At 64.0% G+C, this 55,962-nt stretch carries 53 protein-coding genes, 1 other RNA gene and 2 pseudogenes (1 of these 56 only partly in view); 19 read left to right on the top strand and 37 right to left on the bottom strand.

What is annotated here, in order from left to right:
- A protein-coding gene (locus NJF35_RS12195; RefSeq protein WP_253091118.1) for an AmpG family muropeptide MFS transporter crosses the window boundary here: on the top strand, nt 1-500 show its 3' portion. Its footprint begins 1,048 nt before the window's first position; 500 of the gene's 1,548 nt are visible here — the last part of the coding sequence; its start codon lies off the left edge, out of view; its stop codon occupies nt 498-500.
- A gap of 22 nt (nt 501-522) precedes the next feature.
- On the opposite strand, the gene NJF35_RS12190 is transcribed toward NJF35_RS12195, so the two are convergent.
- The 3 genes from NJF35_RS12190 to NJF35_RS12180 form a co-directional block, all read right to left on the bottom strand.
- Nucleotides 523-1,767: an MFS transporter gene (locus NJF35_RS12190; RefSeq protein WP_253080344.1), complete on the bottom strand. Its 1,245-nt coding sequence runs from the start codon at nt 1,765-1,767 to the stop codon at nt 523-525.
- Nucleotides 1,768-2,005: 238 nt separating this feature from the next.
- Complete coding sequence (locus NJF35_RS12185) at nt 2,006-2,848, bottom strand: mechanosensitive ion channel family protein (protein WP_225789378.1); 843 nt, start codon at nt 2,846-2,848, stop codon at nt 2,006-2,008.
- Between the two features lie 113 nt (nt 2,849-2,961).
- Nucleotides 2,962-3,447: a YajQ family cyclic di-GMP-binding protein gene (locus tag NJF35_RS12180; RefSeq protein ID WP_225789379.1), complete on the bottom strand. Its 486-nt coding sequence runs from the start codon at nt 3,445-3,447 to the stop codon at nt 2,962-2,964.
- A gap of 95 nt (nt 3,448-3,542) precedes the next feature.
- Here NJF35_RS12180 and NJF35_RS12175 point away from each other — a divergent pair, with 95 nt between their 5' ends.
- The 4 genes from NJF35_RS12175 (at nt 3,543) to NJF35_RS12160 (ending at nt 8,365) form a co-directional block, all read left to right on the top strand.
- The gene (locus NJF35_RS12175) at nt 3,543-4,463 is read left to right on the top strand and encodes a putative 2-dehydropantoate 2-reductase (protein ID WP_253081759.1); all 921 of its coding nucleotides are present in this window, start codon (nt 3,543-3,545) and stop codon (nt 4,461-4,463) included.
- A gap of 35 nt (nt 4,464-4,498) precedes the next feature.
- A complete protein-coding gene (locus tag NJF35_RS12170) occupies nt 4,499-6,529 on the top strand; it encodes an ATP-binding protein (RefSeq protein WP_225789381.1) in 2,031 nt (676 codons plus the stop codon).
- A gap of 1 nt (nt 6,530) precedes the next feature.
- A complete protein-coding gene (locus NJF35_RS12165) occupies nt 6,531-7,100 on the top strand; it encodes a cob(I)yrinic acid a,c-diamide adenosyltransferase (RefSeq protein WP_253081758.1) in 570 nt (189 codons plus the stop codon).
- Nucleotides 7,101-7,519: 419 nt separating this feature from the next.
- The gene (locus NJF35_RS12160; RefSeq protein ID WP_225789383.1) at nt 7,520-8,365 is read left to right on the top strand and encodes a hypothetical protein; all 846 of its coding nucleotides are present in this window, start codon (nt 7,520-7,522) and stop codon (nt 8,363-8,365) included.
- A 65-nt stretch (nt 8,366-8,430) separates the two neighbouring features.
- On the opposite strand, the gene NJF35_RS12155 is transcribed toward NJF35_RS12160, so the two are convergent.
- The 4 genes from NJF35_RS12155 to secA all read right to left on the bottom strand — a co-directional run bounded on the left by NJF35_RS12155 (nt 8,431) and on the right by secA (nt 14,341).
- Nucleotides 8,431-9,378 (bottom strand): Nudix family hydrolase, encoded by a 948-nt coding sequence (locus NJF35_RS12155; protein ID WP_253091117.1) that lies wholly within the window; start codon nt 9,376-9,378, stop codon nt 8,431-8,433.
- On the bottom strand, nt 9,375-10,007 hold the full coding sequence (locus NJF35_RS12150) for a glutathione S-transferase family protein (protein ID WP_225789385.1): 633 nt from the start codon (nt 10,005-10,007) through the stop codon (nt 9,375-9,377). Before NJF35_RS12150 ends, NJF35_RS12155 begins: the two co-directional genes overlap by 4 nt.
- Nucleotides 10,008-10,154: 147 nt before the next feature.
- Nucleotides 10,155-11,372 (bottom strand): bifunctional glutamate N-acetyltransferase/amino-acid acetyltransferase ArgJ, encoded by a 1,218-nt coding sequence (gene argJ, locus NJF35_RS12145; protein ID WP_253091116.1) that lies wholly within the window; start codon nt 11,370-11,372, stop codon nt 10,155-10,157.
- Between the two features lie 230 nt (nt 11,373-11,602).
- Nucleotides 11,603-14,341 carry a preprotein translocase subunit SecA gene (gene secA, locus NJF35_RS12140; RefSeq protein ID WP_253081263.1) on the bottom strand — a complete coding sequence of 913 codons (2,739 nt, stop codon included), beginning with the start codon at nt 14,339-14,341 and terminating at the stop codon, nt 11,603-11,605.
- Between the two features lie 398 nt (nt 14,342-14,739).
- Here secA and NJF35_RS12135 point away from each other — a divergent pair, with 398 nt between their 5' ends.
- Complete coding sequence (locus tag NJF35_RS12135; protein ID WP_225789388.1) at nt 14,740-15,195, top strand: DUF721 domain-containing protein; 456 nt, start codon at nt 14,740-14,742, stop codon at nt 15,193-15,195.
- An 88-nt stretch (nt 15,196-15,283) separates the two neighbouring features.
- Here NJF35_RS12135 and lpxC read toward each other — a convergent pair whose 3' ends face one another.
- The 18 genes from lpxC to rsmI all read right to left on the bottom strand — a co-directional run bounded on the left by lpxC (nt 15,284) and on the right by rsmI (nt 34,669).
- Entirely contained in the window at nt 15,284-16,195 is a 912-nt protein-coding gene (gene lpxC, locus NJF35_RS12130) for a UDP-3-O-acyl-N-acetylglucosamine deacetylase (RefSeq protein WP_070092350.1), read from the bottom strand.
- Between the two features lie 112 nt (nt 16,196-16,307).
- Complete coding sequence (gene ftsZ, locus NJF35_RS12125) at nt 16,308-17,504, bottom strand: cell division protein FtsZ (protein ID WP_225789389.1); 1,197 nt, start codon at nt 17,502-17,504, stop codon at nt 16,308-16,310.
- 54 nt (nt 17,505-17,558) lie between these two features.
- Nucleotides 17,559-18,812: a cell division protein FtsA gene (gene ftsA / locus NJF35_RS12120; protein WP_225789390.1), complete on the bottom strand. Its 1,254-nt coding sequence runs from the start codon at nt 18,810-18,812 to the stop codon at nt 17,559-17,561.
- Nucleotides 18,813-18,826: 14 nt separating this feature from the next.
- Nucleotides 18,827-19,696, bottom strand: coding sequence for a cell division protein FtsQ/DivIB (locus tag NJF35_RS12115; protein WP_253081264.1), 870 nt, complete (start codon nt 19,694-19,696; stop codon nt 18,827-18,829).
- A 5-nt stretch (nt 19,697-19,701) separates the two neighbouring features.
- A complete protein-coding gene (locus NJF35_RS12110; protein WP_225789392.1) occupies nt 19,702-20,658 on the bottom strand; it encodes a D-alanine--D-alanine ligase in 957 nt (318 codons plus the stop codon).
- Nucleotides 20,655-22,109, bottom strand: a complete 1,455-nt coding sequence (gene murC / locus NJF35_RS12105; RefSeq protein WP_225789393.1) for a UDP-N-acetylmuramate--L-alanine ligase — start codon at nt 22,107-22,109, stop codon at nt 20,655-20,657. The genes NJF35_RS12110 and murC overlap by 4 nt, the downstream gene beginning before the upstream one ends.
- Nucleotides 22,102-23,181, bottom strand: a complete 1,080-nt coding sequence (murG, locus tag NJF35_RS12100; protein ID WP_225789394.1) for an undecaprenyldiphospho-muramoylpentapeptide beta-N-acetylglucosaminyltransferase — start codon at nt 23,179-23,181, stop codon at nt 22,102-22,104. Before murG ends, murC begins: the two co-directional genes overlap by 8 nt.
- Complete coding sequence (gene ftsW, locus NJF35_RS12095; protein ID WP_262923514.1) at nt 23,171-24,385, bottom strand: putative lipid II flippase FtsW; 1,215 nt, start codon at nt 24,383-24,385, stop codon at nt 23,171-23,173. The genes murG and ftsW overlap by 11 nt, the downstream gene beginning before the upstream one ends.
- Nucleotides 24,382-25,728, bottom strand: coding sequence for a UDP-N-acetylmuramoyl-L-alanine--D-glutamate ligase (murD, locus tag NJF35_RS12090; RefSeq protein WP_253081270.1), 1,347 nt, complete (start codon nt 25,726-25,728; stop codon nt 24,382-24,384). The genes ftsW and murD overlap by 4 nt, the downstream gene beginning before the upstream one ends.
- A gap of 6 nt (nt 25,729-25,734) precedes the next feature.
- On the bottom strand, nt 25,735-26,817 hold the full coding sequence (mraY, locus tag NJF35_RS12085) for a phospho-N-acetylmuramoyl-pentapeptide-transferase (protein WP_225789396.1): 1,083 nt from the start codon (nt 26,815-26,817) through the stop codon (nt 25,735-25,737).
- Entirely contained in the window at nt 26,817-28,184 is a 1,368-nt protein-coding gene (locus NJF35_RS12080; protein WP_225789397.1) for a UDP-N-acetylmuramoyl-tripeptide--D-alanyl-D-alanine ligase, read from the bottom strand. The genes mraY and NJF35_RS12080 overlap by 1 nt, the downstream gene beginning before the upstream one ends.
- The gene (locus NJF35_RS12075) at nt 28,177-29,640 is read right to left on the bottom strand and encodes a UDP-N-acetylmuramoyl-L-alanyl-D-glutamate--2,6-diaminopimelate ligase (RefSeq protein ID WP_225789398.1); all 1,464 of its coding nucleotides are present in this window, start codon (nt 29,638-29,640) and stop codon (nt 28,177-28,179) included. Before NJF35_RS12075 ends, NJF35_RS12080 begins: the two co-directional genes overlap by 8 nt.
- Complete coding sequence (locus NJF35_RS12070) at nt 29,640-31,370, bottom strand: peptidoglycan D,D-transpeptidase FtsI family protein (RefSeq protein WP_225789502.1); 1,731 nt, start codon at nt 31,368-31,370, stop codon at nt 29,640-29,642. The genes NJF35_RS12075 and NJF35_RS12070 overlap by 1 nt, the downstream gene beginning before the upstream one ends.
- A complete protein-coding gene (gene ftsL, locus NJF35_RS12065; RefSeq protein WP_225789399.1) occupies nt 31,370-31,663 on the bottom strand; it encodes a cell division protein FtsL in 294 nt (97 codons plus the stop codon). Before ftsL ends, NJF35_RS12070 begins: the two co-directional genes overlap by 1 nt.
- On the bottom strand, nt 31,660-32,607 hold the full coding sequence (gene rsmH / locus NJF35_RS12060) for a 16S rRNA (cytosine(1402)-N(4))-methyltransferase RsmH (protein WP_410045315.1): 948 nt from the start codon (nt 32,605-32,607) through the stop codon (nt 31,660-31,662). Before rsmH ends, ftsL begins: the two co-directional genes overlap by 4 nt.
- Nucleotides 32,604-33,059, bottom strand: coding sequence for a division/cell wall cluster transcriptional repressor MraZ (gene mraZ / locus NJF35_RS12055; protein WP_225789400.1), 456 nt, complete (start codon nt 33,057-33,059; stop codon nt 32,604-32,606). The genes rsmH and mraZ overlap by 4 nt, the downstream gene beginning before the upstream one ends.
- A 307-nt stretch (nt 33,060-33,366) precedes the next feature.
- Nucleotides 33,367-33,726, bottom strand: an RNA gene (gene rnpB, locus NJF35_RS12050) — RNase P RNA component class A.
- Nucleotides 33,727-33,793: 67 nt separating this feature from the next.
- On the bottom strand, nt 33,794-34,669 hold the full coding sequence (gene rsmI, locus NJF35_RS12045) for a 16S rRNA (cytidine(1402)-2'-O)-methyltransferase (RefSeq protein ID WP_262967468.1): 876 nt from the start codon (nt 34,667-34,669) through the stop codon (nt 33,794-33,796).
- A 244-nt stretch (nt 34,670-34,913) separates the two neighbouring features.
- Here rsmI and NJF35_RS12040 point away from each other — a divergent pair, with 244 nt between their 5' ends.
- The 4 genes from NJF35_RS12040 (at nt 34,914) to NJF35_RS12025 (ending at nt 38,359) form a co-directional block, all read left to right on the top strand.
- Nucleotides 34,914-36,731, top strand: coding sequence for a penicillin-binding protein activator (locus tag NJF35_RS12040; RefSeq protein ID WP_225789402.1), 1,818 nt, complete (start codon nt 34,914-34,916; stop codon nt 36,729-36,731).
- Nucleotides 36,731-37,102 (top strand): YraN family protein, encoded by a 372-nt coding sequence (locus NJF35_RS12035; RefSeq protein WP_225789403.1) that lies wholly within the window; start codon nt 36,731-36,733, stop codon nt 37,100-37,102. The genes NJF35_RS12040 and NJF35_RS12035 overlap by 1 nt, the downstream gene beginning before the upstream one ends.
- An 88-nt stretch (nt 37,103-37,190) precedes the next feature.
- Nucleotides 37,191-37,784, top strand: a complete 594-nt coding sequence (locus NJF35_RS12030) for a phosphoheptose isomerase (protein ID WP_225789404.1) — start codon at nt 37,191-37,193, stop codon at nt 37,782-37,784.
- Nucleotides 37,781-38,359 carry a BON domain-containing protein gene (locus tag NJF35_RS12025; RefSeq protein ID WP_225789405.1) on the top strand — a complete coding sequence of 193 codons (579 nt, stop codon included), beginning with the start codon at nt 37,781-37,783 and terminating at the stop codon, nt 38,357-38,359. Before NJF35_RS12030 ends, NJF35_RS12025 begins: the two co-directional genes overlap by 4 nt.
- Nucleotides 38,360-38,455: 96 nt before the next feature.
- Here NJF35_RS12025 and NJF35_RS12020 read toward each other — a convergent pair whose 3' ends face one another.
- From NJF35_RS12020 to rplM, 7 genes are all read right to left on the bottom strand, one after another.
- Nucleotides 38,456-38,884 (bottom strand): ClpXP protease specificity-enhancing factor, encoded by a 429-nt coding sequence (locus NJF35_RS12020; RefSeq protein WP_225789406.1) that lies wholly within the window; start codon nt 38,882-38,884, stop codon nt 38,456-38,458.
- 10 nt (nt 38,885-38,894) lie between these two features.
- On the bottom strand, nt 38,895-39,518 hold the full coding sequence (locus NJF35_RS12015) for a glutathione S-transferase N-terminal domain-containing protein (RefSeq protein WP_225789407.1): 624 nt from the start codon (nt 39,516-39,518) through the stop codon (nt 38,895-38,897).
- A 123-nt stretch (nt 39,519-39,641) separates the two neighbouring features.
- Nucleotides 39,642-40,421 carry a cytochrome c1 gene (locus tag NJF35_RS12010; RefSeq protein ID WP_225789408.1) on the bottom strand — a complete coding sequence of 260 codons (780 nt, stop codon included), beginning with the start codon at nt 40,419-40,421 and terminating at the stop codon, nt 39,642-39,644.
- Complete coding sequence (locus tag NJF35_RS12005; protein WP_225789504.1) at nt 40,421-41,632, bottom strand: cytochrome b; 1,212 nt, start codon at nt 41,630-41,632, stop codon at nt 40,421-40,423. Before NJF35_RS12005 ends, NJF35_RS12010 begins: the two co-directional genes overlap by 1 nt.
- Nucleotides 41,632-42,225, bottom strand: a complete 594-nt coding sequence (gene petA, locus NJF35_RS12000) for a ubiquinol-cytochrome c reductase iron-sulfur subunit (protein ID WP_225789409.1) — start codon at nt 42,223-42,225, stop codon at nt 41,632-41,634. The genes NJF35_RS12005 and petA overlap by 1 nt, the downstream gene beginning before the upstream one ends.
- A gap of 264 nt (nt 42,226-42,489) precedes the next feature.
- Nucleotides 42,490-42,882, bottom strand: coding sequence for a 30S ribosomal protein S9 (gene rpsI, locus NJF35_RS11995; protein ID WP_225789410.1), 393 nt, complete (start codon nt 42,880-42,882; stop codon nt 42,490-42,492).
- Between the two features lie 14 nt (nt 42,883-42,896).
- The gene (rplM, locus tag NJF35_RS11990) at nt 42,897-43,325 is read right to left on the bottom strand and encodes a 50S ribosomal protein L13 (protein WP_225789411.1); all 429 of its coding nucleotides are present in this window, start codon (nt 43,323-43,325) and stop codon (nt 42,897-42,899) included.
- Between the two features lie 259 nt (nt 43,326-43,584).
- Here rplM and NJF35_RS11985 point away from each other — a divergent pair, with 259 nt between their 5' ends.
- Together NJF35_RS11985 and NJF35_RS11980 are read left to right on the top strand one after the other, a co-directional pair.
- On the top strand, nt 43,585-44,625 hold the full coding sequence (locus tag NJF35_RS11985; RefSeq protein ID WP_225789412.1) for an NADP(H)-dependent aldo-keto reductase: 1,041 nt from the start codon (nt 43,585-43,587) through the stop codon (nt 44,623-44,625).
- A gap of 335 nt (nt 44,626-44,960) precedes the next feature.
- Nucleotides 44,961-45,857, top strand: a complete 897-nt coding sequence (locus tag NJF35_RS11980) for a GlxA family transcriptional regulator (protein WP_225789505.1) — start codon at nt 44,961-44,963, stop codon at nt 45,855-45,857.
- A 99-nt stretch (nt 45,858-45,956) separates the two neighbouring features.
- Here NJF35_RS11980 and zapE read toward each other — a convergent pair whose 3' ends face one another.
- From zapE to NJF35_RS11965, 3 genes are all read right to left on the bottom strand, one after another.
- Nucleotides 45,957-47,051, bottom strand: a complete 1,095-nt coding sequence (gene zapE, locus NJF35_RS11975; RefSeq protein WP_225789413.1) for a cell division protein ZapE — start codon at nt 47,049-47,051, stop codon at nt 45,957-45,959.
- A gap of 84 nt (nt 47,052-47,135) precedes the next feature.
- Nucleotides 47,136-48,485 (bottom strand): tryptophan--tRNA ligase, encoded by a 1,350-nt coding sequence (locus NJF35_RS11970; RefSeq protein ID WP_253091115.1) that lies wholly within the window; start codon nt 48,483-48,485, stop codon nt 47,136-47,138.
- 25 nt (nt 48,486-48,510) lie between these two features.
- Nucleotides 48,511-49,146, bottom strand: a complete 636-nt coding sequence (locus tag NJF35_RS11965) for an alpha/beta hydrolase (RefSeq protein WP_225789415.1) — start codon at nt 49,144-49,146, stop codon at nt 48,511-48,513.
- A 139-nt stretch (nt 49,147-49,285) separates the two neighbouring features.
- Here NJF35_RS11965 and NJF35_RS11960 point away from each other — a divergent pair, with 139 nt between their 5' ends.
- Nucleotides 49,286-49,723 (top strand): YhcB family protein, encoded by a 438-nt coding sequence (locus NJF35_RS11960; RefSeq protein ID WP_225789416.1) that lies wholly within the window; start codon nt 49,286-49,288, stop codon nt 49,721-49,723.
- Nucleotides 49,724-49,912: 189 nt separating this feature from the next.
- Here the strand turns inward: NJF35_RS11960 and mdeB are convergent, their stop codons facing one another.
- Both mdeB and NJF35_RS11950 read right to left on the bottom strand, forming a co-directional pair.
- Entirely contained in the window at nt 49,913-52,600 is a 2,688-nt protein-coding gene (mdeB, locus tag NJF35_RS11955; protein ID WP_410896917.1) for an alpha-ketoglutarate dehydrogenase, read from the bottom strand.
- 25 nt (nt 52,601-52,625) lie between these two features.
- Nucleotides 52,626-53,822 (bottom strand): methionine gamma-lyase, encoded by a 1,197-nt coding sequence (locus tag NJF35_RS11950; protein WP_225789417.1) that lies wholly within the window; start codon nt 53,820-53,822, stop codon nt 52,626-52,628.
- Nucleotides 53,823-53,949: 127 nt separating this feature from the next.
- On the opposite strand from NJF35_RS11950, the gene NJF35_RS11945 reads away from it, so the two are divergent.
- The 6 genes and pseudogenes from NJF35_RS11945 (at nt 53,950) to NJF35_RS11930 (ending at nt 55,897) form a co-directional block, all read left to right on the top strand.
- Nucleotides 53,950-54,429 (top strand): Lrp/AsnC family transcriptional regulator, encoded by a 480-nt coding sequence (locus tag NJF35_RS11945; RefSeq protein ID WP_225789418.1) that lies wholly within the window; start codon nt 53,950-53,952, stop codon nt 54,427-54,429.
- Between the two features lie 100 nt (nt 54,430-54,529).
- Nucleotides 54,530-54,694 (top strand): annotated as a pseudogene (locus NJF35_RS24870) (hypothetical protein); the annotation flags it as partial.
- 30 nt (nt 54,695-54,724) lie between these two features.
- Nucleotides 54,725-55,051, top strand: a complete 327-nt coding sequence (locus tag NJF35_RS11940; RefSeq protein ID WP_410896971.1) for a bacteriocin immunity protein — start codon at nt 54,725-54,727, stop codon at nt 55,049-55,051.
- Nucleotides 55,009-55,263: pseudogene (locus NJF35_RS24865) on the top strand (hypothetical protein); the annotation flags it as partial. The gene NJF35_RS11940 and the pseudogene NJF35_RS24865, both read left to right, overlap by 43 nt.
- Entirely contained in the window at nt 55,263-55,670 is a 408-nt protein-coding gene (locus NJF35_RS24860; protein WP_410896970.1) for a hypothetical protein, read from the top strand. The pseudogene NJF35_RS24865 and the gene NJF35_RS24860, both read left to right, overlap by 1 nt.
- Nucleotides 55,667-55,897, top strand: coding sequence for a bacteriocin immunity protein (locus tag NJF35_RS11930; RefSeq protein WP_253091114.1), 231 nt, complete (start codon nt 55,667-55,669; stop codon nt 55,895-55,897). Before NJF35_RS24860 ends, NJF35_RS11930 begins: the two co-directional genes overlap by 4 nt.
- Nucleotides 55,898-55,962 lie beyond the last annotated feature (65 nt).

The raw sequence follows: 55,962 nt of genomic DNA, 5'->3' as shown, positions 1-55,962 counted from the left end.
ACGAGATCGCCAGCGTCAGCAAGATCTTCGGCCTCATCATGACCCTGGTCGGCGCCGGGGCCGGCGGCCTGCTGATCGTGCGCTTCGGTATCCTGCCGATCCTGTTCATCGGTGGCGCCGCCTCGGCGGCGACCAACATCCTGTTCCTGATGCTGGCCGACATGGGGCCGAACCTGAAGATGCTAGTGGTGACCATCTCCCTGGACAACTTCAGTTCCGGCCTGGCCACCTCGGCGTTCGTCGCCTACCTGTCGAGCCTGACCAACCTGAAGTTCTCCGCCACCCAGTACGCCCTGCTCAGCTCGATCATGCTGCTGCTGCCACGTTTGATCGGTGGTTACTCCGGCGTGCTGGTGGAGAAGTTCGGCTACCACGACTTCTTCCTGATCACGGCCCTGCTGGGCGTGCCGACGTTGATCCTGATCGCCCTGCAGTGGCGGCAGGAAGTGGGGCCCGGCAAGCAGGAGCCGATGGAGAGTTCCGCAGCCGAGCGGCCCTGACGCAGGGCCGCTTTTCCCTAGGTCACTGCGCCACGGCACCTTCGTCCTGGCGCCCACCCACCACGAACCACAGCGGCCAGAGGGCCAGCGCACCGGCAACGCCCGCCCCCAGCGCGAAGTGCAGCAGGCTCGCCCCCGCCCCCAGCATCGCCAGCACCGCACCGCCCAGCCCCAGCAGGGCAATGGTGATCATCCCCAGCATGGCCGACACCAGCCCCTTGCTCTGCTCACTGGCGAACAGGGTCATGCGGTACAGCACCGCATTGGCCACGCCCAGGCCCAGGGCGTACAGCGACATCCCCGCCACCACGCTGGTCACCGTCGGCCAGTACCAGGTCGCCAGCACCATCAGGCACAAGCCCGCCAGGTAGGGCCACAGGGCCCCACGCACCAGGCTGGGCAGCGGGTAGCGGTCGGCGATGCGGTTGATGATCAGGTTGCCAAGGATCAGCCCGGCGAATACCGGCAACTGCCACAGCGCGTATTCCATCGTGCTCAGCCCCTCGTCGTGGATCAGCAGCACCGGCGACAGGCCGATCCAGCCGATCAGCGGCAGGCCCACCAGGCCCAGGGCCGCGCTGCCGGCAACGAAGCGGCGGTTGGCCAGCAATTGGCCATAACCGAACAGCAAGGGCAGCAGCTGGATCGGCGTGAACGCCAGGCGCGAGCCGTCGCGGCGCTCCACGCCCAGGGTTTCCGGCATCAGCCGGTACAGCAGCAGCCAGGTCAGCACCGCGCCGGCGGCAAAAGCCAGGAACAGCCAGCGCCAGTCGAGCCACTGCAGCAGCAAGGTGCCGACCAGTGGGCCGAGCAGCGGTGACAGCAGGGCGATATTGGCCAGCAATGCCATCATGCGGACCGCATCGGCCTCGCTGAACGCCTCGTTCAGCGCCGGGTAGCTGACAGTGACCACGAAGCCCAGGCCAACGCCCTGCAGCAGGCGCAGCAGGTTGAACAAGCTGATGTCATGGACCCAGTAGGTGGCCAGGCACGCCAGGCCGAAGAAGGCGCAGCCGGCCAGCAACAGCGGACGTCGCCCATAGCGGTCGGCCAGTGGGCCGATCAGCCATTGCAGGAGCACGCCACCGAGCAGGTACAGGTTCAGGGCGTGGGGAATGAATTCGGGGCTGGCGGCCAGATCGTCGACCACCACCGGCATGGCAGGCATGACCGCGTCGCTGGCAAGGTAGGTCAGCAATTCGAACAGGGCCAGGGTGAGGCCGAACAGCAGGGCCCGCAGGGGCGAGATATACAGCAGTGGTTTCATGATGGACGTCAGGTTGGAACGGCGGGGAACAGCCTGTATGCCAGAAATGGCCGTGCGGGGCTGTGAACAAGTGTAATGAGGTGAATGGGATCGGGGCCGCTCGCGCGCCCTTGGCAGGCAAGCCCGCTCCTACATGGCCGTGCACATCACATCGTGTGATCGACTCGGCCTCTGAAGCGGGCTTGCCTGCCAAGGGGCGCGTAGCGGCCCCGGCTGTTCAGCGGACCTTCGAAGGCCCTTACGACACGGCAGCCTCCTGCACCACGCGGATCACCCGCTGCGGGAACGGGATGTCGATTCCCACAGTCTTGAGCCGGTCGCGGGCCTGCTCGTTGAGCATGAACATCACGCTCCAGTAGTCCGGGGTCTTGACCCAGATACGCAGCGAAACGGTGATCGAGCTGTCGCCCAGCTCGGACACCACCGCCGCCGGCGCCGGATCAGGCAGCACCCGCGGGTCCTTGGCCAGCTCCAGCAACACCTCGCGGGCCTTCTGCAGGTCGGCATCGTAATCGACGCCGACATTGAATATCACCTGGCGGGTGGGCTGGCGGTTGTAGTTGGTGATGATGCCGTTGGACAAGCTGCCGTTGGGCACGATGACCGTCTTGTTGTCACCGGTGCGCAGCACGGTGTGGAAGATCTGGATGCTGTCGACGGTACCGCTGACGCCCTGGGCCTCGATCCAGTCGCCCAGGCGGAACGGACGGAACAGCAGGATCAGCACGCCGCCGGCGAAGTTCGCCAGGCTGCCCTGCAAGGCCAGGCCGATGGCCAGGCCCGCCGCACCGATGGCGGCGACGAACGAGGTGGTCTCGATGCCGATCATCGAGGCCACGCTGACGAACAGCAGCACCTTGAGCACGATGTTGGCCAGGGAACTGATGAAGCTCTGCAAGGCCGCATCGCCATGGCGCATGCCGACCAGCGCGCCCAGGCGGGCACTGACCTTGTTGACGATCCACCAGCCGACGGCGAGCGTCAGCAGCGCCAGCAGCACGCGGCTGCCGTACTCCATGATCAAGGGAACCCAGGTCTGCGATTGACGGACCAGCTGATCGACTTCAGCGTTCAAATCCATATTCATCTCCTGATGCCGAACGGCAAGTACACGATAAGCAGGCCGCGAGGATTTCAGCGGCCATGGAAGCGATGGACATCACGGCGCCATCAGGGTTCCTGGCCGCCTGCCGGTCAGTCGCGGAAGTTGTTGAACTGCAGCGGCATGTCGAACTCCTTGGTGCGCAGCAGCGCGATGGCTTCCTGCAGGTCGTCGCGTTTCTTGCCGGTGACGCGCACCTGCTCGCCCTGGATGGCCGCCTGGACCTTGAGCTTGGCGTCCTTGATGGTGGCGACGATCTTCTTGGCCAGGTCCTTGTCGATACCTTCGCGGAACTTGGCCTCTTGCTTCATTTCCTTGCCCGAGGCATAGGCGTCCTTGACCTCCAGGCACTTGACGTCGATCTTGCGCTTGACCAGGGCCAGGCGCAGGATCTCGATCATCGCCTCGAGCTGGAAGTCCGCCTCGGCGGTCAGCAGCACGGTCTGCTCCTTGTCCTTGAACTCGAAGCTGCCCTTGCCCTTGAGGTCGTAGCGACGGTCCAGTTCCTTCACCGCGTTTTCCACAGCGTTGGTGACTTCGTGCTTGTCCAGTTCCGATACCACGTCGAACGAAGGCATGGTTGTTCTCCAAAAATAAAAGCGCGCTCGGTAGGGGCGCGCGCCGGGTCAGACGGTTAAAATGCGGGCACATTATAACGGGTTGCGAAACACAGATGAGCAGCACCTGGCATATTCTCGGCGCCGGTAGCCTCGGCAGCCTCTGGGCCTGCCGGCTGGCCCGCGCCGGCAAGGCGGTCCGCCTGATCCTGCGCGACGAGCGTCGCCTGGCGGCGTACCAGGCGGCCGGTGGCCTCACCCTGGTCGAGCACGACCAGGCCAGTCACTATGCGATCCCCGCCGAGACCGACGCGGCCACCGGCGGGCCGATCCATCGCCTGCTGGTGGCGTGCAAGGCCTACGACGCCGCACCGGCAGTGGCGCGCCTGGCGCCGCGCCTGGCCGAGGGCGCCGAACTGGTGCTGCTACAGAACGGCCTGGGCAGCCAGGACGAAGTCGCCGAGCAGGTGCCGCACGCCCGTTGCATCTTCGCCTCCAGCACCGAGGGCGCCTTCCGCGAGGCGGACTGGCGGGTGCGCTTCGCCGGCCACGGCTTCAACTGGCTGGGCGACCCGCTCAACCCCGGCGTACCGGAGTGGTTCGACGACCTGCAGGATGCGGGCATTGCGGCCCAGTGGACGGTCGACATCCTCCCGCGCCTGTGGCGCAAGCTGGCCCTCAACTGTGCGATCAATCCCCTCACCGTGCTCCACGACTGCCACAATGGCGGCCTGTTGGAACACCTCGGCGAGGTCGACACACTGTGCACGGAACTGAAGGCACTGCTGCGCCGCTGCGGCCAGCCCCAGGCCGCCGAAGACCTGGACGAGGAAGTGCAGCGGGTGATCCTGGCCACCGCGGCCAACTACTCTTCCATGTACCAGGACGTGCGCCATGGCCGCCGCACCGAGGTGCACTACCTGCTCGGCCACGCTTGCCGGGCGGCAACCCGCCACGGCCTGGCCGTACCGCACCTGGAACACCTGCACCGGAGTCTGGTCGATAGACTGCAGGCCCGCGGCCTGCCCAGCGACTGACGCCGCCTCTTCAACGAGTGGACATTGCCTCGCCCATGACCCTGCGCCAACGCCTGGAAAACCTCCCAGTCGGACAGAAACTGCTGGCAGCCCTACTGGTGCTGCTGGTCACTATCCTGCTGGTGGCCAACCTGGCGTTCATCAGCGCCGCCTACTGGATCACCCAGGAAAGCATGGCGCCCCAGGCCCTGCAGACCATCGGCCGCCTGGTGTCCAACCCGCAGCTCTCGGCGCGCGCCGGCGACTCGCCAGAGGCCGCCACGGCGCTGCTCAAGGAGCTCGACAGCTACTCTCCCCTGCGCGCCGCCGCGCTCTATGCCAGCGACGGGCGCATGCTCGCGCAGTTGCAGCACGGCGAGCCCCTGGCCCTGCCCAAGCGCTATCGCAACATCGACGGCTGGCGCCTGATGGAGTTTCGCAATACCCAACTGATTCGCCTGCCCCGTGCCGGCAGCCCACCGGCGCACCTGCTGCTGGTGGCCAGCAGCGAACTGCCGACGGCCTTCTACACCGGCACCCTGACCGCCAGCCTGGCGATCCTGGTGTTCAGCGTGCTGCTGTGGCTGCTCATCGCCCGGCAGATCAAGCGCCTGATCACCCAGCCGATCAATCAGTTGGAGGAGCTGAGCCGCCAGGTCACCCGCGAAGAGAGCTACGCCCTGCGCGCCCAGCGTGGCAATGACGACGAGATCGGTAGCCTGGCCGAGGCCTTCAACACCATGCTTTCGCGCATCGAGGCCCGCGAGCAACAGCTCAAGAATGCCCGTGACGAGTTCCAGATGGCCTACGACCAAGCCCAGGGCCTGGCCGAGGAAACCCGCCACACCAACCGCAAGCTGGAACTGGAAGTCCAGGTGCGCAGCAAGATCGAGAAGAAACTCACAGGCTTCCAGAACTACCTCAACAGCATCATCGACTCGATGCCCTCGGCCTTGATCGCCCTGGACGAACAGCTCTACGTGACCCAGTGGAACCACGAGGCCACGGTGCTTTCCGGCACTCCGCTGGACGAAGCGTTGAACCAGCCAATCTTCATCGCCTTCGAGCCGCTCAAGCCGTTCCTGCCACAGCTCAAGGAAAGCGTGGAGAAGCATCGGGTGGCGAAGATCGAGCGGGTCACCTGGCCCAAGGGCGACGATGTACGCCACTATGCCCTGACCTTCTACCCCCTGATGGGTGGTGGCGGGCGCGGCGTGGTGATCCGCATCGACGACATCACCCAGCGCCTGTCGCTGGAAGAAATGATGGTGCAGTCGGAGAAGATGCTGTCGGTCGGCGGGCTGGCCGCCGGCATGGCTCACGAGATCAACAACCCGCTGGGCGCCATCCTGCACAATGTGCAGAACATCCGCCGGCGCCTGTCACCGGATCTGGCGCGCAACCAAGCGCAGGCCGAGGAGCTCGGCGTCGACCTGGACGGCGTCAACCGCTACCTGGAAAGCCGCGAGGTGCCGCAACTGCTCGACGGCATCCAGCAGGCCGGCGCACGGGCGGCGAAGATCGTCACCCACATGCTCAGCTTCAGCCGCCGCAGCAACCGCCAGTTGGTGCCCTGCGACCTGCCGGCGCTGATCGACCAGGCGGTGGAGATCGCCGGCAACGACTTCGACCTGACCATCGGCTTCGACTTCAAGGGCCAGCACATCGTCCGCCAGTTCGACCCCAACCTGGGGCCGGTGCCCTGCACGGCCAACGAACTGGAACAGGTGCTGCTGAACCTGCTGAAGAACGCCGCCCAGGCCATTCACCTGCGCCCGCAGCCCTGCGAGCCGGGACGGATCATCCTGCGCACCCGGCTCAACCCGCCCTGGGCGGAAATCCAGGTCGAGGACAACGGCATCGGCATGCCCGAGGGCGTGCGCAAGCGGACCTTCGAGCCGTTCTTCACCACCAAAGAGATCGGCCAGGGCACCGGGCTTGGCCTGTCGGTCTCGTACTTCATCATCACCAACAACCACAAGGGGCAGATGGAGGTGCACTCCGCACCTGGCCAGGGGACCTGTTTCACTCTGCGCCTGCCCCTGAGCCAGCCCGCGCCGGCGGCGCCGGCCAAGACGGAGGCATGACATGGGCTACCGCCTGTCGAAAATCTACACACGCACCGGCGACAAGGGCGAGACCGGCCTGGGCGACGGCCGCCGGGTCCCCAAGGACCATCCACGGATCGAGGCGATCGGCGAGGTCGACAGCCTCAACAGCCAGCTCGGCCTGCTGCTGGCAGGCCTGGCCGAACACGGGCTGGAGGAGCTGACCGAGGTCCTGGCGCCCTGCCAGCACCGGCTGTTCGACCTCGGCGGAGAACTGGCGATGCCGAGCTACCAGGCCCTGGACCAGGCCGAGGTGGAACGACTGGAAGCGGCCATCGACCGCTGGAACGAGGAGCTGGGGCCGTTGAAGAACTTCATCCTGCCCAGCGGCTCGGCACTGGTGGCCCAGGCCCATGTCTGCCGCAGCCAGGCACGCAGCGCGGAGCGGCGCTGCCAGCAGCTCAATGCCATCGAGCCGCTGGAAGGGGTTGGCCTGGCCTACATCAACCGGTTGTCGGACTTGCTCTTCGTGGCCGCACGGATCATCGGGCGGCGGCAGGGGGTGGCCGAGGTGTTGTGGCAGGCACGTGAAAAACCGGCGATTCGTTGAAATTAGAGAAACTTCCTACGCAACGTTAGGAAGCTCAGGGGAAGATTCACCATAAGCCCATCATTAAGCTTCTTGTCCCGCGCACAAGACTTCAACTTCGAATGAAGGAGACAGCGGGACAAGGAGTCTTCCATGCCTCATTTCAGCATCGTTGGAGAAGTCACTGCGTTTCTTAGTGGATTCATACTTGGACAAAGTAGATGGTCAGCGCGTTTAAGCCATCGCAACAGGTTATCCGACACCATTGAGACGCTATCTGTCGAGCCTACCTGCTACCTTACTTCAGGAGGATTGGTTCTCCACTTTAAAACAGATCTCCCCCGTGGATCGGCTATTTTTCTGGATGTCAATTATTTCCCAAACCAAGGCGTTAGCGAGAGCAGCATAGCCACAGCTCAGTTATTTGTGAGACCGCATGAATGAACATTACATGGATGTTCTCCCGTCAACAAAACTCGCCTGTCAACCCTGCGATAAGTGATCAATTAGTGAGCATGGACAGCCGGTTTCTTTGCCTGAGAAACCCATGGACGCCTGACTCCGTGTTCATGGGAAAAATGTACACCTCGACAACGGTGCTAACGATTATATTACAAGCCTTCCTGTGGGCAGACTCTCATATTTGGACCCGAGCGCACTTCAACATACTCGACGCAGCCTTAATAATCATAACCCCACTTTTTGCAACCCCTTTCTTGGTGTACCGAATATTTTTGATAAATAGGCTTTCCCACCTCTATTTCGACCGCCACACAAAAACCATCATTTACAAACGAAACAAGACGTTGCTGACCTTTGACTGGAACAAATGCGTCGGTGGATTCCTGCAGAAAACAGAATTTGCAGGTAGCTCATTCAGTATCAATTATGCCTTAGCGATCGCGGAGCGCCCCGAGCACGGCGCTATCAATCCCAATAACGCATTGTGGTTCCCGAGCAATCACCCCAGTGAGTGCAACCCACTCTATGCCCACGAAGTCTGGGCATACATCTGTCAGTTCATGGCTCATGGCCCCGACAAACTCCCCCCACCGAATGAGCCAGACTGGTGGCGCATACCGCTGAATACGATCTGCCTGACGCCCAAACAAGCCTGGCGCCACTATGCTCCTTGGCGAACAGGGGAGCCCGGTGAAATGCAAGGTAAGAAAAACTGGCTACTGCCCTTGTGGCTGGTGCTGTGGCCGTACAACCTGCTTAGCGCCCTGTGCTGGTACGTCGTATGCCGGCTATTCAAGGTCCAGAGCCCCGCCGCCCCAATATAGGAAGGCTCGCCCCCAACACCGGCAACAGCCTGACACCCACATGCACGATGTCAGGCTGATTACCTTCAGGAGCGCTCAGGCCAGAACGCGCGAATGCCAGCAACACCTTGCGCACCAACCTCCCTGGCCCGCGCCCGCTCATCCGGCCCAACCCCACCCAGTAAAAATACCGGCTGGTTGAAGCCTGCGATCAAGCGCTGCGCCTCATCCCAGCCCAGGGGAGTTGCCTCGGGGTGGGTCTGGGTCGCTTGCACGGGCGATAAGGTGACGAAGTCCACCCCCATCTGCTCGGCCAGAGCCAGTTCCTCGGCACTGTGGCAGGACGCCGCCAACCAGCGCGCCTGGGGGAAGGGCCGGCCATTGGCCGCGTACTTGCGCAACTGGGCAGACGTCAGGTGCCAGCCGGCCGATGGAAAGTCGCCCAGCCACTCCAACGGCCCCTTGAGCATCAGTTGGGCCTTGCCTGCGCACAAGCCGACCGCATCCACCGCCACGTCGCGGTACTTGGGGTCGTACATGTCCGGCGCCCGCAACTGTATCAGCCGGATACCGCTGGCGACGGCCTTCTGGATACCGCGCAGCAGCTGCGGCACCTCCAGGCCATCCGGGGTGATCAGGTACTGGTCGGGCAGGCGTGCAGCAGCGACGATTGGCCTGTTGGCCTCGGGGAAGTCATACTGCCCAAGATCCCGTGGCGCCACCCAGGCCAGGGGCTGCCCCTCGACGCCATGGGGCTCGCCGACGAAGGTGTCGACCTCACGCACATCCAGCAGGACCTGCTTGTCCGCATAGTCATGGCTGACCTTGATCAGCGGCCGCGAGCAGCTCACCTCGATGCCCAATTCCTCGCGCAACTCACGGGCCAGCGCAGCTTCGACGCCCTCGCCCTCCTCCACCTTGCCACCCGGGAACTCCCACAGGCCGCCCTGGTGCTGGGTATCGGCTCGGCGGGCAATGAGGATGCGCCCATCGGCGCCACGAATCACCGCTGCAACGACATGGATCCGCTTCACCCTTCACGCTCCGCCAGGCCAGCCTTCTGCCAGGCCTGGAAAGCCGGCCACTGGTAGAGGGTCTCGATATAGGCAGCCGCTTCTGCCGGCACTTCAACACGGTAGGTGCGCAAGCGCACGGCCACGGGTGCGAAGAATGCATCGGCCAAGGTCGGCCTGCCGAACAGGAACGGGCCGCTGTCCTTGGCTGCCAGGCGGCATTCGGACCACAGCGCGACGATGCGGTCGATGTCTACCTGCACCTCCAGCGGAACGCTTTCCAGCGCCTGGTCGCGGGACAGGTCGAACGGCATGGCGCCACGCAAGGCGACGAAGCCGCTGTGCATCTGTGCACAGGCCGAACGTGCTTGGGCCCGGGCGGCGATGTCGGCCGGCCATAGCTGGGCCTCGGGATGGCGCTCGGCCAGGTACTCGGCGATGGCCAGGGAGTCGGCGATGATGCCGTGCTCGGTCTTGAGTAGTGGCACCTTGCCCGTGGCCGAGAAGGCCAGGATGCGCTTGCGGGTGTCGGGCTGGTTGAGTTTGATCAGCGTTTCTTCATAGGGCACGCCAGCCAGCTCGAGGGCCAGGGCGCCGCGCAGCGACCAGGAAGAATACAGCTTGTCGCCGATGATCAGGTGATAGCTCATGGTTCGGCTCCATTGGGTTTGAACGTCCGGGCCGCGTCGCAGCCCATCGCAGCACAAGGCCACTCCTCCAGGCACTGGGTCACACCTGTGGGAGTGGCCTCGGTCGCGAAGGGGCCGCGCTGCGGCCCCCTTTTGTGTATCAGTCGATCAGGTCCGGTATTCGGCGTTGATCTTCACGTACTCGTGGGACAGGTCGGTGGTCCAGATGGTTTCGCTGCATTGGCCACGGCCCAGCTCGATACGAATGGTGATTTCTTCCTGGGCCATCACCTTGGCGCCCTGCTCTTCGGTATAGCCCGGGCTGCGGCCGCCCTTGCTGGCGATGCACACGTCATCGAGGTACACGTCGATCAGGCTGACGTCCAGCGCCGGCACGCCGGCTCGGCCGACCGCCGCGAGGATACGGCCCCAGTTGGGATCGGAGGCGAACAGCGCGGTCTTGATCAGCGGCGAGTGGGCCACGGCATAGCCGACATCCAGGCACTCCTGGTGGGTACCGCCGCCGTTGACCTGCACGGTGACGAACTTGGTCGCGCCTTCGCCGTCTCGGACGATCGCCTGCGCCACCTCCATGCAGACTTCGAATACCGCCTTTTTCAAGGCTTCGAACAGTGCACCGCTGGCTTCGGTGACCTCTGGGAGGTCGGCCTTGCCGGTGGCGATCAGCATGCAGCAGTCGTTGGTCGAGGTGTCGCCATCGATGGTGATGCGGTTGAAGGACTTGTTGGCGCCGTCGAGCAGCAGGTCCTTGAGCACCGCCGGGGCGACCTTGGCGTCGGTGGCGATGTAGCCGAGCATGGTGGCCATGTTCGGGCGGATCATCCCGGCGCCCTTGCTGATGCCGGTGACGGTGACGGTGACGCCGTCGTGCTGGAACTGACGACTGGCACCCTTGGGCAGGGTGTCGGTGGTCATGATGCCGGTGGCGGCTTCAGCCCAGTTGTTCTCCGACAGGTCGTCCAGGGCGGCCTGCAGCGCGCCCTCGATCTTCTCGACCGGCAGCGGCTCGCCGATCACGCCGGTGGAGAATGGCAGCACCGAACTGGCATCGACACCGGCCAGTTCGGCCAGCTTGGCGCAGGTACGCTCGGCGGCGGCCAGACCAGGGGCGCCAGTGCCGGCGTTGGCGTTGCCGGTGTTGGTCAGCAGGTAGCGCACGGTGCCCTGGACCCGTTGCTTGGACAGGATCACCGGTGCGGCGCAGAAGGCGTTGAGGGTGAAGACCCCGGCGACGCTGGAGCCTTCGGCACAGCGCATCACTACCACGTCCTTGCGCCCTGGGCGCTTGATGCCCGCCGAAGCGATGCCGAGTTCGAAACCGGGAACCGGGTGCAGGGTGGGCAAAGGACCAAGACCAACAGCCATGTAAGCGCTCCTAGGGAAAACAGTGGGGGTATACGACGTGGACGATCTTAATGTCGGCCAGCCATGTGAGGGAAGAGCGGAGCTGCTTTGCAGCCCTTCTCGACACAAGGCCGCTCCCACAGGCACAGCGCTCGGCTGAAAAGCAGCGCTGATGGTGTGGGAGCGGCCTTGTGTCGCGAAAGGGCCGCAAAGCGGCCCCAGGAATCATCGTGCAGGCACCCTCGGCCCGATCATTCGATCTGCCCGTGGCAATGCTTGAACTTCTTGCCCGAACCGCACCAGCACGGCTCGTTGCGGCCCAGCTTCTGTTCATTGCGCACCGGCGCTGCCGCCACGGCCACCTCGGCGCCTTCTTCCTGCAGTCGCGCCTCGCCTTCCAGGCCTGGGGCGGCGGCGTGCTGGAACTGCATGCGCCGGGCCAGCTCTTCGGCCTCGCGGCGCAGGCGGGCTTCCTCCTCGGCCGGGTCCTCGCGACGGACCTGGACGTGGGACAGGACGCGGATGGTGTCGCGCTTGATCGACTCCAGCAGTTCCTGGAACAGGGTGAAGGACTCGCGCTTGTACTCCTGCTTCGGGTTCTTCTGCGCATAGCCGCGCAGGTGGATACCATGGCGCAGGTGGTCCATGGTCGACAGGTGGTCTTTCCACAGGTCGTCCAGTACACGCAGCAGGATCTGCTTCTCGAAGGTACGCAGGGCTTCTTCGCCCGCCTGGTCTTCCTTCTCGGTGTAGGCGGCGGTGATCTCGTTGAGCAGTTTCTCGCGCAGGGTTTCCTCGTAGAGGTGATCGTCCTCGTCGAGCCACTGCTGGATCGGCAGCTTCATGGCGAAGTCGCTGGCCAGTGCAGCTTCCAGGCCTGCCACGTCCCACTGCTCGGGCAGCGACTGCGGCGGGATGTGTTGGCTGATGGTGGCGTCGAGCACTTCCTTGCGGAATTCGCCGATGGTCTCGCCGATGTTCTCTGCGGCCAGCAGGCTGTTGCGCATGTGGTAGATCACCTTGCGCTGCTCGTTGGCCACGTCGTCGTATTCCAGCAACTGCTTGCGGATGTCGAAGTTGCGCCCCTCGACCTTGCGCTGGGCCTTTTCGATGGCGTTGGTGACCATGCGATGCTCGATGGCCTCGCCGGACTGCATGCCGAGGGCCTTCATGAAGTTCTTCACCCGGTCGGAGGCGAAGATGCGCATCAGGCTGTCTTCCAGGGACAGGTAGAAACGGCTGGAGCCCGGGTCGCCCTGGCGGCCGGAACGGCCACGCAGCTGGTTGTCGATACGCCGGGATTCATGGCGCTCGGAGGCGATCACGTGCAGGCCGCCGGCCTCGATCACCTGCTGGTGGCGCTTCTGCCAGTCGGCCTTGATCTGCGCCACCTGCTCGTCGGTCGGGTTCTCCAGGGCGGCCACCTCGGCCTCCCAGTTGCCGCCCAGCAGGATGTCGGTACCACGGCCGGCCATGTTGGTAGCGATGGTCAGCGCACCCGGGGCACCGGCCTGGGCGATGATCTCGGCTTCCTTCTCGTGGTACTTGGCGTTGAGCACCTTGTGGTCGATGCCCTCCTTCTTCAGGAGGTTGGACATGTGCTCGGAGGTCTCGATGGTCGCCGTACCGACCAGGACCGGACGGCCCTGGGCCATGCTTTCCTTGATGTCGGCGATGATGGCCGCGTACTTCTCGTCGGCGGTCAGGTACACCAGGTCGTTGAAGTCCTTGCGCGCCAACGGCTTGTTCGGCGGAATGACCATCACGTTGAGGTTGTAGATCTGGGCGAACTCGAACGCCTCGGTGTCGGCGGTACCGGTCATGCCGGAGAGCTTGGCGTAGAGGCGGAAGTAGTTCTGGAAGGTGGTCGAGGCCAGCGTCTGGCTCTCGGCCTGGATGTTCAGGTTTTCCTTGGCCTCGATGGCCTGGTGCAGGCCTTCGGACAGGCGGCGGCCCGGCATGGTACGGCCGGTGTGCTCGTCGATCAGCAGGATCTGGCCGTCCTGGACGATGTACTCGACGTTGCGGTGGAACAGCTTGTGGGCGCGCAGGCCGGCGTAGACGTGGGTCAGCAGGCTCAGGTTGTGCGCCGAGTAGAGGCTCTCGCCCTCGGCCAGCAGGCCGGACTGGGTCAGCATCTCCTCGATGTACTGGTGGCCGGCCTCGTTCAGTTCGACCTGGCGGCTCTTCTCGTCGATGGTGAAGTGGCCTTCCTGGGTGACCTGGCCCTCGACCTCCTCGATGTGCTGCTTCAGGCGCGGGATCAGGCGGTTGATCTCGATGTACAGCTTGGAGCTGTCCTCGGCCTGGCCGGAGATGATCAGCGGGGTACGGGCTTCGTCGATGAGGATGGAGTCGACTTCGTCGATCACGGCGAAATTCAGCTCGCGCTGGTACTTCTCGTCCAGGCTGAAGGCCATGTTGTCGCGCAGGTAGTCGAAACCGAATTCGTTGTTGGTGCCGTAGGTGATGTCGGCGGCGTAGGCGGCGCGCTTCTCTTCCGGTGGCTGGAAGGGCGAGACCACGCCTACGCTCAGGCCGAGGAATTCGTACAGCGGACGCATCCAGTTGGCGTCACGGCGGGCCAGGTAGTCGTTCACCGTGACCACGTGTACACCTTTGCCGGACAGGGCATTGAGGTACACGGCCAGGGTTGCGACCAAGGTCTTGCCTTCACCGGTGCGCATTTCTGCGATCATGCCCTCGTGCAGGGTCATGCCACCGATCAGCTGCACATCGAAGTGACGCATGCCCATGACGCGCTTGCCGGCTTCGCGGGCCACGGCGAAGGCTTCGGGCAGCAGTTGGTCGAGGGTCTCGCCTTTGGCCAGGCGCTCTTTGAACTCTGCGGTCTTGCCCCGCAGCTGTTCGTCAGAGAGGGCCACCATCTTCTCTTCGAAGGCATTGACGATGTTCACCGTCTTGAGCATGCGTTTGACTTCACGCTCGTTCTTGCTTCCAAAAAGTTTCTTTAACAAAGGCGCAAACATATCGGCAGGATCTTCCACACTTAGGGATGGAGGGCGGCCCCGTGAGTCGCCCGTGCAGCCCTTGGGCCGCATGCGAACGAGCATTCTACCCGGAAACGATGGTGAGGAAAGTGGTGGATTTCCACGATGCTGGCACAGCGCTTTGGCGGGGGCTTTTCTAACATAAGGGCATTTTCGCCGAGTTCAAGGCGCGGCCCGATGAAACGTATCGAGAATGACTTGCATCCTGAATCCGGGGCTGCGCTGCCTGTGCCAGCCCATCGTCGGCACGCCGGCTCCCACAGGGACCTGCAAACCACCTCATCTGCGATCGACGCCCTCCCGCGATGGGCCGACACGGGCAATACCAGATCCGGCTTCTGTTAAGATGCCGATCTTGTAACCTCCTGCGTACCCCCATGGCCTACAAACCTTCACCCGCCCAGCCACCGTCCGCGCTCCTGCGCCAGGCCAGGCCCTTGCGCCTGCTGCTCAACCAGGCCGAACGCCTGGCACACCTGCAGCGCCTGCTGGAAAGCCAGCTGCAACCGGCCGCCCGCGCCCACTGCCATGTGGCGTCCTGGCGCGACGGCACCTTGCTGCTGGTGGTCACCGACGGTCACTGGGCGACCCGCCTGCGCTACCAGCAGAAGCGTCTGCAGCGACAGTTGCAGGCGCTCGAGGCGTTCGCCAACCTGCAGCGCATCAGGTTCCAGGTACAACCTCCTGTCGGAGCCCCCCGGCACTCGGGGCAGGCTGCGGAGCTTTCGGAAAACGCTGCCGAAAGCCTGCGCGAGACCGCCGAAGGGATTACCGACCCCAAACTGCGCGCGGCCCTGGAGCGGTTGGCCAGTCACGCTCGAGATAAGCGGTGATGCCCCCTGAGGCCGTACAGCAGCCCCCAAGAATCAGGCGTAAAAAAGGCCACCCGAAGGTGGCCTCAGAACTAGAGAGTGTTCGAACTTACACGGCCGCGACAGGGCGCATGTAGGAGATCGGTGCCGTGCTGGCATCTTCGAAGGTGACCACTTCCCAGGCGTCTTTCTCGGCGATGAGCTTGCGCAACAGCTGGTTGTTCAGCGCGTGCCCGGACTTGTAGCCCTTGAACTCGCCGATCAGGCTGTTGCCCAGCAGGTAGAGGTCGCCGATGGCGTCGAGGATCTTGTGCTTGACGAATTCGTCTTCGTAACGAAGGCCGTCTTCGTTGAGCACGCCGTCCTCATCGACCACGATGGCGTTTTCCACACTGCCGCCCAGCGCAAGGTTGTGCTTGCGCAGGTACTCGATGTCGCGCATGAACCCGAAGGTACGGGCGCGGCTGACTTCCTTCACGAACGAGGTGCTGGAGAAGTCGACGCTGGCGCTCTGGGTCCGGTTGCGCAGGACCGGGTGATCGAAGTCGATCTCGAAGCTCACCTTGAACCCGTCGAAAGGCAGGAAGGTGGCGCGCTTGTCGCCCTCCTCCACCGTCACTTCGCGCAGGATGCGGATGAACTTCTTGGCGGCGTCCTGTTCTTCCAGGCCGGCGGATTGAATCAGGAATACGAAGGGGCCTGCGCTGCCATCCATGATCGGCACTTCCGAGGCGGAGAGCTCGACGTAGGCGTTATCGATGCCCAGGCCCGCCATGGCGGAGAGCAGGTGCTCGACCGTATCGACCTTGACGTCACCGTTGACCAGCGTCGTCGACATGGTTGTCTCGCCGACGTTGGCCGCGCGAGCCGGGATCTCGACGACAGGGTCGAGGTCGGCACGGCGGAAGACGATGCCGGTGTCCACAGGCGCTGGCTTGAGGGTCAGGTAGACCTTCTCCCCGGAGTGCAGGCCGACACCTGTGGCACGGATGGTATTCTTCAGGGTGCGTTGTCTAATCATGGCATTGGCCGCTTCAGCGCAAATTGCGAACAGGTATCAACAAAGGCTGGGAATGATAACAGACCCGGCCTTTGCTGAACACCAATCACCCTTATACCCCTGATAAATTTCATCAATCAGCCTGACGACGCAGGAAGGCCGGGATATCCAGGTAGTCCAGATCGTCCTGTGGGTTGAGTTTAGCTGCCGCGGCGGCACCTGCATGGGCCTGGTTGCGCATCACGGTCGGACGCTCCAGGTCACGGTAGTTCACCGCTGGTTGCTCCGGACGGGCCGGCGCGGGGTTGGACGCCTCGTAGGCAGCGGCTGCGGTCTGCAGGGTGTTGTCCACCACCTTGACCGGTTTTTCGATGCGCGCGCCCAGGCCAGTGGCGACCACGGTCACGTGCAGTTCGTCGCGCATGTCCGGATCGATCACGGTGCCGACCTTGACCATGGCATGGTCGGAAGCGAAGGCCTCGATGATGCTGCCCACGTCGGAGTATTCGCCCAGGGACAGGTCGGGACCTGCGGTGATGTTCACCAGGATGCCGCGGGCGCCCTGCAGGTTGACGTCTTCCAGCAGCGGGTTGCGAATCGCCGCCTCGGTGGCTTCGCGGGCACGATTCGGGCCGCTGGCGCAGCCGGTACCCATCATCGCCATGCCCATCTCGCCCATCACGGTGCGCACGTCGGCGAAGTCGACGTTGATCATGCCCGGACGCTTGATGATGTCGGAGATGCCACGCACGGCGCCGGCCAGTACGTCGTCGGCCTTGGCGAAGGCGGACAGCAGGCTGGCATCCTTGCCCAGGATGGTCAGCAGCTTCTCGTTGGGGATGGTGATGAGCGAGTCGACGCTCTCGGCCAGCATGCGGATGCCTTCATCGGCGATCTGCATGCGCTTGCGCCCCTCGAACGGGAACGGACGGGTCACCACCGCGACGGTGAGGATACCCATCTCCTTGGCCACTTCGGCGATGATCGGCGCAGCACCGGTACCGGTACCGCCACCCATGCCGGTGGTGATGAACACCATGTTGGTGCCCTGCAGCACCTCGGCGATGCGCTCACGGTCTTCCAGCGCGGCCTGGCGACCGACTTCCGGATTGGCGCCTGCACCCAGGCCCTTGGTCACGCCGGTACCCAGTTGCAGGATGGTGCGTGCGCCAATGTTCTTCAGCGCCTGGGCATCGGTGTTGGCGCAGATGAATTCCACGCCCTCGATGTTGCTCTTGACCATATGGTTGACGGCGTTGCCGCCGCCACCGCCGACACCGATCACTTTGATGACCGGGCTTTGCGGGACGTTGTCTACGAGCTCGAACATTTTCCCTCTCCTTACAGTTCTCTAGTTTTGCGCCTACCACTACTGCTCTGAAACTTAGAAATTGCCCTGGACCCAACGCTTGAATCGCTCAAGCACCGGAGCCTTCGGTTCCTCGCCATAGCTGTTGCTGCTGTTGCCGGTCAGGGGCAGGTCCTCGGTCTGCTTCTGCAGGCCATAGGTAAGCAGGCCCACGCCGGTGGAATAGATCGGGTTGCGCACCACGTCGCTCAGCCCCCGAACGCTGTGCGGTACGCCCAGGCGTACCGGCATGTGGAAGATTTCCTCGGCCAGTTCCACGGCGCCTTCCATCTTCGCGGTGCCGCCGGTGAGGACGATGCCGGCGGGCACCAGGTCCTCGTAGCCGCTGCGACGCAGTTCGGCCTGGATCAGGGTGAAGAGCTCGTCGTAACGGGGCTCCACCACCTCGGCCAGGGCCTGGCGCGACAGCTCGCGCGGCGGGCGATCGCCCACGCTCGGCACCTTGATGGTCTCGCCTGCGCCGGCCAGTTTGGCCAGGGCACAGGCGTAGCGGATCTTGATTTCCTCGGCGTACTGGGTCGGCGTGCGCAGGGCCATGGCGATGTCGTTGGTCACCTGGTCGCCGGCGATCGGGATCACCGCGGTGTGGCGGATCGCGCCTTCGGTGAAGATGGCGATGTCGGTGGTGCCGCCACCGATGTCCACCAGGCACACGCCCAGTTCCTTCTCGTCGTCGGTCAGCACCGAGTAGGCCGAAGCCAGTTGCTCGAGGATGATGTCATCGATTTCCAGGCCGCAACGGCGCACGCACTTCTCGATGTTCTGCGCCGCGTTGACCGCGCAGGTGACCACGTGGACCTTGGCCTCCAGGCGCACGCCGGACATGCCAAGCGGCTCGCGCACGCCTTCCTGGTTGTCGATCACGTAGTCCTGCGGCAGGGTGTGCAGGACCCGCTGGTCGGCCGGGATCGCCACGGCCTGGGCGGCGTCGAGCACGCGCTCGAGGTCGGCGGTGCTGACCTCGCGGTCGCGGATGGCGACGATGCCGTGGGAGTTCAGGCTGCGGATGTGGTTGCCGGCCACGCCGACGAACGCCGAGTGGATGCGGCAGCCAGCCATCAGCTGCGCCTCTTCCACCGCGCGCTGGATCGACTGCACGGTAGACTCGATGTTCACCACCACGCCCTTCTTCAGGCCGCGGGACGGATGGGTGCCGATCCCCACGATCTCCAGGGTGCCGTCATCGGCCACTTCGCCCACCAGCGCCACCACCTTGGAGGTGCCGATGTCCAGCCCGACGATCATTTTGCCGCTATGCGCGTTTGCCATGGTCCTGCCTCTCTCTAATTCTTCGCAACGGCGGGTTGGGCCGTCGTCGGTGCAATCGGTTCCCGCCAGCCAACGGCCAACCCGTTGGCGTACCGCAGATCGATGCGGGCGATGTTGGTGATCTGCTCTTTGAGTGTCTTGTCGTAAATGGCAATGAAACGGCGCATCTTCTCCACCAGGTGATCACGCCCCAACAACAGCTCGATCCCCGGGCCGGCGCTGCCTGCGCCGGTGGTGAGGAACCAACTGCCCCGCTCGCGCAGCTCCAGGCGAGCGATGGAAAACCCCAGGGGGCGCAGCATCTGGCTCAATACCTGATATTGCTGCATGACTTTTTGCTGGGCACGCTGCGGCCCGAACAGCTGCGGCAGGTGCTCATAGTTGGCCAGTTCGCGCGGGGTGAAGGCCTGGCCCTGGTTGTTGAGCAGGGCTTCATCCCCCCAGCGCGCCACCGGCAACTGTTCTTCCAGGCGGATCACCACCTCGTCCGGCCAGACCCGGCGAACCTCGGCGTGGGCGATCCAGGGCATCTGCTCGAGCTCCAGGCGCATGGCCGTCAGATCCACGCTGAAGAAGCTCGCCGCCACATAGGGCGCGATCCGTTGCTGCACCGCCTGCTGGCTGATGTAGCTCAGGTCGCCCTGCACGGCGATCCGGGTGATCGGCCGGTCGGCGTACGGCATCAGGCGCAACGCGCCTTCGTAGGCGCCGAAGCCGGCGGCCACCAGCAGTACCGGCCAGAGCAGGCGCTTGAGCGCGCTGAAGTTGGCCTTGGGCAGGCGCGCCGACATTGGCTCCTTGGCCACCAGTCGGCTGGCACCGCGCGGCACCGGCTTGCTACGGCCGGTGGCGGGTTGCTGATGACGGAACATCGCGCCTTGCATGGCGGTTAACCTCGCGTCTCGACGCTGTCGGCCAGGATCGCCAGCACCAGTTGCTGGAAGTCCAGGCCGGCCGCGCGGGCAGCCATCGGCACCAGGCTATGGTCGGTCATGCCCGGTGCGGTGTTGACCTCGAGCAGCCAGAAGCGACCCTGCTCGTCCTGCATCACGTCCAGCCGGCCCCAGCCTTCGATGCCGATGGCATCGCAGGCGCGCGCGGTCAGTTCGATCAGTTCCTGTTCCTTGGCGCTGTCCAGGCCGCACGGGATGCGGTACTGAGTATCGTTGGCCAGGTACTTGGCGTCGTAGTCGTAGAACACGTGCGGCGTGCCCAGGGCGATCGGCGGCAATACCTGGCCACGCAGCACGGCGACGGTGAATTCCGGGCCGTGGATCCATTGCTCGACCAGGACCTGGGAATCGTATTGGGCGGCATCCCTCCAGGCAGCGACCAACTCTTCCACGCTGTTCACCTTGGCCATGCCGATACTGGAACCTTCATGGGCGGGTTTGACGATCAACGGGAAGCCCAGTTCCGTGCCCGCGGCGACACAGTCGTTTTCATTGGCCAGCACGGCGTGGCGTGGCGTCGGGATGCCCAGGCTTTGCCACACCTGCTTGGTGCGCAGCTTGTCCATGGCCAGGGCCGAGGCCAGGATGCCGCTGCCGGTGTAGGGGATGTCCAGGCACTCAAGCAGGCCCTGCATGCTGCCGTCTTCGCCACCACGGCCGTGGAGGATGATGAAGGCGCGGTCGATCTTCTCGCTCTGCAGGCGCGCGAGCAGGTCGTCGCCCACATCGATGCCGACCACGTCGACACCGGCACTGGTCAGCGCCTGCAGCACCGCGGTGCCGGACTTGAGGGAAACCTCACGCTCGGCGCTCTTGCCGCCGTAGAGCACGGCGACGCGACCGAAGGCCTTCACGTCCATGGTCGAATGCAGCTTGTCGTAGGCACGGGTCATTTCGACTTCTCCTGGCGGGTGACGGTGCCGGCGAACAGCGGGCTTTTCATCAATTGCGGGGCCAGGCCACCGATGTCACCGGCACCCTGGCAGAGCAGGATGTCGCCGGCGCGCAGCAACGGCTTGACCAGCGGCGCCAGGTCGACGCCGCGTTCGATGTAGATCGGGTCCAGTTGGCCGCGCTGGCGGATGCTGTGGCACAGCTGGCGGCTGTCGGCACCGGGGATCGGCTCCTCGCCGGCCGGGTACACCTCCATCAGCAGCAGCACGTTGGCGTCGGCCAGCACCTGCACGAAATCGTCGTACAGGTCGCGGGTACGGCTGTAGCGGTGCGGCTGGTAGACCATCACCAGGCGCCGGCTCGGCCAGCCGCCGCGCACGGCCTTGATCACCGCGGCCACTTCGGTCGGGTGGTGGCCGTAGTCGTCCACCAGCATCACGCTGCCGTCCTCGACCGGCAGCTCGCCGTATACCTGGAAGCGTCGACCCACGCCCTGGAAGCCCGACAGGCCCTGGACGATGGCCTCGTCGCTGATGCCCTCGTCGGTGGCGATGGCGATGGTGGCCAGGGCGTTGAGCACATTGTGGTTGCCCGGCATGTTGACCGAGACATCCAGCGGCTCGCGATCACGGCGCAGCACGGTGAAGTGGGTCTGCATGCCCTGCTGGCGCACGTTGATGGCGCGCACGTCGGCCTCGTCGCTGAAACCGTAGGTGACGGTCGGGCGCTTGACCTGCGGCAGTATCTCGCGCACCACCGGGTCGTCCAGGCACATCACCGCCAGGCCGTAGAACGGCAGGTTGTGCAGGAACTCGACGAAGGTCTTCTTCAGCTTGTTGAAGTCGCCTTCGTAGGTGGCCATGTGGTCGGCGTCGATGTTGGTGACCACGGCGACCATCGGCTGCAGGTGCAGGAAGCTGGCATCGCTCTCGTCGGCTTCGGCGATCAGGTAGCGGCTGGTGCCGAGCTGGGCGTTGGTGCCAGCCGCGGTCAGGCGTCCGCCGATGACGAAGGTCGGGTCCAGGCCACCGGCGGCGAACACCGAGGCCAGCAGGCTGGTGGTGGTGGTCTTGCCGTGGGTACCGGCCACGGCGACACCGTGACGGTAGCGCATCAGCTCGGCGAGCATCTCGGCACGCGGCACCACGGGGATGCGCCGCTCCAGGGCGGTGGCGACTTCCGGGTTGGCCGGGTTGATGGCACTGGAGACCACCAGCACATCGGCGTTGGCGGCGTTCTCGGCGCGATGGCCGACGAAGATCTCGGCGCCGAACGACTCCAGCCGCTCGGTGACCGGCGAGGCCTTGAGGTCAGAGCCGGACACCTGGTAACCCAGGTTCAGCAGCACCTCGGCGATGCCGCACATGCCCACGCCGCCGATACCGACGAAGTGGATGCGGCGGATACGGCCCATCTTCGGCTGAGGCATGGCTTTCTGGCTTTCAACCATGGGCCACCTCCAGGCAGATATCGACCACGGTGCTGGTTGCGGCAGGTTTGGCCAGCCGCCGTGCGGTGCTGGCCATGGTGTTGAGTTTCTCGGGTTGCATCAGCACCTCGTTCAGGCGTTCAGCGAGCTGCGCTGCGCCAGTTGTCGCTTGTGGCATCAGGAAGGCGGCACCTTCGCGAGCCAGGTATTGGGCGTTGTGGGTCTGGTGGTCGTCGATGGCGTGGGGCAAGGGCACCAGCATCGAGGGCAGGCCTGCCGCCGCGAGTTCGCTGACGGTCAGGGCGCCGGCCCGGCACACCACCATGTCGGCCCAGCCATAGGCCTGGGCCATGTCCTTGATGAAGGGCTCTACCTGAGCCTCGACGCCCGCTTCGCGATAACGCTCGGCGGTGATCGACGCATGCTGCTTGCCGGCCTGGTGGAACACCTCCGGGCGCAGGTCCGCTGACACTTCCGACAGGGCCTTAGGCAGCAATTTATTCAATGGTTCCGCACCCAGGCTGCCGCCGAGCACTAATAGCCGCGCACGCCGCTCGGCCAGGGGCGAGCGCGACGCCTCCAGGAACAGCTCAGGGCGCACCGGATTGCCGGTGGTACGGCGCTTGGCGCTGGCCGCGAAGGTGTCAGGGAAAGCTTCGCAGACGCGCGCCGAGAGGGGCACCAGCAGCCGATTGGCGGTACCGGCACGGGCATTCTGCTCGTGGATCACCAGCGGCACGCCGCACAGCCGCGCGGCCACGCCACCAGGGCCGGTCACGTAGCCGCCGAAGCCCAGCACGCAGGCCGGCTTCAGCTGGCCAATGATGCGCCGCGCCTGCAGCACCGCCTTGACCAGGGTGAATGGTGCCTTGAGCAGCGACAGCTTGCTCTTGCCACGCAGCCCGCTGACCTGGATCAGGTGCAAGGGCAGGCCGGCCTGGGGCACCAGTTCGTTCTCGATGCCGCGCGGGGTGCCCAACCAGTGCACGTTGTAGCCACGGGCCTGGAATTCGCGGGCGCAGGCCAGGGCCGGGAACACGTGGCCCCCGGTGCCGCCCGCCATGATCAGGACGTTCTTGCCGTCAGCGGCCATGGTAGGTCTCCTCGGCAAAATCGCTTTCCTTGAATTCGTGCTCCTCGCTGCCCAGGTGCGTGCGGCTCTCCCATTCGATACGCAGCAACAGCCCCACGCAGGCACAGCAGATGACCAACGAGCTGCCGCCATAGCTGAGGAACGGCAGGGTCAGGCCCTTGGTCGGCAGCAGGCCGACATTCACCCCGATGTTGATGAGAAACTGGCCTATCCACAGGAAGGCCAGGCCGAAGGCCATGTAGGCGGCGAAGAATTGCTTGGCCTTCTCGGCCCACAGTCCGATGTACAGGGCGCGCACGGTGACGAAGACGAACAGCGCCACGGTGCACAGCGAGCCGAGCACACCCAGCTCCTCGGCCAGGACCGAGAACACGAAGTCGGTGTGCGCCTCGGGCAGGTAGAACTGCTTCTGCACGCTGTTGCCCAGGCCCACGCCCAGCCACTCGCCACGACCGAAGGCGATCAGCGCCTGGGTCAGCTGGTAGCCGGAACCGAACTGGTCGGCCCAGGGGTCGGTGAAGGTGATCAGGCGCGCCATCCGGTAGGGCTGTGCCTGTACCAGGATGAACACCGCCACCACCGCCAGCGCCACCATCAGGCTGAAGCGGAACAACCCCACCCCGCCGAGGAACAGCATGGCCGCCGCGGCGCCCATCATCACCACGGTGGCGCCGAAGTCCGGCTCCATCAGCAGCAGGCCGGCCATCGGCAGCAGCACGATGAACGGCTTGAAGAAGCCCATCCAGCTTTCGCGCACCTCTTGCTGGCGGCGCACCAGGTAGCCGGCCAGGTAGATGACCACGAAGACCTTGGCGATCTCCGAGGGCTGGACGTTGAAGAAACTGAAGCCGATCCAACGCATGGAGCCGTTCACTTCGCGACCGATGCCGGGCACCAGCACCAGCACCAGCAGGCCGAAGGCGCCCAGCAGCATCATGAAGCCCATGCGCTGCCAAGTAGCGATCGGCACCATCATGGTCGCCCCGCAGGCGATCAGGCCCAGGGCCACGTACACCAGGTGGCGGAACATGTGGTACAGCGGGTTGCCCGACTGCACCGCGGCGACTTCCGAGGAGGCCGAGGTGATCATCACCAGGCCCAAGCCGAGCAGCGCCAGGCAGCCGGCGAGGAACGGGAAGTCCAGGTCGATGCCTCGGCCGCTGATCAGCGGCGACGGATAGGGCTTGATGATGCCGAAGATCATGCCAGCCCTCCTGCCGCCTGGGCGAACAGACGCCCGCGTTCTTCGAAGTTGCGGAACATGTCGAGGCTGGCGCAGGCCGGCGACAACAGCACGGCATCGCCGGGCTGGGCCAGTTCGGCGCAGCGCTGCACGGCCTCGTCCAGGGTCTTGACCCTGACCTGCCGCACACCCTCGCCGAGCGACTCGGCCAGGCGCTCGGCATCGCGGCCGAGCAGGACCACGGCGCGGCAGTAGCGCGCCACCGGCTCGCGCAAAGCGGAGAAATCGGCCCCCTTGCCGTCACCGCCGGCAATCAGCACCAGCTTGCCGTCGATATCCGCGCCCAGGCCCTCGATGGCGGCCAGGGCGGCACCGACGTTGGTGGCCTTGGAATCGTCGTACCAGTTCACCCCGTTGCGCTCGCGCACCCATTGGCAACGGTGGGCGAGCCCGGCGAATTCGCGCAGGGCCTCGAGCATCGGTGCGAACGGCAGGCCCACCGCATGGCCCAGGGCCAGCGCGGCCAGGGCATTGCTCTGGTTGTGGGCACCCCGGATCTTCAGCTCGCGCACCGGCATCAGGGCCTGGAACTCGAAGGCCAGGTGTTTTTCACCGTCCACTTCGCGCAGGCCGAAGGCCTTGAAGTCCGGCACGTTGAGGCCGAAGGTCCAGCAGGGCCGGCCTTCGACCGGCAGCGGCCGGCTCAGGGCGTCCTGGCGGTTCACCACCACCTGGCGGGCGCCGCGAAAGATCCGGTGCTTGGCCAGGTGGTAGGCCGGCAGGCCGCTGTAGCGGTCCATGTGGTCTTCGCTGATGTTGAGCACGGTGGCCACTTCGGCATTGAGCTGCTCGGTGGTCTCCAGCTGGAAGCTGGACAACTCCAGGACGTACAGCTCCACGGCGTCGTCGAGCAGATCGAGCGCCGGCGTGCCGAGGTTGCCGCCCACTGCCACACGTTTGCCAGCCTTGGCGGCCATCTCGCCGACCAGGGTGGTCACGGTGCTCTTGGCGTTGGAGCCGCTGATGGCCACGATCGGCGCCTTGGCATACCGGGCGAACAGTTCGATGTCGCCGGACAGGCGCACGCCACGCGCCGCGGCCTGCTGCAGCGCCGGTGTGGCCAGGGCCAGGCCGGGGCTGACGTACAACTCGTTGGCGCGGCACAGGAAGTCCACGTCCAGTTCGCCACAGCGCACTTCCACCTGCGGGTACTCGCGGCGCAGGGTATCCAGTTCCGGCGGCTGCTCGCGGGTGTCGGCGACCGCAAAGGCGATGCCCCGGTTCGCCAGGAAGCGAACCAGGGACATGCCGCTCTTGCCGAGGCCGACAACGATGCGGAATTGGTCGGAAGCGATCAGTGACACGCTCATCTACCTCAGTTTCAGGGTGGCAAGGCCGATCAGCACCAGAATCACGGTGATGATCCAGAAACGGACGATCACCCGTGGCTCGGGCCAACCCTTGAGTTCAAAGTGGTGGTGGATCGGTGCCATGCGGAACACGCGCTTGCCGGTCAACTTGAACGAAGCGACCTGGATCACCACCGACAGGGTTTCCATGACGAACACCCCGCCCATGATGAACAGGACGATCTCCTGGCGGACGATCACCGCGATGGTGCCCAGCGCAGCACCCAGCGCCAGGGCGCCGACGTCGCCCATGAACACCTGGGCCGGGTAGGTGTTGAACCACAAGAAGCCCAGGCCCGCGCCGATCAGCGCGCCGCAGAACACGATCAGCTCGCCCGAGCCCGGCACGTACGGGATCAGCAGGTATTCGGCGAATTTCACGTTGCCCGACAGGTAGCAGAAGATGCCCAGGGCGCCGCCGACCATCACCGTCGGCATGATCGCCAGGCCATCGAGGCCATCGGTGAGGTTGACCGCGTTGCTCGAGCCTACGATGACGAAATAGGTCAGCACGACGAAGCCGATGCCCAGGGGGATGGTGACATCCTTGAGGAACGGCACGATCAGGGTGGTCTCGACGCTGGTCGGGGCGGTCATGTAGAGGAACACCGCGGCGCCCAGGCCGAACACCGACTGCCAGAAATACTTCCAGCGGCTCGGCAGGCCACGGGAGTTCTTCTCGATCACCTTGCGGTAGTCGTCGACCCAGCCGATGGCGCCGAACAGCATGGTCACCACCAGCACGACCCAGACATAACGGTTGGACAGGTCGGCCCACAGCAGGGTGCTGATGCCGATGGCCGACAGGATCAGGGCGCCGCCCATGGTGGGGGTGCCCGACTTGGACAGGTGCGATTGCGGGCCGTCGTTACGCACGGCCTGGCCAATCTGGCGGATCTGCAGGGTACGGATCATCCACGGCCCCAGCCACAGCGCCAGGGACAACGCGGTCAGTACGCCCAGGATCCCGCGCAGGGACAGGTACTGGAAGACCGCGAAGCCCTTGTGGAACTGTTGCAGATACTCGGCCAACAGCAGCAGCATTAATGTTTCTCCCCGCTGGCACCGCACAAGGCCGCCACGACGTTTTCCATCGCAGCGCTGCGCGAGCCCTTGATCAAGATAGTGGTGTTGCTGGCATGCTCGCCGCGAACAGCGTCGATCAGCTCAGCCTGAGTAGCGAAATGACGGCCATTGGCGCCGAACGCCTTGACCGCATGGGCCATGTTGGTACCCACCGCGTACAGGGCGTCGACCTTGCCGCGCGCGTAGTCGCCCACCTGGCGGTGGCCTTCCTGCGCCCATTGCCCCAGTTCGCCGATATCCCCGAGCACCAGGACGGTCCGCCCGGAAAAGCCGGCGAGTATATCAATGGCGGCGCACACCGAGGTGGGATTTGCGTTGTAGCTGTCGTCGATCACCCTGACGCCGTTGGGCGCGATTTGCGCCACGCTACGCCCCTTGACCGGCTGGACCGCGCCCAGCCCGGCCGCGATACCGGCAAGGCTCACACCCAGGGCATGGGCGGCAGCGGCGCCAGCCAGGGCATTGCTGACGTTGTGGGTGCCCAGCAGGTTCAGTTGCACCGCGACCGAGCCTTGCGGCCCGTGCAGGGTGAAGGATGGGCAACCACGGGCATCGCGACCGATGTCGCTGGCGTGGAAGTCGGCCTGCGGATTCGCCAGGGCGAAACTCAGGACCCGATGGGCACCCGCACGCACGTGCCAAGTGCCAAAGGCCTTGTCGTCCAGGTTGAGGATGGCCGTGCCGCCCTCGCCCAGGCCTTCGAGGATCTCGCCCTTGGCCTCGACGATTTTTTCCGGGCCGCCGAACTCGCCGACGTGGGCGGTCCCGGCGTTGTTGATGATGACCACTTCAGGGCGGGTCAAGCCGACGGTGTAGCGGATCTCGCCGATGCGCGAGGCGCCCAGCTCGATCACCGCGGCACTGTGCTCGGGGGCGATTTCCAGCAGGGTCAGCGGTGCGCCGAGGTCGTTGTTGAGGTTGCCACGGGTGGCCAGCACCGGGCCTCGGGTGCGCAAAATGCAGGCGAGCATCTCTTTGACGGTGGTCTTGCCGCTGGAGCCGGTGATGGCAACGACCGGCTTGTCGAACGCGGCGCGATTCAAGGCACCGAGCTGGCCCAGGGCCAGGCGGCTATCGGCGACCAGCAGTTGCGGCAGCTCGACATCGGCGATCTCACGCTCCACCAGGGCGGCCACGGCGCCCTTGGCCTTGACGTCGGCCAGGTAGTCATGGCCGTCGAAACGCGGGCCGGCCAGGGCGACGAACAACTGCCCGGCAGCCACCGTGCGGCTGTCGATGCTGACGCCGTCGAAGCGGGCATCGTCGCCAACCACCCGTGCGGCGAGCGGTGCGCTCAATTGGCTGAGTGTCATGGGCTTAAGCATGCGGAGCCTCCCAGGCTGCAAGTGCCTTCTCGGCTTCGACCAAGTCGGAGAAGTCAAGGCGCTGGCCGTTGATCTCCTGGTAATCCTCGTGCCCCTTGCCGGCCAGGACGATCACGTCGTCGGCGGCAGCGGTGGCGATCAGGTGCGCGATGGCCTCGCCACGGCCGGCGACGAACTCGACATCGACAGGCTTGGCGAAACCGGGGCGAATATCGTCGAAAATACGCTGCGGATCTTCGCTACGCGGATTGTCGTCGGTGACCAGCACGCGGTCGGCCAGGCGCTCGGCCACCTGGGCCATCAGCGGGCGCTTGCCACGGTCACGGTCGCCGCCGCAACCGAACAGGCACAGCAGGCGGCCATGGGCATGCGGGCGCAAGGCTTCGAGGACCTTCTCCAGGGCATCGGGCGTGTGTGCGTAGTCGACCACCACCAGCGGCTTGTCGCCGCCGCCCAGGCGCTGCATGCGACCGACCGGCCCCTGCAGTCGCGGGGTGACCTTGAGAATCTCGTCCAGCGGATAGTCCAGGGCCAGCAGGGTCGCCACGGCGGCGAGCATATTGCTCAGGTTGAAGCGCCCGAGCAGGCAGCTGCGCAGGGCATGCTCGCCTTGCGGGGTGACGATCACGGCACGCACGCCGTCGTCGTCGAAACTCGCCTGTTTGCAGAACAGCGTCGCCGCCGGGTCCTGCAAGCTGTAGCTGATCAGCCGCGACTCGGCGTGGACCATGGCCAGGCGACGACCGAAGTCATCGTCCAGGTTGACCACCCGGCACTGCAGGTTCGGCCAGGCGAACAGCCGGGCCTTGGCGGCCTCGTAGGCCTCCATGCTGCCGTGGTAGTCCAGGTGGTCGCGGGACAGGTTGGTCATCACGGCGATATCGAAGGCCAGGGCGGCCACCCGGCCCTGCTCCAGGGCATGGGACGACACCTCCATGGCCACGGCCTTGGCGCCGCCCTTCTTCAGGTCGTTCAGGGTCGCCTGCACGGCGATCGGGTCGGGCGTGGTCAGGCGGCCGCTGCGCAGCTCGCCATAAAAGCCGGTGCCGAGCGTACCGATCAGCCCACAGCGCCGGCCCAGCGCATCGAGCGCCTGGGCCACCAGCTGGGTGACACTGGTCTTGCCGTTGGTGCCGGTGACGCCGACCAGGTCGAGCTGGCGGCTCGGTTCGCCATAGAAGCGCCCGGCGATCTGCGACAGCTGGCCGATCAGGCCCTTGACCGGAATCAGCGGCACGTCGGTGATCGGCAGGACGCTTGCGCCCTGCTCTTCATAGGCCACCGCGGCGGCGCCACGGGCCAGCGCGTCGGCGATGTGCGCACGGCCGTCGACCTTGGCGCCGGGGACAGCCAGGAACAGGTCGCCCGGCCGCACCTGGCGGCTGTCGAGGGTCAGCTCGCGGATCAGCGGATCGCGGCTGGCATGGGCGAAAAGCTTGCTCAATGGCATCGTCATCAACCACGCCCTCCCTTGGCGGGTACTGCACTGGCCTGCTGCGTATCTGGCGGCGGCAGGTTGTCCGGCGGCACGTTCATCAGGCGCAGGGTGCCCGACATCACCTTGCTGAACACCGGCGCCGAGACCAGGCCGCCGAAGTAACCACCCTTGCTCGGCTCGTCGATGACCACGACGATGGCGTAGCGCGGGTCGCTCATCGGACCGAAGCCGGCGAACAGCGAACGGTAGGCGTTTTCCGTGTAGCCCTTGGCACCGACGGTGGCCTTGCGCGCCGTACCGGACTTGCCACCGACGTGGTAGAACGGCACCTGGGCGCGGAACACCCCACGCGGGGCCTCGATGACCTGCTGCAGCATGCCCTGGATGGTCTCGGCGGTTTCTTTCGGGATCGCCTGGACGGCTTCCGGGGCCTTGTCGACCTTGAGGATCGACAGCGGCACCATCTTGCCGTCGTTGGCCAGGGCGGCGTAGGCATGCACCAGTTGCAAGGCAGTCACCGAGACGCCATAGCCGTAGGACAGCGTGGCAGTCTCGGCCTTGCGCCATTCGCGATGGTTGGGCAGGTTGCCGACTCGCTCGCCAGGGAAGCCCAGGCCGGTGTACTGGCCCAGGCCCAGTTGCGACATGACCCGGTAGATGGCGTCGCCACCGATGTCGAAGGCGATCTTGCTCATGCCCACGTTACTGGAGTTGATCAGGATGCCGGTCAGGTCGAGGATCGGGCCCTCGCTACGGGACACGTCCTTGATGGTGTAGCGGCCGATCTGCAGGCTGCCGGGGTAGACCTCGACCTTGTCGGTCGGCTTCCAGCGGCCACTCTGCAACGCCGCGCTCATGGAGATCGGCTTGACCGTCGAGCCAGGCTCGAACACATCGATGATCGCCCGGTTGCGCATCGCGGCGGGGAACATGCTGCGGCGGTTGTTCGGGTTGTAGGTCGGCTGGTTGACCATGGCCAGGACCTCGCCGGTCTTGACGTCCATGATCACCAGGCTGCCGGCCTTGGCGTCCTGTTCGGCGATGGCGTTGCGCAGCTCGCGGGTGGCCAGGTACTGCAGGCGCAGGTCTATCGACAACGCCAAGGTCTTCCCGGCCTTGGCGTTCTTGGTCACCTGGATGTCCTTGATCAGCCGGCCACGCCGGTCCTTGATCACCTGCCGCTTGCCGGGCACGCCGGCGAGCCATTCGTCGTAGGCCAGCTCCACGCCTTCGCGCCCGTGATCGTCCAGGTCGGTGAAGCCGACCATGTGCGCGGTGACGTCCCCCGCCGGGTAGAAGCGGCGGAACTCCTCCATGCCGTAGACACCGGGGATCTTCAGGTCGAGCACTTGCTGGCCCTGCTCCGGGGTCAGGCCGCGGACCAGGTAGATGAACTCCTTGTTGGCCTGCTGGGTCAGGCGCTCGCTCAACTGCTGGGCGTTCTGCCCCAAGGCGGCGGCCAGTTGCCCCCAGCGCTCCTTGGAGGCCTGCATTTCCTTGGGGTTGGCCCACAGGGTGGTGACCGGCGTACTGACGGCCAGGGGCTCGCCATTGCGGTCGGTGATCAGGCCACGGTGCGCAGGGATCGGGATATGCCGCAGGCTGCGGGCGTCGCCCTGCCCCTTGAGGAAGTCACGGTCGATGACCTGCAGGTCGATGATGCGCCAGCAGATGGCGCCGACCATCAGCGCCAGCAATGCGATCACCACCCGGAAGCGCCAGGGGTAGAGTGCGCCTTCGAGCTTCATCATGGTGCCACCATCCGCACTTCGTCAGCGGCCGGCACACGCATGCGCAGTTGCTCGGTAGCCAGGTTCTCGATACGGCTATGGGCGGTCCAGGTGCTCTGCTCGAGGATCAACCGCCCCCATTCGGCCTGGACCTTGTCGCGCTCGTTCAGCTCACCGTAGAGGGTGTTGAGCAGTTGGCGGTTCCAGTGGGCGCTGTAGGACACCGCGATGGCCGAAACCAGGACACCGGCGAACAGCAGAAGCATCAGGAAGCTTCCGCCTGGCAAAGGTTTGGCGAACAGCCGGCTCACCGTAACTTCTCCGCCACCCGCATCACGGCACTGCGCGCGCGCGGGTTGGCCTTGAGTTCGGCATCGGAGGCGAACTGCGCCTTGCCGACCAGACGGATCTTCGGCTCGAAGGCCTTGTGCTGCACCGGCAGGTTGCGCGGCAGGTTGTCTGCCTCGCCCTTGGCCAGCTTGCGCATGAACAGCTTGACGATGCGGTCTTCCAGGGAGTGGAAGCTGATCACCACCAGGCGGCCACCGACTTCCAGCGCATCGAGCGCCGCCTCAAGGCCAGTCTCCAGGTCGCCCAGCTCGTTGTTGACGTGAATGCGCAGGCCCTGGAAGGCACGGGTTGCCGGGTTCTTGCCCTTTTCCCAGGCAGGGTTGGCCGCCTTGAGCACCTCGGCCAGGTCGCCGGTGCGGGTAAAGGGCTGTTGCTCCCGGCGCTGTACCACGGCACGGGCCATGCGTTTGGCGAAGCGCTCTTCGCCATATTCCTTGAAGACCCGGGCGATCTCCTCCTCGGGCGCGCTGGCGATGAACTCGGCAGCACTGAAACCCTTGCCCGGGTTCATGCGCATGTCCAGCGGGCCATCATTGAGGAAGCTGAAGCCGCGCTCGGGATCGTCCAGTTGCGGCGACGACACGCCCAGGTCGAGCAGCACGCCACTGACCTTGCCGTGCAGGCCGCGCGCAGACACTTCGTCGCCCATCTCGGCAAAGCTGCGCTGCACAATGACAAAGCGGCCGTCTTCGGCCGCCAGCGCTTGCCCCGTGGCAATCGCCTGTGGGTCCTTGTCGAAGCCCAGCAGCCGCCCTTGCGGCCCGAGCTTGCTGAGAATCAGGCGGCTGTGCCCACCTCGCCCGAAGGTGCCATCCAGATAGCAACCATCGGCGCGCAGGGCCAGTGCCTCGACAGCCTCGTCGAGCAGCACGGTGATGTGGTTGAAGCCGCTATCTATAGTCACAGGATCAGGTCACGCAAATCGTCGGGCATGGCGCCCGGTTGTTGAATAGCTGCAAGATCAGCTGCCGAAACCGCGTTCCAGGCATCCTCATCCCACAGCTGGAATTTGTTCAGCTGCCCCACCAGCATCGCCTTCTTGTCGAGCTTGGCGTATTCGCGCAGGCGTGGCGGAACCAGGAAACGCCCACTGCCATCGAGCTCCAGGTCTACCGCATTACCGATCAGCAGACGCTGGAGGCGGCGGTTTTCCTCACGCAACGACGGCAAGGCGCGCAACTTGGCTTCTATCTGTTCCCACTCATCGAGGGGGTAGACACACAAGCAGGGATCGACAGCGTCGATGGTCACGATCAGCTGACCACCACAACGCGAATCGAGCTCGTCACGGTACCGACTCGGCATGGCGAGTCGGCCCTTTGCATCGAGGCTGACGGCGTTGGCTCCGCGGAACACGGCTGCGATTCCCCACAATGTTAGCTTTTTTGTGTCAGAAAACCCACTTCATCCCACTTTCTGCCACTTGCGCACACTATAGGAATCCGTCCGCTGCACCGTCAAGGCACGTTCATAAGGAAATCCCTTACAGGACGGCGATTTAGCTCAACATAGGAAGGAGGAAGGACTACAGGGAGAAAATTCTGGAGGGAAAAATCAAGCGCACTCAGTTGGATAGCCCACCAAGTTAAAGTGATTTATTAAGAGTAAGATTTTTTTGGTATTACCAGGACACATCTGCTATCGATTCAAGCAGGAGAAGGAGGTGGAGAGTCGATCTATAAGCCGGGTTCTGTCGAGGACAGTCATTCCTCTACGACGGCCATCACTGGACGCCTTTAGCAACCTACCCGGTTCCGACGCGGGCCACGCCGTATGGAACCCTATTTGGTCTTGCTCCGAGTGGGGTTTACCTAGCCACGAACTGTTGCCAGCCGTGCGGTGCGCTCTTACCGCACCTTTTCACCCTTACCGGCACCGAAGTGCTTAGGCGGTTGTTTTCTGTGGCACTTTCCGTAGGCTCGCGCCTCCCAGGCATTACCTGGCACTCTGCCCTATGGAGCCCGGACTTTCCTCCCCCTTCTTTTGCGGAACAAAAGAAGGCAGCGACTGTCCAATCGACTCTCCGTCGACAAGGTTAACGGCACGCGCGCCCAAGAACAAGTGATACGGTAAACAATACCAAAAAGCCACTATTTGGCTTTCTGTTTATCCAGGGCCATTTGATACAGCAGGTTCTTGCGCACACCCGTGATTTCCGCCGCCAGGGCAGCCGCCCGCTTCAGCGGCAATTCCGCCAGCAACAGATCCAGCACGCGCTGTGCCTGGGCGCTGATCGCCTGGTCGTCCTCGGGCGCACTCCACCCCCCCACCAGCACCACGCACTCGCCCCGCTGCTGATTGCCGTCGCCCGCGACGAAGGCACGCAGTTCGCCCAATGGCAGGCCCTTGAGGGTCTCGAAGGTCTTGGTCAGTTCACGCCCCAGCACCGCCGGACGCTCCGCGCCGAAGACCGCCTCCATGTCCTCCAGGCACTCGAGGATACGATGCGGCGCCTCATAGAAGATCAGCGTACGCGGTTCTTCCTTTACCTGCTCCAGACGCGCACGACGCCCGGCGGCCTTGGCCGGGAGAAAACCTTCGAAGATGAAGCGGTCCGACGGCAGGCCCGCCGCCGACAATGCTGTGATCAGCGCGCAGGCGCCGGGCACCGGGACCACCCTCACCCCCGCCGCACGCGCCTGGCGCACCAGGTGGTAGCCCGGATCAGAGATCAACGGCGTGCCGGCGTCGGACACCAGCGCCACATCGTCCCCGGCCAGAAGACGGGTGATGAAACGCCCGCCTTCGTCGCGCTCGTTGTGCTCATGACAGGCCGCCAGCGGCGTGTCGATGCCGAAGTGCTGCAGCAGGCGTACCGAGTGACGGGTATCCTCGGCGGCGATCAGGGCCACGTCCGCCAGCACCTTCAGCGCCCTGGCGCTCATGTCGTCGAGGTTGCCGATCGGCGTCGCGACGACATAGAGCGTACCCACCGTGGATTTCGAAGTCCCTGCACCATCACTCACTGCGCACACCTGCCTTTCGGATCAAAGGCGCCATTGTAGCCCGAGTGCCAGGGCGCTGTACGGCCAATTCAGCGCCCGTCCCCATGCCCCGACCACGCGGACCTTGCGCAACATGGCGCAAGGAACTTCGCGGCCATCCCCTGCCAGGCGACCTATAGTGAAGGATCGACGTCAGCAAGATCGCGCCCTGGCCGACGCTTGGGTACAATTGCCGGCCAACTTGATCGAGTAACAGGACCTTTACATGATCGCTTGCCTGCGGCTGCTCACAGCCCTCTGCCTCGCTGCCCTGCTGGCAGCCTGCGCCAGCTCGCCCTCATCCAGCCTGGGCGAACTGCCACGCACCCCGGATGCCAGCATCGAGCAGTTGCTCGACAAGGCCGCCACCAGCAAGTCCGCGGAAGATGCCGCCCTACTGCGCCTGAGCGCCGCCGACATGGCCTACCGGCAGAAGGACTACCCGCGCGCCGCACGCATCCTCGAACAGGTTCCCCTGGATGGGCTCAAGCCTGCCCAGCAGGTGTTCGCCAGCACCCTGGCCGCCGAGCTGGCCATGAGCCGCAACCAGCCCAAGGCAGCACTGGACGCCCTCTCCCACCCGAGCCTGCAGCGCCTGGGCGAACTGCCGCAAGCGCAACAGGCACGCACCTACAGCGTCCACGCCGCCGCCCTGGAAGCCGACGGCCAGGCCCTGGCCGCCGCACAGCAGCGTGTCCTGCTCGCCCCACTGCTCGAAGGCCAGGCAGCCGAAGCCAACCATGACGCCATCTGGGCCCTGGTCGCGTCGCTGCCGGCCGAGCAACTGCAGCAGCCGGCCAGCGACGAGACCCTGGCCGGCTGGACCAGCCTGGCCCTGGCGGTGAAAAGCGCCGGCACCCTCGAGCAGCAGCAGGCTGCCATCGACACCTGGAGCGCGCAGCACCCGAACCATCCGGCCGCCCAGCAACTGCCGCTGGCCCTGGTCAAGCTCAAGGAGCTGGCCAGCCAGCCGCTGACCAAGATCGCCCTGCTGCTGCCCCAGGAAGGCCCGCTGGCCGGTGTGGCCCGTGCCCTGCGCGACGGCTTCATGGCCGCCCACTTCCAGGCCCAGCAGTCCGGCCAACCGGCCCCGGCCGTGCAGGTCTTCGATAGCTCGCGCATGACCTCGCTCGATGATTTCTACAACCAGGCCCAGGCGGCCGGCGTACAACTGGTGGTGGGGCCACTGGAAAAACCGCTGGTGAAGAAACTCGCCGCCTACCCGCAGTTGCCGATCACCACCCTGGCACTGAACTACGCCGATGCAGGCCAGCAGGCGCCAGCACAGCTGTTCCAGTTCGGCCTCGCCGCCGAGGACGAGGCCCGCGAGGTCTCGCGCCGCGCCCGCGCCGACGGCATGGTCCGAGCCGTGGCCCTGGTCCCCAGCGGCGAATGGGGTGAGCGCGTGCTCGCCGCCTTCCGCCAGGACTGGGAAAGCCATGGCGGCACCCTGCTGGCCGCCGAACGCATTGCCCAGCCGGTCGCCCTGGCCCAGCAGATCGCCGACCTGTTCCAACTGCGCCAGAGCGAAGGCCGCGCCAAGAGCCTGCAGAGCACCGTGGGCGGCACCATCGCCGCACAACCGTCGCGCCGCCAGGACATCGACTTCATCTTCCTCGCCTCCACGCCGCAGCAGGCACAGCAGATCAAGCCGACCCTGAACTTCCAATACGCCGGCGACGTGCCGGTCTATGCCACCTCGAACCTGTACAGCGCCAGCGGCGACGTCAACCAGTACAACGACATGAACGGCATCCGCTTCTGCGAGACGCCATGGCTGCTCGACAACACCAACAGCCTGCGCCAGCAGGTGGTCCAGCAATGGCCCCAGGCCGCCGGTAGCCTCGGCCGCCTGTATGCCATGGGCGTCGATGCCTACAGCCTGGCGCCGCGCCTGGGCCAGCTCAAGGCCCTACCGGACAACCGCATCGAAGGCCTTTCCGGCAGCCTGAGCATGAACGCCAGCCAGCGCATCGAACGCCAGCTGCCCTGGGCGGAGTTCGCTGGCGGCCAGGTCAAGCGCCTCCCGGATACACCGCGCTGATGCCCGACGCATCGCCTTCGAGCGCCGGCGCAGCCGCAGAAAACCACGCCCTCGACTTCCTTCGGGGGCGTGGTCTGCAACTGCTGGCACGCAACTGGCGATGCAAGGGAGGCGAGCTCGATCTGGTCATGCTCGACGCCGATACAGTAGTATTCGTCGAAGTCCGCTACCGGTTGCACGCGGCCTTCGGCGGCGCCCTGGGCAGCATCGACGGGCGCAAGCAGAAACGACTGGCGCTTGCCGCCAACCTGTTCCTGCAGAAGGAGTCCCGCTGGGCCAAGCATCCCTGCCGCTTCGACGTCATCGCCCTGCAGGGCAGGCACCATGCAGGCCAACCGCTGCAATGGCTGAAAAACGCCTTCGAATGCTGAACCCATTCCGATTTTTTTGCTCTATGTTTCGCGGGCAGGTCACCGTCGCGCGTCGCGCCGGCCACCGCCCCTCTTAAGGTCACACCAGATGGACATGCAATCCCGAATTCGCCGGCTGTTCCAGGCCAGCATCGACACCAAGCAACAGGCAATGGACATCCTGGCACCGCACATCGAGCAGGCCAGCCTGGTCATGGTCAATGCCCTGCTCAACGAGGGCAAGATGCTCGCCTGCGGCAACGGTGGCTCGGCTGGCGATGCCCAGCATTTTTCCTCGGAGCTGCTCAACCGTTTCGAGCGCGAACGCCCGAGCCTACCGGCCATTGCCCTGACCACCGACAGCTCGACCCTCACCTCGATCGCCAACGACTACAGCTACAACGAAGTCTTCTCCAAGCAGATTCGCGCCCTGGGCCAACCGGGCGACGTGCTGCTGGCGATCTCCACCAGCGGCAACTCGGCCAACGTGATACAAGCGATCCAGGCCGCGCACGACCGCGAGATGACCGTCGTGGCATTGACCGGGCGAGACGGCGGCGGGATGGCTTCGCTGCTGCTGCCCGAAGACGTGGAGATCCGCGTGCCAGCGAACGTCACCGCGCGAATCCAGGAAGTCCACCTGCTGGCGATCCATTGCCTGTGCGACCTGATCGACAGCCAACTGTTCGGGAGTGAAGAATGATCCCCAAGCGCCTCGGCCTGATGGCCCTGACCCTGTGCCTGAGTGTTTCCGGCTGCAGCTCGGTACTGACCTCTGCACGTAACTCGCCGATCGAAGATGATCGCGGCACCCGCACCATCGGCAGCAAGATCGACGACTCGCTGATCGAGACCAAGGTCTCGGTCAACGTCGCCAAGGCCAACCCCGACCTGGACAAGGGTTCGCACATCGTCGTCAGCAGCTACAACGGCGTTGTCCTGCTCGCCGGCCAGACCCCTCGCGCCGACCTCAAGAGCCTGGCCGAGCAAACCGCCAGCCAGGTGCAGCGGGTCAAGAAAGTGCACAACGAACTGCAGGTCATGCAGCCTTCCTCGATCCTGGCCCGCAACAACGACGCCTGGCTGACCACCAAGATCAAGACCCAGATGCTGGCTGACGCCAACGTTCCAGGCTCGCGCATCAAGGTGATCACCGAGAACGGCATCGTCTACATGCTGGGCCTGGTGACCCAGAAGGAGGCCACCGCCGCCACCAACGTGGTACAGGGCGTGTCTGGCGTGCAGAAGATCGTCAAGCTGTTCGAGTACATCGACTGACGACAGCGAAGCTACATCGGGGCTGCTTCGCAGCCCCCTCCCTGGATTACAAGACCTGCTTGACTGGCCGGTCTTGGTCCAGGGTCGCCTTCCAGGTTACTTGACCACCTTCAGGCTTGGCCTGCCACTCGGGCGTGGCGGCTGACCACCGCCCTCGGGCGGGCCGTCGTCATCCGGTTCGACATCGTCTTCCAGCTCGTCGCTGTCCATCAGCGGCGGCTCGAGCTCGAACACCATGCCCTGGCCATTCTCCCGGGCATAGATACCCAGGATCGCGCCCACTGGCACGAACAAGGAATGGGCCACGCCACTGAAGCGGCCCTCGAAGCTCACCGCGTCATTGTCCATGTGCAGGTTGCGCACGGCGTTGGGGGAAATGTTCAGGACGATCTGGCCGTCGCTGGCGAATCCCTGAGGCACCTGGACTGCCGGGTACTCGGCATTGACCAGCATGTGGGGGGTGCAATCGTTGTCGACGATCCACTCGTACAGCGCACGAACCAGATAGGGGCGACTGGAGTTCATCAACGGCTCCTTAAACCTTGCGCATTTCACGTTCAGCAGCGGACAGGCTCGCCTGGAAAGGCTCGCGGGCGAACTGTCGCTCCATGTAGTCCAGCAGCGGCTTGGCCTGCCGCGGCAAGTCGATACCCAGTACCGGCAACCGCCATAGTATGGGCAGTAGACAACAGTCGACCAGACTTTGCTCCTCACTCATGAAACAAGAAAACTCGCCGAACAGCGGGGAGACACCTGTCAGGCTTTCACGTAGCGCCTTGCGCGCCTCGGCGCGCGCAGCCTCGCTGCTGCGCGGATCCAGCACGGTATCCGCCAGCGAACACCAGTCGCGTTGGATGCGATGCATCAGCAAACGGCTGTTGCCCCGAGCCACCGGGTAGACCGGCATCAACGGCGGATGCGGATAACGTTCCTCGAGGTACTCCATCACCACGGTCGACTCGTACAGCGCCAGGTCTCGATCGACCAGGGTCGGCACGCTGCCATAGGGGTTCACCTCGACCAGCCCGGGCGGCAGGCGGCCGGGATCGACGTCGATGATCTGCACACTGACGCCTTTCTCCGCGAGAACAAGGCGTACCCGATGAGAATAATGGTCAGCGGGGTCGGAATAGCAGGCTAACCTGTTGGTCGCGCCCATGTAGCTCCTCCTCGCATGGGAATGCTTGTGAAACTGCAAATGCAAACGCGCCCTGAGGAGCCCTCCGCTGTCGCGGGGAGCGCCCCAGGGCGCGTTCAACTACCAGCAAAAACTACTGCGTGATCAATGCACGTCCTTCCAGTATTCGCGCTTGAGCAAATAGGCGAATACGAAGAAGAAAGCCAGGTACAGCAACACATAGGTACCGATGCGCTGGCTCTCCAGTTTGACCGGGTTGGCCGAATAGGCCAGGAAGGTCACCAGGTTCTTGACCTTCTCGTCGAACTGCTCAGGCGTCAGGGTACCGGAATTCGGCTCGATGGTCAGCTGGTCGCAGGCTTCATGGGTCAGCGGGCTGCCCGTCAGCGGGTCGAACTGCTTCTTGCCATCGACCACGGTCTGCACCTGCTTGCAGCCGATCACCTGGTTACCCTGCAGGCCAACCAGCACGTTGGGCATGCCGACGTTCGGGAACACCTTGTTGTTCACCCCATAAGGACGCGACTTGTCCTCGTAGAAGCTGCGCAGGTAGGTGTACAGCCAGTCGTTGCCGCGCACCCGGGCGACCAGGGTCAGGTCGGGCGGCGCCGCACCGAACCAGACCTTGGCATCGTCGGGCTGCATGCCGATCTGCATGTGATCGCCGATCTTGGCGCCGGTGAACACCAGCTTCTCGAGCATCAGCTCGTGGGGAATGCCCAGGTCATCGGCGACCCGCTCGTAACGCTGGAACTTGGCGCTGTGGCAACCCATGCAATAGTTGGCGAAGGTACGCGCACCGTCTTGCATGGCGGCCTTGTCGGTCAGGTCGATATCGACCTTGTCCAGCTCCAGGCTCTGCTCCGCGGCGAAGGACAAGGCAGGCATCACTGCCAGGAACAATACTGCAATAAGCTTTTTCATCAGCCAGTCACCCTTTCCGGAACCGGTTTGGTCTTCTCGAGCCTGGTGTAGAACGGCATCAGGAGGAAGTAGGCGAAATACAGCACGGTGCAGACCTGCGACAGCAAGGTCCGGCCCGGCGTAGGCGCCAGCACACCCAGCACACCCAGAATCACGAAGGCCACGCAGAACACCAGCAGGAACAGCTTGCTCAGCCAGCCCTTGTAGCGCATGGAGCGCACAGGGCTGCGGTCAAGCCAGGGCAGCACGAACAGCACGGCGATCGCGGCGCCCATGGCGATGACGCCGAACAGCTTGTCGGGGACCGCTCGCAAGATCGCGTAGAACGGCGTGAAGTACCAGACCGGCGCGATGTGCTCGGGGGTCTTGAACGCATTCGCCTGTTCGAAGTTCGGTTTCTCCAGGAAGTAGCCGCCCATCTCCGGGAAGAAGAACACCACGGCACAGAAGACGAAGAGGAACACCACGACGCCGACGATATCCTTGACGGTGTAGTACGGATGGAAGGGAATGCCGTCGAGGGGCACGCCGTTCTCGTCCTTGTTCTTCTTGATGTCGATGCCGTCGGGGTTGTTCGAACCCACTTCGTGCAACGCCAGGATGTGCAGCACCACCAGCCCGAGGATGACGATCGGCAAGGCGATCACATGGAGGGCGAAGAAGCGGTTCAGGGTGATGCCGGAGATCAGGTAGTCACCCCGGATCCACTGGGTCAGGTCGTCGCCGATCAGCGGGATGGCGCCGAACAGCGAGATGATCACCTGGGCGCCCCAGTAGGACATCTGGCCCCAGGGCAGCAGGTAACCCATGAACGCCTCGGCCATCAACGCCAGGTAGATCAGCATGCCGAACAGCCAGACCAGCTCGCGCGGCTTCTGGTACGAGCCGTAGAGCAGGCCGCGGAACATGTGCAGGTAGACCACGATGAAGAACGCCGAAGCGCCGGTGGAGTGCAGGTAGCGCAGGATCCAGCCGTACTCCACGTCACGCATGATGTACTCGACCGAGGCGAAGGCCTCTTCCGCCGAGGGCGTGAAGCTCATGGTCAACCAGACGCCGGTGACGATCTGGTTGACCAGCACCAGCAGGGCCAGGGAGCCGAAGAAGTACAGGAAGTTGAAGTTCTTGGGCGCGTAATACTTGCTCAGGTGGTCTTCCCACATCTTGGTGGCGGGGAAGCGAGCATCAATCCAGTCCATGAACTTGCTCATCATGCGTTCTCCTGATCGACGCCGATGACGATGATGTCGTCCGACTCGTAAGAGTGCGGAGGCACTGGCAGGTTGAGGGGTGCCGGCTGGGCCTTGTAGACACGGCCGGCCAGGTCGTAGTGCGAACCGTGGCAAGGGCAGAAGTAGCCGCCGACCCATTTCGGCCCGAGGTCGGCCGGCGCGACTTCAGGGCGGAAGGTCGGCGAGCAGCCCAGGTGGGTGCACAGGCCGACGAGGACAAGGATCTCGGGCTTGATCGAGCGGTTTTCCGGGTCGACATAGGTCGGCTGATCCGAGGCCTTGGACTCGGGATCGGAGAGCTCTCCGGCGATTTTCTTGAGGTTCCCGAGGATCTCTTGCGTTCGCCGCACGATGAATACCGGCTGGCCACGCCACTCAGCGACCATCTGCTGACCCGGCTCGACCTTGGCGATATTGACCTTCACCGGTGCACCTGCGGCTTTCGCCTTGGCACTGGGAAACCATGACCCCACGAACGGTACCGCAGCCCCCACTGCCCCCGCCGCCCCGACCACGGATGTCGCGGCTACGAGGAAGCGGCGCCGGCCTGCGTTGACGCCGTCATTGCTCATTCAGTCCTCTCCCATCAGCTTGCTTGGCCTGTTGGATCAGGCCTCTACTTAGGTAATGTCTGTGGCACTAAAAATTGGCCGCAATGGTAAGGAACAAATCCACACACTGACAAGGTGATTACCCCCCAGGCGGGCTGCAACCCTCGCTTTGCTTGATCTGCGTCTATGCGGCAAGTTGTCACTGACATGCTGACAGGTTAGTCCAAGCCATAAAAAAAGCCCGGCTCCAAAAGGAACCGGGCTTCTTCGACTGCCGAAGCGAAATTAACGCTTGGAGTACTGAGGACGCTTACGCGCTTTACGCAGACCCACTTTCTTACGCTCGACTTCACGAGCGTCGCGGGTGACGTAGCCAGCACGGCGCAGGGCGCCACGCAGGGACTCGTCGTAGTCCATCAGGGCGCGGGTGATACCGTGACGGATCGCACCGGCCTGGCCGCTGACACCACCACCGACGACGGTGACGTAGATGTCGAACTTTTCAACGGTCTCGGTCAGCTCCAACGGCTGGCGAACAACCATACGAGCGGTTTCGCGGCCGAAGAAGGTGTCCAGAGGACGGTTGTTGATGGAGATGTTGCCAGTGCCCGGACGCAGGAAAACGCGAGCGGTTGCGGTCTTGCGACGGCCAGTGCCGTAATTTTGAGTCGCCGACATAATGAACTATTCCGTTAAATCTTCAGTTCTTGAGGCTGCTGAGCAGTGTGAGGGTGAGCTGCACCCGCATAGACTTTCAGCTTACGGTACATGTCGCGACCCAGCGGGTTCTTAGGCAGCATGCCTTTGACCGCGGTCTCGATGACACGCTCAGGGGCCTTGGCGATCAACTTCTCGAAGTTGATTTCCTTGATACCGCCCGGGAAACCGGAGTGGGAGTAGTACATCTTGTCCGAAGTCTTGGCACCAGTGACACGTACCTGCTCGGCGTTGATGACGACGATGTAGTCGCCGGTGTCAACGTGAGGGGTGTATTCTGGCTTGTGCTTGCCACGCAGGCGACGAGCGATTTCGGTAGCCAGACGACCCAGGGTCTGACCAGCGGCGTCAACTACGTACCAGTCGCGCTTTACTGTTTCCGGTTTAGCAGTAAAAGTTTTCATTCTTTAAAGCCTCAGAGGCCGCCCAGCGAAAATAAGACGGCGAATCTTACTGGATAGTGCACCACTTGACAAGTCAAGCGCGCAGCCGCATACGGACGCTATTGGGGGCTCGGGTCGGCGCATCCAATATCCGGCTAGGGTTCCTCGCTGCCCGGTGGTGCATCACTTCCACCGCGCGCAGAGGGGCAGGATTATCCAGATTGCGGAAAAAATTTCAACCTGCTTTGATGGCCTTATTTGACCAGGGAGACCGTCACCCATGGAATACCGCCAGCTCGGCCGAACCGACCTGAACGTCAGCGCCCTGTGCCTGGGCACCATGACCTGGGGCGAGCAGAACGACCAGGACGAGGCCTTCGCCCAGATCGCCCTGGCCAAGGCCAACGGGGTCAACTTCATCGACACCGCCGAGATGTACCCGGTACCGCCACGCCCCGAGACCTACGCCGCCACCGAGCGCATCATCGGCAACTGGTTCGCCCGCCACGGCGACCGCGACGACTGGATCCTGGCCAGCAAGGTCGCCGGCCCGGGCAACGGCATCAGCCACATCCGCGACGGCCAGCTCAAGCACAACCGCCAGCACATCGTCGCCGCGCTGGACGAAAGCCTCAAGCGCCTGCAGACCGACCGCATCGACCTGTACCAGTTGCACTGGCCCGAGCGCAGCACCAACTTCTTCGGCAAGCTGGGCTACCAGCACCTGCCCCAGGACCATTTCACCCCACTGGAAGAGACCCTCGAGGTGCTCGACGAACAGGTGCGTGCGGGCAAGATCCGGCACATCGGCCTGTCCAACGAAACCCCGTGGGGCACCATGAAGTTCCTGCACCTGGCAGAAAGCCGGGGCTGGCCGCGCGCGGTGTCGATCCAGAACCCCTACAACCTGCTCAACCGCAGCTTCGAGGTGGGCCTGGCGGAGGTGGCGATCCGCGAGCAGTGCGGCCTGCTGGCCTACTCGCCGCTGGCCTTCGGCATGCTGTCGGGCAAGTACGAGAATGGCGCCCGACCGGAGAAAGCACGCCTGACCCTGTTCAGCCGCTTCGCCCGCTATTCCAACCCGCAGACCGTGGCGGCCTGCAGCCGCTATGTCCAGCTGGCCCGCGAGCATGGCCTGGACCCGGCGCAGATGGCCCTGGCCTTCGTCACCCGCCAGCCGTTCGTGACCAGCAACATCATTGGCGCGACCTGCGTGGAGCAACTGCAAAGCAACCTGGATAGCCTGGCCTTGAACCTCAGTGACGAGTTGCTGGCGGCGATCGAGGCGATCCACCAGGAGCAGCCCAACCCTGCGCCCTGAGCCCAGCGACAAGTTATCAGCGGCAAGAAAAAGCAGACCGTGCCGCCCCAATGCCAGTCAGTGAAGACTTCCCACCGCCATTTGGGGCCGCTTCGCGCCCCATGTCGCTTGACTGACGGGCTACGCCGGCCTGCTTTTTTCCTGCCGCTTGCCGCTGACAGCTTGCAGCTAGCCGAAAAACATAAGACGATCCAGCCGGTGATTGACCACTCTACCCTATAAGAACAATGACAATGATGTTTACCCAACCCTCCGCGTCCCTGCGTCGCGTCAGCATCCTGGCCATCGACAAGGTGTTCGCCTCGACCCTCATGCAGGCCAAGGACTTCTTCCACCTGGCCAGCCTGCGCTACAGCAAGCAACTGGGGCTGGGCCTGCAACCGATGTTCGATATCCACCTGGTCAGCCCCGACGGCCAGCCAGTGGACAGCTTCAGCAATGTGCAGGTGCCGGTCGACGGCGGCCTGGACGATGCCGACGTGATCATCCTCCCGGCCTTCTGGGACGACTTCGACAACCTCCAGCAACGCTACCCCCAGGTCCTGCCCTGGCTGCGCGAACAGCATGCCCGTGGCGCCGTGCTCTGCGGCGAGGCCAGTGGGGTGTTCTGGCTGGCCGAGGCCGGCCTGCTCGACGGCAAGGAAGCGACCACCTACTGGCGCTTCTTCGACAGTTTCGCCGAGCGCTTCCCCAAGGTACGCCTGAACCAGGACAAGCACCTGACCGACGCCGACAACCTCTATTGCGCCGGCGGCACCACCTCGGCCTGCGACCTGTACATCTACCTGATCGAGCGTTTCTGCGGGGCCAACGTCGCCCGCGCCGTGGCCCGCGACATCCTCTACGAAGTGCAGCGCAGCTACACCCCAGGGCGCATGGGCTTCGGCGGGCAGAAGCTGCACCAGGACCTGATCATCCTGCAGATCCAGCACTGGCTGGAGGAGCACTTCGCCGACAAGTTCCGCTTCGAGGACGTGGCCCGCAACCACGGCATGAGCATCCGCAACTTCATGCGTCGCTTCCAGAGCGCCACCGGCGACAAGCCCTTGCACTACTTGCAGCGCCTGCGCATCGAGACGGCCAAGGGCCTGCTCTCGAGCACGCGCAAGAGCATCAAGACCATCAGCTACGAAGTGGGCTACGACGACGCCAGCTTCTTTGCCCGCCTGTTCCGCCAGCACACCGAGCTGTCGCCGAACCAGTATCGGCAGCAGTTCATGCAGGAGGCCTGATACACAACTGCAAGCTACAAGCCGCAAGAAAAAGCAAAAGCCAGAACAGCGCACGGCTGCTCTGGCTTTTTCTTGAAGCTTGAAGCTCGAAGTTGCCCGTCAGGGCTTGTGCGCCCGTGACAGGAACTCGTGGGACTGCATCTCCAGCAGGCGGCTCAGGGTGCGCTGGAACTCGAAGCTCAGGCGCCCGCCGGTGTACAGGTCCTTGAGCTCCACTTCGGCCGAGATGATCAGCTTGACGTTGCGGTCGTAGAACTCATCCACCATGTTGATGAAACGGCGGGCGATGTCGTCGGTGGTCACACCCATCTGCTCGACATTGCTCAGCAGCACGGCGTGGAAGATCTTGCCCAGCTCGATGTAGTCGTTCTGGCTGCGCGGGCCGTCGCACAGGGCACGGAAGTCGAACCAGGCGACGTCGTCGCAGGTGCGCACGGCCTGGATCTCGCGGTTCTCGATCACCAGCACGTCATTCTCGACGGCCTGGGTGCACTCCGGCGTCAATGCCTTGAAACTCTGGCGCAGGCTTTCGTGCGCCGCGTCGTCGAGCGGATAGTGGTACAGCTCGGCCTGCTCCAGGTGACGCAGGCGGTAGTCGACCCCGCTGTCGACGTTGACCACTTCGGTGTTCTGCTTGATCAGGGCGATGGCCGGCAGGAAGCGCGCACGCTGCAGGCCATCCTTGTACAGGCCGTCGGGGACGATGTTGGAAGTGGCCACCAGGGTCACGCCGTTCTTGAACAGCTCTTCCATCAGGGTGCCGAGGATCATCGCGTCGGTGATGTCGGAGACGAAGAACTCATCGAAGCAGATCACCTTGGCTTCCTCGGAGAAACGCTTGGCGATGATGGTCAGCGGGTTCTTCTCGCCCTTGAGCGATTTCATTTCCTCGTGCACACGCTTCATGAAGCGGTGGAAGTGGGTGCGCATCTTCTGCTTGAACGGCAGCGCCTCGAAGAAGGTGTCCACCAGGTAGGTCTTGCCCCGGCCGACCCCGCCCCAGAAATACAGGCCCTTGACCGGCGCCTGTTCCTTCTTGCCGAACAGCTTGCCGAACACGCCCGGCCTGTTGTTCTGCGCCGCCAACAGATCGTCGTACAGGCGCTGCAGGTGACGCACCGCCGTTTCCTGTGCCGCGTCATGGAAGAAGTCGGGACGTTTGAGATCTGCTTGATATCGTTCTAGGGGCGTCATAATTCGTTAGCGAGGTAACAAAAAGCGGGCCGTCACTGTAGCGACCGGCCCGCATAATGGCAATCAGACTTGCGGCGAAATGCCTCAGTCCTGCTGGGGTTGCAGCGCGGCGCGCAGGCTCTGGATGGCCGCATCGCGCGCCTCGGCGTCGGCGAACTGCGGCCCGTCGGCAACCTGTTCGCCATCGAGCCACAGGGAGAAGCCCAGGCCTTCGACACGCACGTCGGCCTCGACCCCCTGTTGCAATTGCTTGCTCACCACGCCTGCGCTCTTGCCGTCGGCGAAGCGGCGCGACAGCAGCAACTGCTCGCCATCGGCGGCCAGCAGGCGGAAACGGAAGCTGCCGTCGTCGTCGCGGAAGCTGACGAAGCGGGCGCTCTTGGCGGCCTTCTTCTTCACTTCGCTGCCGGCCTGCACGATGGCGCGGAACGAACGCAGGCCCACGGCCTCGCGCAGTTGCTCGAGGAACGGCGTGGCGGTCTTGCGCGCCTTGGCGGCGCCGGCCAGGAGGATGTCTTCCAGGTCGGAGGGCCGGGCGATCAACTGGTGATAGCGCTCGCGGGCCTCGCCCAGTTGGTCGTCGAGCAGTTGGAACAGGCGCTGCTTGGCCTCGCCCCAGCCCAGGCCCTGGAGCAGCTCTTCACGGAACCCGGCGGCCTGCGCCGGCGTGGAGAAGGCCTGGAACAGGGTGAACAGGTGCGAATTGTCCGGGTCTTTCGGCTCGCCGGGTGCGCGCGAGTCGGTGACGATGCGCGAGATGGCATCCTTCATGTCCTTGGCGCTGGTGAACAACGGGATGGTGTTGTCGTAGCTCTTGGACATCTTGCGACCGTCCAGGCCCGGCAGGGTCGCCACGCTTTCCTCGATCACCGCCTCGGGCAGGACGAAGAAGTCCTTGCCCTGGCCGAACAGGTGATTGAAACGCTGGCCGATATCGCGGGCCATCTCCACGTGCTGGATCTGGTCGCGGCCGACCGGCACCTTGTGGGCGTTGAACATCAGGATGTCGGCGGCCATCAGCACCGGGTAGCTGTACAGGCCCATGGTCACGCCGGCGTCCGGGTCTTCGCCGTTTTCCAGGTTCTTGTCCACCGAGGCCTTGTAGGCATGGGCGCGGTTGAGCAGGCCCTTGGCGCTGACGCAGGTCAGCAGCCAGGTCAGCTCGGGGATCTCGGGGATGTCGGACTGGCGGTAGAAGGTCACCTTGTCCGGGTCCAGGCCGCCGGCCAACCAGGTGGCGGCGATTTCCAGGCGCGAGCGCTGGATGCGCAGCGGGTCGTCGCACTTGATCAGGGCATGGTAGTCGGCCAGGAAGTAGAACGAGTCGGCGCCGGGCTGCTGGCTGGCGAGGATCGCCGGGCGGATGGCGCCGGCGTAGTTGCCCAGGTGCGGGGTGCCGGTGGTGGTGATACCGGTGAGGATACGCGTAGTCATGGGTTATCGCTTGATCAGGCTAGGCTCAGTTCGAAAGACGCGGCAGCACCAGATCCTTCAGATCGGTCAGCTTGCCATGGAAGAAGTGTCCGCATTCTGCCACTTTCAGCAGCTCATGGGGGCGCGACAGGGTGTCGGACCATTCGTAGACCAACGGCGGATCGACGACTTCGTCGGCGTCCGGCTGCACCACCGTCAGCGGGCAACGCTGCGGCAGCGGGAACTGCTCGTTCAGGCGCATCACCGCCGGGGCGATCATGAACAGGTGCTGCAGTTGCACCGCGTCGGCCTCCAGGCGCCCGGCCAGGCTGGCCGCGACGAAACCACCGAAGGAGAAGCCCATCAGCACCAGGGGCAGTTCGGGGTGCTTGGCCCGCAGCCAGGCCGCGGCAGCCTGGGCATCGGCCACCTCGCCGGCGCCCATGTCGTGGCTGCCGGCGCTCTGGCCGACGCCGCGGTAGTTGAAGCGCAGGGTGACGTAGCCGGCATCGCGGGCGGTGCGTTGCAGGGTCGAGACCACCTTGTTGAGCATGGTGCCGCCCTGGACCGGGTTGGGGTGGCAGATCAGCACGGCACCACGGGCATCGGCCACGTCCAGGTACAAGGCTTCCAGCTGGCCGCTGGGGCCATCGATGAACAAGGGGGTTTCGCGGATAAGCAAGGCACTACTCCGTGACCCGGGGGTGGGTCGACTCGTCTAGCTGAGGAATTCTGTTCTGAAATATTTGCGATCGCTCGCGGTATACAGCGCAGGTCTGAGCCGTTAACGTAAAGCAAAGCCGTTTATAGAGGAAGGACTCGTGGAACTCTCGCTCCTTGTTTGGTTGTTGCCGACCCTGGCCCTGGTCGTCGGCGTGGTGGTCGGCTTCGTGGTGGCCCGCCTGTTGCCCAACGCCGCGCCGAGCAGCACCCAACGCCAGCTGGACGACATCCAGCAGCGTTTCGACAACTACCAGAACGAAGTGGTGACCCACTTCAACAGCACTGCCGCGCTGGTCAAGAAACTGACCCAGAGCTACCAGGACGTCCAGGACCACCTGGCCGACGGCGCCAACCGCCTGGCCCTCGACGAGCTGACCCGCCAGCGCCTGCTGGCGGCCCTGCACTCCGAAGCGGCCCAGGGGCCTCGCGATCGCCTGACGCCACCGAAGGACACCGCCGAAGTGCCGCGCGACTATGCGCCCAAGTCGCCGAACTCACCGGGCATGCTCGATGAGAGCTACGGGCTCAAGCGTTGAAATGACTGGAATGCAGAAGGCCTCGTAAGAGGCCTTTTTTAGGGTTGCTCGCCTGCCCTGGCCCACTCGCGGGCAAGCCCTCATGTCAGTCGACCAAGGTTTTACAGCCGCCATTTGCGCCGCTTCGCGCCCCATCGCCGGCAAGCCGGCTGCCACAGGAGCTTGTGGTGCGCACGAATCAGGGCTCGATCACCGATACCAAGGTGCATCGACCTGCTCCACCTGATACCGCCCCCGCGCCTGCTCCAGCACCTCCTCGCCCAACCGCCCCTGCCGCACCAGGCTGTAGAGCGCCGCCAACACCACGCTGTAGCGATCCACCTCGAAGAACCGCCGCAACTGCTGACGCGTATCGCTACGCCCGAAGCCATCGGTCCCCAGCGTCATGTAGGGCGCCTGCACATACTCGGCGATCAACTGCGGCCAGGCCCGCGCATAGTCGCTGGCGGCAATCACTGGCGCATCCCCCTGCAGGCAGCGGCGCACATGGCAGTCTTCTTCATCCCCCTTGCCTTGCATCGCCGCCCGTTGCACATCTCGCGCCTGGCGCGCCAACTCGCTGAAACTGGTGACGCTGAACACCTCGCTGTCGACCTGCCATTCGAGGGCCAGCAACTCGCTGGCAGCGATCACCTCGCGCAGGATCGCTCCCGACCCCAGCAAACGCACCCGGCCCCGTGGTTGCAAGGCCTGCTGCCGGGCGAAGCGGTACATGCCGCGCAGCACATCGTCCCGTACCGTCTCCGGCAACGACGGTTGTGGATAGTTTTCGTTCATCACCGCCACATAGTGGAACTCGTCGCGCTGCTCCACCAGCATGCGCCGTGCCGCATGGTCGAGGATCACCGCCAACTCGCCGGCGAAACACGGGTCCCAGGCCCGGCAGTTGGGCACCAGGGCCGCCATCACCAGGCTGGAGCCATCCTGGTGCTGCAGGCCTTCGCCTCCCAGGGTGGTGCGCCCGGCGGTCGCCCCCAGCAACAGGCCACGGGCGCGCTGGTCGGCGGCGGCCCAGATCAGGTCGCCGACCCGCTGGAAGCCGAACATCGAGTAGTAGATGTACACCGGCAGCATCGGCTCGCCGTGCACCGCATAGGCCGTCGCCGCCGCGATCCATGACGAGATCGCCCCGGCCTCGGTGATACCCTCCTCCAGCAACTGGCCGTCGCGGGCCTCCTTGTAGGTCAGCAGCGAACCGGCGTCCTCGGGCTCGTAGCGCTGGCCGCAGGCCGAGTAGATGCCGATCTGGCGAAACAGGCTGGCCATGCCGAAGGTGCGCGCCTCGTCGGCGACGATCGGCACCACCCGAGGCCCCAGTTGCGGTGCCTTGAGCCAATGGCCGAGCAGGCGCACGGCCGCCATGGTGGTGGACATCTCCTTGTTGTCGGCCTGCAGGGCGAAGCCTGCGCAATCCTCCAGGCTTGGCAGCGGCAGCGGCCGGCAGTCCGTGCGCCGCACCGGCAACGGCCCGCCGAGCGCCGCGCGACGCTGGCGCAGGTAGACCATCTCTGGGCTGTCCTCGGCCGGGCGGTAGAAGCGCAACTGCTCCACCGCCTCGTCGGAGAGAGGCAAGTGGAAGCGGTCGCGAAACGCCAACAACGCCTGGACGTCGAGCTTCTTGGCCTGGTGCGCGGTCATTCGCGACTCGCCGGCACTGCTCATGCCATAGCCCTTCTTGGTCTTGGCCAGGATCACCGTCGGCCGTCCCTTGCAAGCCTTGGCTGCTGCATAGGCCGCATGCAGCTTGCGAAAATCGTGACCGCCGCGCTTGAGGGCATTGATCTCGTCGCAGTTCATGTGCGCCACCAGGCGCTGCAAGGCCGGATGCTGGTTGAAGAAGTGCTCCAGGTTGTAGGTGCCGTCCTTGGCGCCGAGGGTCTGGAACTGCCCATCCGGGGTCGCGGCCAACTGGCGCAGCAGCGCGTGTTCGTGGTCGCGAGCGAACAGCGCATCCCATTCCGAGCCCCAGAGCACCTTGATCACGTTCCAGCCGGCCCCGCTGAACAAGGCTTCCAGCTCCTGGATGATCTGGCCATTGCCGCGCACCGGGCCGTCCAGGCGCTGCAGGTTGCAGTTGACGATGAACGTCAGGTTGTCCAGGCCTTCCCGCGCGGCCAGGGTCAGACCGGCGATCGACTCCGGCTCGTCCATCTCACCGTCGCCGAACACGCCCCAGACATGCCGTGCGGATGTGTCGAGCAGGCCACGATGCTGCAGGTAACGCATGAAGCGCGCCTGGTAGATGGCATTGAGCGGCCCGATGCCCATGGAGCCGGTGGGGAACTGCCAGAACCCGGGCATCAGCCAGGGGTGTGGATAGGAGCACAGGCCGTCGCCTGCAACCTCCTGGCGATAATTACCCAGTTGCTCTTCGCTCAAACGCCCTTCGAGAAACGCCCGGGCATAAATGCCCGGTGCCGAATGGGGCTGGAAGAACACCAGGTCACCGGTGCGTCGTGCGCCGTCACCTTCGCCACGGAAGAAGTGCTGGAAGCCCACCTCGAAGATCTCCGCCGCCGAAGCATAACTGGCGATATGCCCACCCAGCTCGCCATAGGCGTGATTGGCCCGGACCACCATGGCCAACGCATTCCAGCGCAGGATGCTGGTGATGTGCTCATCGAGCTCCAGATCGCCGGGATAGGTGCCCTGCTGCTCCACCGGCAAGGTGTTGCGGTAGGCGGAAAACGGCTGGGCTTCGCGCGCCAGGCCCAGTTCCAAGGCATGGGCCTGCAGCCGCTGCAGCAAATAGCGCGCCCGCGCCGGGCCACAGTGGGCCAGGGTCGATTCGAGCGCCTCGCACCACTCGGCGGTTTCCGCCGGGTCACTGTCCAGGTCTTCGCCCTGAGGCGTCAACGGCTCGTTGGCGTTCATCATCGCGTCCAATTCCGCTGCAGGTTCATCAGGCACAGGCCTTCAGTGCCTGGGCAATATCGGCAAGCAGGTCCTCGATGTCTTCCAGACCCACCGACAAGCGCACCAAACCTTCGGAAATCCCGTGATGAGCCCGCTCCTCAGGGGTATAGCTGGAATGGGTCATGCTCGCCGGGTGCTGCGCCAGCGACTCGGCATCGCCCAGGCTCACCGCCCGGCTGAACAGTTGCAGGGCGTTCATGAAGCGCCGCCCGGCCTCGATCCCGCCCTTGAGCTCGAAGGCGATCATCCCGCCCGGTAGGCGCATCTGCCGCCGGGCCAGTGCGTACTGGGCGAAGGCCGGCAGGCCCGGGTAATGGATCAGTTCCACCTGGGGTTGGCGCGCCAGGAACTCGGCCGCCTGCTGGGCATTGCCGCAGTGGCGGTCCATGCGCAGGGCCAGGGTCTTGATGCCACGCATCAGCAACGCGGCATCGTGGGGCGAAAGAACCGCACCGGTCATGTCCTTGAGCCCTTCCAGGCGGATGCGATCCAGTAGCGCCTTGCGCCCCACCACCAGGCCGGCAGTGATGTCCCCGTGGCCGCCCAGGTACTTGGTCGCCGAATGCACCACCAGGTCGGCCCCCAGTTCCAGTGGGCGCTGCAGGTACGGGGTGCAGTAGGTGTTGTCGACCACCACCTGGATATCCTGGCCACGGACGGCGTCGGCCACGGCGGCGATATCCACCAGTTGCATGTTGGGGTTGGCTGGGGTTTCGAAGTAGATCATCCGCGTCCTTGGCGTGATGGCCGCCTTCAGTGCCTTCAGGTCGTTGAGGTCGACGTGCTTGATCTTGACACCGAACTCGCCGATGCCGTGGTGCAGGTAGGCGAAGGTGCAGCCGTACAAGGTACGCCCGACGATCAACTCATCACCTGGGCGCAGCAGGGTCCACAGTGTCGAGGTGATGGCACCCATTCCCGACGCCAGGGCCAACCCGGCTTCCCCTCCTTCCAGCGAGGCCATGCGTTGTTCCAGCAGGGCCAGGGTCGGGTTGGAGATGCGGCTGTAGAAGTGCCCGCCCTCTTCGCCGGCGAAACAGGCGGCACCGTACTCGACGGTGGGGAAGGCATAGGTAGCGGTCTGGTACACCGGCGGTACCAGCGCACCACCATGGGAGAGCGGGTCATAGCCGTGGTGGATGGCCCGTGTGGAAAAACCGCTGTTGTTGTTGGAGTCGCGCATGGCAACAGTCTCTGGTGGTTTGTTATAAGCTTATGCCACCGACCTACCCGGTTTTTTCCAAAGTTGCCCACGCGATGGCGCATCTTTTGGAATGAAAACAACAAATACAGAACCAGGAGGGCAAACCATGCCTTCGAGCCTCGACCGCACCGATCGCGCCCTGCTCGCCGCCCTGCAGGACAACGCCCGCCTCACCGTTTCCGAACTGGCCGACCAGGTCGCCCTGACCACCTCGCCCTGCTGGCGGCGAGTCAAGCTGCTGGAAGACAACGGCTACATCACCGGCTACCAGGCCATTCTCTCGCCCAAGTCCCTGGGCTTCGGCGTCACCGCCTTCGTCAGCATCATGATGGAAACCCACACCAAGGACGTGGCCCGCGCCTTCGAACAGCGGCTGATGGAGATTCCCGAGATCGTCGCCTGCCACAACATCTCCGGGCGGTATGACTTTCTGCTGGAGATCCTGGCGCGGGACCTGGAGTCGTTCGGGGCGTTCGCGCGGGAAGTGCTGCAGTCATTGCCGGGGGTGAAGGAGATCTATTCGAGCTTTTCGTACAAGGCGGTGAAGGAACGGCGGGTGATTCCGGTATCGGAGAAGCATATTTGAGGGTGCCTGACGAGAGCGTCAAGCCGGGGAAGCAAGCGCGACTCAATCATTACCAATAGTCTGCCCACTCTCGCCTCTCAGAGGGTTACCACCGATTCTGGTGGTATTCAGAAGCCCACGGTTCGAGCCTGGGAGCGCTGTAGGAGTCGGCGAGAAGGTAACAGGGATTTGGCTTGGAGAAACCACTCGCGGAGAGGGCGCGCCAATAGTACATGATGGAGATATTCATCTCGGCTCTGCAAGCTTCGTGCTTCACCATACCATTCCAATCAGCGAAGGTGGCGGAGTATACGACATGGATAACATCAAAGTCGGTGACCCCGCTGGCCTACAACCGAATTCATTACGGAGAAAAGCAATGATTTTCAAGGAAAAGCTTAGTGACTACACGGAGCAAGAATTTCTTGATTTTCTGAGTGAAATTGACAGGGCCAACGAGAATGAACCCGAGGAGGCACTAGTACCATTACTACAGCACTTTAGAAAAATCACAGAGCACCCTGCCGGCACCGACCTGCTTTACTGGCCAGAATCAAATGAGGCTGGCGAGCCAGAGCAGATTCTCATAATTGTCAAGGAATGGCGACGAGCAAATGGCAAGGATGGCTTCAAGCCTTCGTAACAACCGTCGAACAACGACCTCGCTTCGGCGGGGTCGCATATCGTTCAATCGACAAGAATTTTCCTACAGAAACGCTGAAATTTCCCCACCAAGCCAGGCAAGCAGGAAGTACTCTCCGGTGTTGGGCCTGCGAAGATAAATCGGATGAAGTGTTAGTACCTTCGATCCAGTATTTCGAGCGCGTCACTGAGCATCCGGCAGGCAGCAATCTATTTTTCTACCCGGAAAGCAAAGATCAAAGCTCCCCAGAAAAATCCTTACTTGCTCAAGGAGTGGCGGCAAGCAAACGGCAAGGAAGGCTTCAGAGCACCGTAACCAACTTTATCCGGACCCTAAGAACTCACCTACCAACGGCGGTGCTTTCCGAAGGAGGTTCTGGAAAGCCGTTGCAAATGACCCTGAGCTTTCTAAGCAGTTTGACGATGAAAGCTTGCTCCGAATGAAAAAGCATGGATATGTACCGAAGGTGCCCTATGGTGATCACTATATTAATCCGGCGACCTTCATACTTCATCACAGCACGCCAATAAGCGAAAATGGGGGAGTCTATGACATGGACAACCTTAAAATCGTAACACCACTCGATCACAACACAATTCACTACGGAGAAAAGCAATGACCCACAAAGAAAAACTCAGCGACTACACAGAAAAAGAGTTTCTAAACCTAGTACACGAAATATACAAAGCCAACGAAAACGAACCAGATCACATACTATCTCCTTTACTAATACATTTTGCGAAGATCACTGAACACCCATCTGGCTACGATCTACTTTACAGGGTAGATTCTAAAAAAAATGAACCGCCCCGGGTTTCGTGGAGGCCTCAACTCTTGAGAAGATGAGGCCATGAAAAAGACTACGACCTACTCCCCTGAAGTCCGTGAACGTGCCGTGCGCATGGTTCTGG

The organism is Pseudomonas guariconensis (assembly GCF_024127895.1).
In the GTDB taxonomy this organism is placed as follows: Bacteria; Pseudomonadota; Gammaproteobacteria; order Pseudomonadales; family Pseudomonadaceae; genus Aquipseudomonas; species Aquipseudomonas guariconensis_B.
Note: the sequence above shows the minus strand (reverse complement) of the source record. Positions and strands in the feature narration are given on the sequence as shown.

Bases quoted from the DNA above. Each gene is read 5' to 3' on its own strand.
- argJ (WP_253091116.1), bottom strand. From the start codon at position 11,372: ATGGCTGTTGGTCTTGGTCCTTTGCCCACCCTGCACCCGGTTCCCGGT.
- rpsI (WP_225789410.1), bottom strand. From the start codon at position 42,882: ATGTCGGCGACTCAAAATTACGGCACTGGCCGTCGCAAGACCGCAACC.
- NJF35_RS11985 (WP_225789412.1), top strand. From the start codon at position 43,585: ATGGAATACCGCCAGCTCGGCCGAACCGACCTGAACGTCAGCGCCCTG.
- NJF35_RS12070 (WP_225789502.1), bottom strand. From the start codon at position 31,370: ATGAAGCTCGAAGGCGCACTCTACCCCTGGCGCTTCCGGGTGGTGATC.
- NJF35_RS12015 (WP_225789407.1), bottom strand. From the start codon at position 39,518: ATGGGCGCGACCAACAGGTTAGCCTGCTATTCCGACCCCGCTGACCAT.
- lpxC (WP_070092350.1), bottom strand. From the start codon at position 16,195: ATGATTAGACAACGCACCCTGAAGAATACCATCCGTGCCACAGGTGTC.
- murG (WP_225789394.1), bottom strand. From the start codon at position 23,181: ATGGCCGCTGACGGCAAGAACGTCCTGATCATGGCGGGCGGCACCGGG.
- NJF35_RS12150 (WP_225789385.1), bottom strand. From the start codon at position 10,007: ATGAGCTATCACCTGATCATCGGCGACAAGCTGTATTCTTCCTGGTCG.
- NJF35_RS12010 (WP_225789408.1), bottom strand. From the start codon at position 40,421: ATGAAAAAGCTTATTGCAGTATTGTTCCTGGCAGTGATGCCTGCCTTG.
- ftsZ (WP_225789389.1), bottom strand. From the start codon at position 17,504: ATGTTCGAGCTCGTAGACAACGTCCCGCAAAGCCCGGTCATCAAAGTG.
- rplM (WP_225789411.1), bottom strand. From the start codon at position 43,325: ATGAAAACTTTTACTGCTAAACCGGAAACAGTAAAGCGCGACTGGTAC.
- mraY (WP_225789396.1), bottom strand. From the start codon at position 26,817: ATGCTGCTGCTGTTGGCCGAGTATCTGCAACAGTTCCACAAGGGCTTC.
- NJF35_RS12025 (WP_225789405.1), top strand. From the start codon at position 37,781: ATGATCCCCAAGCGCCTCGGCCTGATGGCCCTGACCCTGTGCCTGAGT.
- NJF35_RS11930 (WP_253091114.1), top strand. From the start codon at position 55,667: ATGACCCACAAAGAAAAACTCAGCGACTACACAGAAAAAGAGTTTCTA.
- zapE (WP_225789413.1), bottom strand. From the start codon at position 47,051: ATGACGCCCCTAGAACGATATCAAGCAGATCTCAAACGTCCCGACTTC.
- NJF35_RS12115 (WP_253081264.1), bottom strand. From the start codon at position 19,696: ATGCAAGGCGCGATGTTCCGTCATCAGCAACCCGCCACCGGCCGTAGC.
- NJF35_RS12005 (WP_225789504.1), bottom strand. From the start codon at position 41,632: ATGAGCAAGTTCATGGACTGGATTGATGCTCGCTTCCCCGCCACCAAG.
- NJF35_RS12030 (WP_225789404.1), top strand. From the start codon at position 37,191: ATGGACATGCAATCCCGAATTCGCCGGCTGTTCCAGGCCAGCATCGAC.
- NJF35_RS12160 (WP_225789383.1), top strand. From the start codon at position 7,520: ATGAACATTACATGGATGTTCTCCCGTCAACAAAACTCGCCTGTCAAC.
- NJF35_RS11940 (WP_410896971.1), top strand. From the start codon at position 54,725: ATGGATAACATCAAAGTCGGTGACCCCGCTGGCCTACAACCGAATTCA.
- NJF35_RS12110 (WP_225789392.1), bottom strand. From the start codon at position 20,658: ATGACCCGTGCCTACGACAAGCTGCATTCGACCATGGACGTGAAGGCC.
- NJF35_RS12040 (WP_225789402.1), top strand. From the start codon at position 34,914: ATGATCGCTTGCCTGCGGCTGCTCACAGCCCTCTGCCTCGCTGCCCTG.
- NJF35_RS12190 (WP_253080344.1), bottom strand. From the start codon at position 1,767: ATGAAACCACTGCTGTATATCTCGCCCCTGCGGGCCCTGCTGTTCGGC.
- secA (WP_253081263.1), bottom strand. From the start codon at position 14,341: ATGTTTGCGCCTTTGTTAAAGAAACTTTTTGGAAGCAAGAACGAGCGT.
- NJF35_RS11945 (WP_225789418.1), top strand. From the start codon at position 53,950: ATGCCTTCGAGCCTCGACCGCACCGATCGCGCCCTGCTCGCCGCCCTG.
- NJF35_RS12180 (WP_225789379.1), bottom strand. From the start codon at position 3,447: ATGCCTTCGTTCGACGTGGTATCGGAACTGGACAAGCACGAAGTCACC.
- NJF35_RS12135 (WP_225789388.1), top strand. From the start codon at position 14,740: ATGGCCTACAAACCTTCACCCGCCCAGCCACCGTCCGCGCTCCTGCGC.
- NJF35_RS11970 (WP_253091115.1), bottom strand. From the start codon at position 48,485: ATGACTACGCGTATCCTCACCGGTATCACCACCACCGGCACCCCGCAC.
- NJF35_RS12080 (WP_225789397.1), bottom strand. From the start codon at position 28,184: ATGCTTAAGCCCATGACACTCAGCCAATTGAGCGCACCGCTCGCCGCA.
- petA (WP_225789409.1), bottom strand. From the start codon at position 42,225: ATGAGCAATGACGGCGTCAACGCAGGCCGGCGCCGCTTCCTCGTAGCC.
- NJF35_RS12020 (WP_225789406.1), bottom strand. From the start codon at position 38,884: ATGAACTCCAGTCGCCCCTATCTGGTTCGTGCGCTGTACGAGTGGATC.
- NJF35_RS11950 (WP_225789417.1), bottom strand. From the start codon at position 53,822: ATGCGCGACTCCAACAACAACAGCGGTTTTTCCACACGGGCCATCCAC.
- mdeB (WP_410896917.1), bottom strand. From the start codon at position 52,600: ATGATGAACGCCAACGAGCCGTTGACGCCTCAGGGCGAAGACCTGGAC.
- murC (WP_225789393.1), bottom strand. From the start codon at position 22,109: ATGGTTGAAAGCCAGAAAGCCATGCCTCAGCCGAAGATGGGCCGTATC.
- NJF35_RS12170 (WP_225789381.1), top strand. From the start codon at position 4,499: ATGACCCTGCGCCAACGCCTGGAAAACCTCCCAGTCGGACAGAAACTG.
- NJF35_RS12165 (WP_253081758.1), top strand. From the start codon at position 6,531: ATGGGCTACCGCCTGTCGAAAATCTACACACGCACCGGCGACAAGGGC.
- NJF35_RS12175 (WP_253081759.1), top strand. From the start codon at position 3,543: ATGAGCAGCACCTGGCATATTCTCGGCGCCGGTAGCCTCGGCAGCCTC.
- ftsW (WP_262923514.1), bottom strand. From the start codon at position 24,385: ATGATCTTCGGCATCATCAAGCCCTATCCGTCGCCGCTGATCAGCGGC.
- ftsA (WP_225789390.1), bottom strand. From the start codon at position 18,812: ATGGCAAACGCGCATAGCGGCAAAATGATCGTCGGGCTGGACATCGGC.
- NJF35_RS12075 (WP_225789398.1), bottom strand. From the start codon at position 29,640: ATGACGATGCCATTGAGCAAGCTTTTCGCCCATGCCAGCCGCGATCCG.
- NJF35_RS12035 (WP_225789403.1), top strand. From the start codon at position 36,731: ATGCCCGACGCATCGCCTTCGAGCGCCGGCGCAGCCGCAGAAAACCAC.
- NJF35_RS12185 (WP_225789378.1), bottom strand. From the start codon at position 2,848: ATGGATTTGAACGCTGAAGTCGATCAGCTGGTCCGTCAATCGCAGACC.